Annotated in this window: 48 protein-coding genes (2 of these 48 running past the window's edge); 34 read left to right on the top strand and 14 right to left on the bottom strand. The window is 66.4% G+C overall.

Annotated features, from left to right (window positions below):
- The 12 genes from BMZ97_RS12900 to glp form a co-directional block, all read left to right on the top strand.
- Positions 1 to 84 carry the 3' portion of a biotin/lipoate--protein ligase family protein gene (locus tag BMZ97_RS12900; protein ID WP_092169784.1) on the top strand. It extends 660 nt beyond the left edge of the window, so the window shows 84 of its 744 coding nt (coding positions 661-744); its start codon lies off the left edge, out of view; it ends in the stop codon at positions 82 to 84.
- The gene (locus BMZ97_RS12895; protein WP_092169781.1) at positions 81 to 686 is read left to right on the top strand and encodes a DUF6505 family protein; all 606 of its coding nucleotides are present in this window, start codon (positions 81 to 83) and stop codon (positions 684 to 686) included. Before BMZ97_RS12900 ends, BMZ97_RS12895 begins: the two co-directional genes overlap by 4 nt.
- Positions 683 to 1693: a DUF6352 family protein gene (locus BMZ97_RS12890; protein WP_092169779.1), complete on the top strand. Its 1011-nt coding sequence runs from the start codon at positions 683 to 685 to the stop codon at positions 1691 to 1693. The genes BMZ97_RS12895 and BMZ97_RS12890 overlap by 4 nt, the downstream gene beginning before the upstream one ends.
- A 10-nt stretch (positions 1694 to 1703) precedes the next feature.
- Entirely contained in the window at positions 1704 to 2222 is a 519-nt protein-coding gene (locus tag BMZ97_RS12885; RefSeq protein ID WP_092169776.1) for a DUF3305 domain-containing protein, read from the top strand.
- Positions 2219 to 2953: a DUF3306 domain-containing protein gene (locus BMZ97_RS12880; RefSeq protein ID WP_092169772.1), complete on the top strand. Its 735-nt coding sequence runs from the start codon at positions 2219 to 2221 to the stop codon at positions 2951 to 2953. Before BMZ97_RS12885 ends, BMZ97_RS12880 begins: the two co-directional genes overlap by 4 nt.
- 111 nt (positions 2954 to 3064) lie before the next feature.
- Entirely contained in the window at positions 3065 to 3874 is an 810-nt protein-coding gene (locus BMZ97_RS12875; RefSeq protein WP_092169769.1) for a Cro/CI family transcriptional regulator, read from the top strand.
- Between the two features lie 35 nt (positions 3875 to 3909).
- Complete coding sequence (locus BMZ97_RS12870) at positions 3910 to 4113, top strand: twin-arginine translocation signal domain-containing protein (protein WP_092171354.1); 204 nt, start codon at positions 3910 to 3912, stop codon at positions 4111 to 4113.
- Positions 4114 to 4125: 12 nt separating this feature from the next.
- A complete protein-coding gene (locus tag BMZ97_RS12865; RefSeq protein WP_092169767.1) occupies positions 4126 to 7107 on the top strand; it encodes a formate dehydrogenase subunit alpha in 2982 nt (993 codons plus the stop codon).
- A 14-nt stretch (positions 7108 to 7121) separates the two neighbouring features.
- Complete coding sequence (gene fdh3B / locus BMZ97_RS12860; RefSeq protein WP_092169764.1) at positions 7122 to 7718, top strand: formate dehydrogenase FDH3 subunit beta; 597 nt, start codon at positions 7122 to 7124, stop codon at positions 7716 to 7718.
- Positions 7719 to 8026: 308 nt separating this feature from the next.
- On the top strand, positions 8027 to 9034 hold the full coding sequence (locus BMZ97_RS12855) for a formate dehydrogenase subunit gamma (RefSeq protein WP_092169762.1): 1008 nt from the start codon (positions 8027 to 8029) through the stop codon (positions 9032 to 9034).
- Positions 9035 to 9214: 180 nt separating this feature from the next.
- Positions 9215 to 9775: a molybdopterin-guanine dinucleotide biosynthesis protein B gene (mobB, locus tag BMZ97_RS12850; RefSeq protein ID WP_092169759.1), complete on the top strand. Its 561-nt coding sequence runs from the start codon at positions 9215 to 9217 to the stop codon at positions 9773 to 9775.
- A 7-nt stretch (positions 9776 to 9782) separates the two neighbouring features.
- Positions 9783 to 11036 carry a molybdopterin molybdotransferase MoeA gene (glp, locus tag BMZ97_RS12845; protein WP_092169756.1) on the top strand — a complete coding sequence of 418 codons (1254 nt, stop codon included), beginning with the start codon at positions 9783 to 9785 and terminating at the stop codon, positions 11034 to 11036.
- A 110-nt stretch (positions 11037 to 11146) separates the two neighbouring features.
- Here glp and BMZ97_RS12840 read toward each other — a convergent pair whose 3' ends face one another.
- The 3 genes from BMZ97_RS12840 to BMZ97_RS12830 all read right to left on the bottom strand — a co-directional run bounded on the left by BMZ97_RS12840 (position 11147) and on the right by BMZ97_RS12830 (position 16592).
- A complete protein-coding gene (locus BMZ97_RS12840) occupies positions 11147 to 11920 on the bottom strand; it encodes a TIGR02186 family protein (RefSeq protein WP_092169754.1) in 774 nt (257 codons plus the stop codon).
- Entirely contained in the window at positions 11917 to 12846 is a 930-nt protein-coding gene (locus tag BMZ97_RS12835) for a sulfite exporter TauE/SafE family protein (RefSeq protein ID WP_092169752.1), read from the bottom strand. Before BMZ97_RS12835 ends, BMZ97_RS12840 begins: the two co-directional genes overlap by 4 nt.
- 215 nt (positions 12847 to 13061) lie before the next feature.
- Positions 13062 to 16592, bottom strand: a complete 3531-nt coding sequence (locus BMZ97_RS12830; protein ID WP_092169749.1) for an SEL1-like repeat protein — start codon at positions 16590 to 16592, stop codon at positions 13062 to 13064.
- 362 nt (positions 16593 to 16954) lie between these two features.
- Here BMZ97_RS12830 and BMZ97_RS12825 point away from each other — a divergent pair, with 362 nt between their 5' ends.
- The 4 genes from BMZ97_RS12825 (at position 16955) to BMZ97_RS12810 (ending at position 23058) form a co-directional block, all read left to right on the top strand.
- Positions 16955 to 17416 (top strand): MerR family transcriptional regulator, encoded by a 462-nt coding sequence (locus tag BMZ97_RS12825; RefSeq protein ID WP_092169745.1) that lies wholly within the window; start codon positions 16955 to 16957, stop codon positions 17414 to 17416.
- 312 nt (positions 17417 to 17728) lie between these two features.
- A complete protein-coding gene (locus BMZ97_RS12820; protein WP_092171351.1) occupies positions 17729 to 19525 on the top strand; it encodes an acyl-CoA dehydrogenase C-terminal domain-containing protein in 1797 nt (598 codons plus the stop codon).
- 104 nt (positions 19526 to 19629) lie between these two features.
- Entirely contained in the window at positions 19630 to 20838 is a 1209-nt protein-coding gene (locus BMZ97_RS12815) for an acetyl-CoA C-acetyltransferase (RefSeq protein ID WP_092169743.1), read from the top strand.
- A 21-nt stretch (positions 20839 to 20859) separates the two neighbouring features.
- A complete protein-coding gene (locus BMZ97_RS12810; RefSeq protein WP_092169740.1) occupies positions 20860 to 23058 on the top strand; it encodes an FAD-dependent oxidoreductase in 2199 nt (732 codons plus the stop codon).
- Positions 23059 to 23326: 268 nt separating this feature from the next.
- Here the strand turns inward: BMZ97_RS12810 and BMZ97_RS12805 are convergent, their stop codons facing one another.
- Positions 23327 to 24667, bottom strand: coding sequence for an omega-aminotransferase AptA (locus BMZ97_RS12805; RefSeq protein ID WP_244546386.1), 1341 nt, complete (start codon positions 24665 to 24667; stop codon positions 23327 to 23329).
- 233 nt (positions 24668 to 24900) lie between these two features.
- On the opposite strand from BMZ97_RS12805, the gene BMZ97_RS12800 reads away from it, so the two are divergent.
- The 3 genes from BMZ97_RS12800 (at position 24901) to BMZ97_RS12790 (ending at position 29349) form a co-directional block, all read left to right on the top strand.
- Positions 24901 to 26649 (top strand): tetratricopeptide repeat protein, encoded by a 1749-nt coding sequence (locus BMZ97_RS12800; RefSeq protein ID WP_139221212.1) that lies wholly within the window; start codon positions 24901 to 24903, stop codon positions 26647 to 26649.
- Positions 26650 to 26801: 152 nt separating this feature from the next.
- Entirely contained in the window at positions 26802 to 28259 is a 1458-nt protein-coding gene (locus BMZ97_RS12795; protein ID WP_139221211.1) for an EAL domain-containing protein, read from the top strand.
- Positions 28260 to 28479: 220 nt separating this feature from the next.
- Positions 28480 to 29349, top strand: coding sequence for a TIGR01459 family HAD-type hydrolase (locus tag BMZ97_RS12790; RefSeq protein WP_244546385.1), 870 nt, complete (start codon positions 28480 to 28482; stop codon positions 29347 to 29349).
- 39 nt (positions 29350 to 29388) lie between these two features.
- Here the strand turns inward: BMZ97_RS12790 and BMZ97_RS12785 are convergent, their stop codons facing one another.
- Entirely contained in the window at positions 29389 to 29772 is a 384-nt protein-coding gene (locus tag BMZ97_RS12785) for a response regulator (RefSeq protein WP_092169732.1), read from the bottom strand.
- Positions 29773 to 30057: 285 nt separating this feature from the next.
- On the opposite strand from BMZ97_RS12785, the gene BMZ97_RS12780 reads away from it, so the two are divergent.
- The 9 genes from BMZ97_RS12780 to mutL all read left to right on the top strand — a co-directional run bounded on the left by BMZ97_RS12780 (position 30058) and on the right by mutL (position 42263).
- Complete coding sequence (locus BMZ97_RS12780) at positions 30058 to 30501, top strand: MaoC family dehydratase (protein WP_092169729.1); 444 nt, start codon at positions 30058 to 30060, stop codon at positions 30499 to 30501.
- A gap of 118 nt (positions 30502 to 30619) precedes the next feature.
- Complete coding sequence (locus tag BMZ97_RS12775) at positions 30620 to 31633, top strand: bifunctional riboflavin kinase/FAD synthetase (protein WP_092169727.1); 1014 nt, start codon at positions 30620 to 30622, stop codon at positions 31631 to 31633.
- A gap of 206 nt (positions 31634 to 31839) precedes the next feature.
- Entirely contained in the window at positions 31840 to 34926 is a 3087-nt protein-coding gene (gene ileS / locus BMZ97_RS12770) for an isoleucine--tRNA ligase (RefSeq protein ID WP_092169724.1), read from the top strand.
- Positions 34926 to 35405, top strand: coding sequence for a signal peptidase II (gene lspA / locus BMZ97_RS12765; RefSeq protein ID WP_210188249.1), 480 nt, complete (start codon positions 34926 to 34928; stop codon positions 35403 to 35405). The genes ileS and lspA overlap by 1 nt, the downstream gene beginning before the upstream one ends.
- A gap of 74 nt (positions 35406 to 35479) precedes the next feature.
- On the top strand, positions 35480 to 36145 hold the full coding sequence (locus BMZ97_RS12760; protein ID WP_092169718.1) for a hypothetical protein: 666 nt from the start codon (positions 35480 to 35482) through the stop codon (positions 36143 to 36145).
- 79 nt (positions 36146 to 36224) lie between these two features.
- On the top strand, positions 36225 to 37517 hold the full coding sequence (locus BMZ97_RS12755; RefSeq protein WP_092169716.1) for a M16 family metallopeptidase: 1293 nt from the start codon (positions 36225 to 36227) through the stop codon (positions 37515 to 37517).
- Between the two features lie 56 nt (positions 37518 to 37573).
- The gene (locus tag BMZ97_RS12750; protein ID WP_092169713.1) at positions 37574 to 38869 is read left to right on the top strand and encodes a M16 family metallopeptidase; all 1296 of its coding nucleotides are present in this window, start codon (positions 37574 to 37576) and stop codon (positions 38867 to 38869) included.
- 45 nt (positions 38870 to 38914) lie between these two features.
- Complete coding sequence (locus BMZ97_RS12745) at positions 38915 to 40237, top strand: glucose-6-phosphate isomerase (protein WP_092169711.1); 1323 nt, start codon at positions 38915 to 38917, stop codon at positions 40235 to 40237.
- 211 nt (positions 40238 to 40448) lie between these two features.
- A complete protein-coding gene (mutL, locus tag BMZ97_RS12740; RefSeq protein WP_092169710.1) occupies positions 40449 to 42263 on the top strand; it encodes a DNA mismatch repair endonuclease MutL in 1815 nt (604 codons plus the stop codon).
- A 59-nt stretch (positions 42264 to 42322) separates the two neighbouring features.
- Here the strand turns inward: mutL and BMZ97_RS12735 are convergent, their stop codons facing one another.
- The 3 genes from BMZ97_RS12735 to BMZ97_RS12725 form a co-directional block, all read right to left on the bottom strand.
- On the bottom strand, positions 42323 to 42964 hold the full coding sequence (locus BMZ97_RS12735) for a glutathione S-transferase family protein (RefSeq protein ID WP_092169707.1): 642 nt from the start codon (positions 42962 to 42964) through the stop codon (positions 42323 to 42325).
- 129 nt (positions 42965 to 43093) lie between these two features.
- Complete coding sequence (rsmD, locus tag BMZ97_RS12730; protein ID WP_092169704.1) at positions 43094 to 43654, bottom strand: 16S rRNA (guanine(966)-N(2))-methyltransferase RsmD; 561 nt, start codon at positions 43652 to 43654, stop codon at positions 43094 to 43096.
- 26 nt (positions 43655 to 43680) lie between these two features.
- Positions 43681 to 46026, bottom strand: coding sequence for a pseudouridine synthase (locus BMZ97_RS12725; RefSeq protein WP_175525538.1), 2346 nt, complete (start codon positions 46024 to 46026; stop codon positions 43681 to 43683).
- Positions 46027 to 46238: 212 nt separating this feature from the next.
- Here BMZ97_RS12725 and BMZ97_RS12720 point away from each other — a divergent pair, with 212 nt between their 5' ends.
- Positions 46239 to 46667 carry a nucleoside deaminase gene (locus BMZ97_RS12720; RefSeq protein WP_175525580.1) on the top strand — a complete coding sequence of 143 codons (429 nt, stop codon included), beginning with the start codon at positions 46239 to 46241 and terminating at the stop codon, positions 46665 to 46667.
- 176 nt (positions 46668 to 46843) lie between these two features.
- A complete protein-coding gene (locus BMZ97_RS12715; RefSeq protein ID WP_092169699.1) occupies positions 46844 to 47131 on the top strand; it encodes a hypothetical protein in 288 nt (95 codons plus the stop codon).
- Between the two features lie 150 nt (positions 47132 to 47281).
- On the opposite strand, the gene BMZ97_RS30730 is transcribed toward BMZ97_RS12715, so the two are convergent.
- Positions 47282 to 47596, bottom strand: a complete 315-nt coding sequence (locus tag BMZ97_RS30730; RefSeq protein ID WP_139221210.1) for a hypothetical protein — start codon at positions 47594 to 47596, stop codon at positions 47282 to 47284.
- Between the two features lie 424 nt (positions 47597 to 48020).
- On the opposite strand from BMZ97_RS30730, the gene BMZ97_RS12710 reads away from it, so the two are divergent.
- The 3 genes from BMZ97_RS12710 (at position 48021) to BMZ97_RS12700 (ending at position 52079) form a co-directional block, all read left to right on the top strand.
- Positions 48021 to 50657, top strand: a complete 2637-nt coding sequence (locus BMZ97_RS12710; protein WP_175525537.1) for a methyl-accepting chemotaxis protein — start codon at positions 48021 to 48023, stop codon at positions 50655 to 50657.
- A 65-nt stretch (positions 50658 to 50722) separates the two neighbouring features.
- Positions 50723 to 51052, top strand: a complete 330-nt coding sequence (locus BMZ97_RS12705; protein WP_092169694.1) for a hypothetical protein — start codon at positions 50723 to 50725, stop codon at positions 51050 to 51052.
- 193 nt (positions 51053 to 51245) lie between these two features.
- The gene (locus tag BMZ97_RS12700; protein WP_092169692.1) at positions 51246 to 52079 is read left to right on the top strand and encodes a GNAT family N-acetyltransferase; all 834 of its coding nucleotides are present in this window, start codon (positions 51246 to 51248) and stop codon (positions 52077 to 52079) included.
- Between the two features lie 181 nt (positions 52080 to 52260).
- Here BMZ97_RS12700 and BMZ97_RS12695 read toward each other — a convergent pair whose 3' ends face one another.
- Complete coding sequence (locus BMZ97_RS12695; protein WP_092169689.1) at positions 52261 to 53004, bottom strand: sulfite exporter TauE/SafE family protein; 744 nt, start codon at positions 53002 to 53004, stop codon at positions 52261 to 52263.
- A 107-nt stretch (positions 53005 to 53111) separates the two neighbouring features.
- Between BMZ97_RS12695 and BMZ97_RS12690 the strand changes: the two genes are divergently transcribed.
- Entirely contained in the window at positions 53112 to 53855 is a 744-nt protein-coding gene (locus tag BMZ97_RS12690; protein WP_092169687.1) for an ArsR/SmtB family transcription factor, read from the top strand.
- On the opposite strand, the gene BMZ97_RS12685 is transcribed toward BMZ97_RS12690, so the two are convergent.
- The 4 genes from BMZ97_RS12685 to purD all read right to left on the bottom strand — a co-directional run.
- Entirely contained in the window at positions 53815 to 54699 is an 885-nt protein-coding gene (locus tag BMZ97_RS12685) for a patatin-like phospholipase family protein (protein WP_092169684.1), read from the bottom strand. The two genes, BMZ97_RS12690 and BMZ97_RS12685, sit on opposite strands and share 41 nt — an antisense overlap.
- A 9-nt stretch (positions 54700 to 54708) precedes the next feature.
- Positions 54709 to 55434 carry a haloacid dehalogenase type II gene (locus BMZ97_RS12680; RefSeq protein ID WP_092169682.1) on the bottom strand — a complete coding sequence of 242 codons (726 nt, stop codon included), beginning with the start codon at positions 55432 to 55434 and terminating at the stop codon, positions 54709 to 54711.
- A 203-nt stretch (positions 55435 to 55637) separates the two neighbouring features.
- Positions 55638 to 56552 carry an alpha/beta fold hydrolase gene (locus BMZ97_RS12675; RefSeq protein ID WP_092169679.1) on the bottom strand — a complete coding sequence of 305 codons (915 nt, stop codon included), beginning with the start codon at positions 56550 to 56552 and terminating at the stop codon, positions 55638 to 55640.
- Positions 56553 to 56679: 127 nt separating this feature from the next.
- On the bottom strand, positions 56680 to 56787 hold the 3' portion of the coding sequence (purD, locus tag BMZ97_RS12670) for a phosphoribosylamine--glycine ligase (protein ID WP_092169676.1). It continues 1173 nt past the right edge of the window; 108 of the gene's 1281 nt are visible here — the last part of the coding sequence; its start codon lies beyond the right edge, outside the window; its stop codon occupies positions 56680 to 56682.

Here is a 56787-nt window from a genome sequence, read left to right as displayed (position 1 = left end):
AGCGGCATCGAGCGCCGGAGCCTGGTCGAGGCGCTGGGCCGGGCCGACTGGCTCGACCGCGACAGTGGCGGGCCCAAGCTGTGAGCGCACTCAAACTGCCGCGCGCGATCCGGCTCGACCCATCGGACAGCTTCGTCTTCCGCCGCGCCGCCGAGCCCGGGGAATGGCTGGTGACCGGCTCCTTCCTGTTCGATCCCGCCGGGATCGCGGCGCTCGACGCCAAGGGGCGCACCGCTTTCCGCTCCGGCTTCCTCGGCATTGCGAGCTTCGGCTGGAGTACGCTGGCGGTCGTGAGCGAGGCGACGGAGGAGGAGCGTGAGACCGCGATCGCGCAGCTTGCCGGCCATCTCGTCGCAAAACTCGGCGCCCCCGATCTTGCCACGGCGCGCGCTGCTGCGGCCGAGGAGATCGCCTTTGCCGCCTCGCTCTGCGACCATCCGGCGCAGACGCTGATCGCCTTGCATCGTACGCTGGAGGATGGCGAAATCCGCGAGCGTTTCCGCACGCTGACCCCGCGCGGCGGGCAGGACGGCACGGGTTTGCGCGCCTTCGAGTTCCGGGCCTTCGAATTCATCGAGGTCGAGGGTGAGGACGGGCCGCAGGATGAGGTCGATCTGCTGGCGCTGGGCAAGCAGCCGGTATCGGGCAAGAAGCCGGCCTCAGGAAAGAAGACGGACGCATCATGATGCATTTCTGGGCGACCTCCGGCCATGTCCTGCTGGACCGCGCCGCCAGCGGCGGGCTCGTCGTCACCGATGATTTCCTAAAAGCCTATCTGGCGCGGCCCGAAGTGCTGCCGCCCGAGGACGCCTGCGCGGACGAGCGCGCGCTGCACGCCAAGCTGATGGCGACGCCCCAGGCCGAGGTGGCGGCGGCCGAGATCGCAGCGATCGCAGACGAGGACGCCCGCGAGAATTGGCGCTTCCTGGTCGGCTGGCGCGACCGGTTGCTCGCTGCGCCGACGCTGGAGGCCGCCTATGCGCGGATCATCCGCGAGGGCGTCGCGGGCGTGCCGCCCTTGTTCCTCGACCAGCTCGTCCATGTCATCCTGCGCGGCGCGCTCGATGAGGTCGACGACCCCTATGTCGTGCGCGCCGCCGAGTGCCTGTTCCGGCCGCAGCGCGTCACCCTGCACGAGAACACGATCCTGCTGGCGGATGCCGAGATCATCGAGGGCCATGAGGCCGATCGTCATGCCTCGCCCCTGCTCGCCATGCTGGGCGGCCCTGCCGTGGCCTCGCTCGACATCCTCAAAGCCGCCAATGCCGACCGCTATTGGCAGCGCTCCGACGGCTTCGACATGGTGCTCGATCTTGGCGGTTCGCCATCGGGGCGGGCGGCGCTGGCGGCGGCGCTGCGCCATTGGGTGCGTGCCCTGCACGGCTTCGATGTCGCGATCGAGCCGATCGAGAGCATCAGGGATGCCGATTGGCGCTGGTTCGTCGGGCTCGATGCGCAGGCGACGGCGATCGGCAACGCGCTCTGGCAGGACAAGAGCGTCGGTGAGGAGGAGCTGTCGCGCGTGCTGGCGCTCTACAGGATGACGCTGCCGCCCGATGTGCCGGTGTTGGCGGCGGCGCAGGCAAGGCCCATCTATCTCATCATGGCGATGTCGGCCGACAAGGTGCTGCGCCTGAAGCCGCAAAATCTGGTGACAGGCCTGCCCCTGTCGGCGACCGCGATGACGAATTGAGGATCGCGACATGACACAAGCGCACATCGAGGTCGGGATCGTGGTCGAGCGGCGCGCGATCGATTCGCCCTGGGTCGACCATGCCTGGAGCCCGCTCGCCGTGCTGCCCGAGCCGCCGGCGCTGGCGCCCTGGACCGAGCTTGCCAGCGAGCCTGGCCGGCGCAGCGTCTATCTCGGCCCGGCGACGCTGACGCTGCATTCGGTCGACACCGCGCATTTCCGAGAGAACTTCCAGGCCGGCCGCGCCAAGCTCTGGGTCGCGATCCGGCCGACCGGGATCGAGCCCGAGCTGGACTTCGTCGGCGTCACCGCCGACCCGTTCGAGGGCGAGGTCTATGCCGAGAATGTCGGGGACATCGTCGAGGCCCTGCCGATGCCGGCTCTGATCGCCGAACAGGTGCTCGCCTTCTTCGAGGCGCATCATGTCGAGCGCGAATTCATCAAGCGCAAGCGCAGCGAGCATGATCCGCGCAAGGGTGGCGGACCGCGCCCGGAGCCGGGCATGCGCCGGGGCGAGGGCGAGCGATGAGCCCGCGCGCGGGCGATCTCGACGAGGAAGGCTTCCTGACGCGCTGGTCGCGGCGCAAGCGCGCCGGGGCGGAGCAAGGCGAGGTTCTGACGCCATCGCCTGCGAGCGAAGCGCTGCGGGCGGAGCAAGCCTTGCCGGCAGAGGTTGAGCCGCAGGCCGCCGCCTCCGAGCCCGAAATGGTCGAGCCGCCCTCGCTCGACCTGATCGACAAGGATTTCGACGTCGCCCATTGGCTCAAGCAGAACGTGCCCGAAAGCTGGAAGCTCGCGGCGATGCGGCGGGCCTGGGAGAGCGATCCGACGATCCGCGATTTCGAGAATCCGGCCCGCGACTATGCGCTCGACTGGAACACGCCGGGTGGCGCGCCGGGCTACGGCCCATTGACGGAATCGGACGATGTCGAGGCGATGGTGCGCGGCATCTTCGGCGACGCTCCGGAGCCCAAGCCGGCTCTTTTTGGAGTGGAGGAGGACGCGAGCGACAGCGTGTCGCATAAACTTTCGTCGCATGACGAAAGTCGTAATCACGACGCTGCGTTGCGAAGTGAACTGCCTCCAGCGATCCCGACCGGGCCTGTCAGGGTGAGCGAGGCCGGCGCGAACCCGGCGGAAGAGGCGGAAACAAACCGGATTGCGCCGGATCGGGTCTATGCTGCGGCGCAAAATAGTCTTGAGCCGGAGCCGCGGAACGCGCCCCGTCGCAAGCGCGGTGGCGGAGCCATTCCAATCTAAGTCCAAATTAGAATTCTTGTATTCTAGGGCGATAAGTCTTCATTATCACCAAGCTTAAAAGATTCAGCGGCGGAGTAACGTCGCGTGATGATGAGAGGAACGCCGCAAACGATGCGTGATCCGGCACTCGAGAGAGCGATCGGGGCTGCCGGCGGGGTGCGTGCATTGGCGCGCAGCCTAGGCGTGTCGCAGCCAGCGATCTCAAGCTGGAAACGCGTTCCTGCCGACCGCGTGCTCTCCGTCGAAGCCAATACTGGCGTGCCGCGCTCCGACCTGCGACCCGATCTCTATCCCATCGAGACCGCGCTGCACCAGCCCGCCTCGATGAACGGTGGTTCGTCGCTGGCGATCGATGAGATCGACGAGGCGCGCGCCCAGGAATACCAATTGATCGGAGCTCTGCTCTGGCGGGCGCCGACCGCCGCGACGCTGGCCGTTCTGCAAGGCCTGCGCGGTGATGCCTCGCCGCTCGGCATGGCTCATTTCGCCTTGGCCGAGGCCGCCGCCGAGCTCACGCCGGAAGCGGCGCGCGACGAATTCTTCGAGCTCTTCATCGGCGTCGGCCGTGGTGAGATTCTGCCCTACGCCTCCTATTACCTGACCGGTTTCCTGCATGAGCGCCCGCTGGCGCTGGTGCGCGAGGACATGGGCAAGCTCGGCATCGCCCGGGCCGAGCGCGCCGGCGAGCCGGAAGACCATATCGCCGTCCTGATGGACATCATGGCGAACCTGATCCGCGGCGCCTTTGCGGGCGAGGGCGTCGATGCGGGCGCCTTTTATGCACGCCATATCGAGCCCTGGGGCGAGCGCCTCTTCGCCGATCTGGAGGTCGCGAAGGCTTCGAAATTCTACCGGGCCGTCGGCCGCGTCGGCAGCCTGTTCCTGTCCATCGAGACGGAAGCCGGAAGGCTGCCGTCATGACGTCCGCCAGTCTGCCCGGCGCGGAGGAGACGACGATGTCGCAAAAACTCAAAGAGACCGTGACGCCGGCCTTCGACCGCCGCAGCTTCTTCAAGGCGCTCGGCGCCGGCGCGGCGGTAGCCGCGACGCCCGCCATGGTGACGCCGGCGGCAGCCGTTGATCCGGGCAAGGAAGAGACCAAGGCGCGCTACCAGGAGTCGGAGCACGTCAAGAACTACTATCGCGTCAACCGCTACTGAGGGCGCAACGCCATGCTCATCAAGCGCAAATCGGCCGATGTTCAGCGCGGCAAGCTCCGGGCCGCCATGGCGGGCCTGTCCTCGGGCGTGATGGACCGGCGCACCTTCCTGCGGCGCTCGGGCCTCGTTGCAGGCGGCGTCGCAGCCGCAAGCGCGCTCCAGATCGGCTCCGTCCGCAAGGCGGATGCGGCGGAGGGACTGGGGCCGGCGAGCGGCACCAAGATCGTCAAGAACATCTGCACCCATTGCTCCGTCGGCTGCACCGTCAAGGCCGAAGTCGCCAACGGGGTCTGGGTCGGCCAGGAGCCGGCCTGGGAAAGCCCGATCAACCGGGGCAGCCATTGCGCCAAGGGCGCCTCGGTGCGCGAGCTGACCCATGGCGACCGCCGCATCAAATACCCGATGAAGCTGGTCGACGGGCAGTGGCAGCGCATCAGCTGGGATGTCGCGATCAGCGAGATCGGCGACAAGATGATGCAGATCCGAGCCAAGTCCGGTGCCGATTCCGTCTATCTGCTCGGCTCGGCCAAGTTCTCCAATGAAGGCGCCTATCTGTTGCGGAAGTTCGCCGCCTTCTGGGGCACGAACAATGTCGACCACCAGGCGCGCATCTGCCACTCCACCACGGTCGCAGGTGTCGCGAACACCTGGGGCTATGGCGCGATGACGAACTCCTACAACGACATCCGCAACTCCAAGACGATCATGTTCATGGGCTCGAATGCGGCCGAGGCCCATCCGGTCTCGATGCAGCACATCCTGAGCGGCAAGGAGATCAACCGGGCCAATGTCATCGTCTTCGATCCGCGCCTGACCCGCACGGCGGCCCACGCGACCGACTATATCCGCATCCGCTCCGGCACCGACATTGCTGTGGTCTGGGGCATGATGTGGCACATCTTCAAAAATGGCTGGGAGGACAAGGACTTCCTCGCCGCCCGCGTCTACGGCATGGACGATGTCCGCAAGGAGGTCGAGAAATACGACCCCAAGACCGTCGAGGACATCACCGGCGTTCCCGAGGCACAATTGAAGCGCGCCGCCGAGACCTTCGCCAAGGTCAAGCCGGCGACCTTCATCTGGTGCATGGGCGTGACCCAGCATTCGGTCGGCACGGCGAATGTCCGCGCGATCTGCAACCTCCTGCTCGCCACCGGCAATGTCGGCGGCATAGGCAACGGCGCCAACATCTTCCGCGGCCATTGCAATGTGCAGGGCGCGACCGATTTCGGCCTCGATATCTCGAATCTGCCTTGCTATTACGGGCTGGTCGAAGGCGCCTGGCGCCATTGGGCTCGCGTCTGGGGCGTCGATTACGACTATTTCGTCACGCGCTTCGACGAGGTGCCCGCAAAGGGCGGCCGCCCGGCCCGCACGGCCAAGGCCAATATGGAGACCTCGGGCCACACCTCGACGCGCTGGTTCGACGCCGCCAACATGCCCGCCGAGCAGGTCGACCAGAAGGACAACCTCAAGGCCATGATCGTCATGGGCCATGGCGGCAACACCATCCCGCGCATGCCCGACGCCGTGAAGGGGCTGGAGACGCTCGAATTGCTGGTTGTGGCCGATCCGCACCCGACCAATTTCGTCTCGCTCGGCCAGCGCAAGAACGGCACTTACCTCCTGCCGATCGGTACGCAGTTCGAATGCTCGGGCTCGCGCACCTGCTCCAACCGCTCGGTGCAATGGGGCGAGAAGGTTGTCGATCCGATCTTCGAATCGGCCAATGACTACTGGGTCATCTACAAGCTGGCGCAGAAGCTCGGCTTCGCCGAGCCGATGTTCAAGACCCTCGAGCTGGTGCAGGGCAAATACGGCCTCGAGCCCTCGGCGGAATCGATCCTGCGCGAGATCAACAAGGGCGGCTGGTCGACCGGTTATACCGGGCAGTCGCCCGAGCGCCTCAAGCTGCATATGCAGCACCAGGACAAGTTCGACCTGGTTTCGCTGCGCGGCGCCAAGGGCTCACCTGTCGAGAACGACTTCTACGGCTTGCCCTGGCCGTGCTGGGGCACGCCGGAACTGAAGCATCCCGGCACGCATATCCTCTACAACACAGCGCTCGAGGCCAATAATGGCGGCGGCACCTTCCGGCCGCGCTTCGGCCTGACGCGCGAGCGCACCTTGCCGGATGGCAGCAAGGTCAACGACACGCTGCTGGCCGAGAACGGCTCCTACTCGCTGAATTCGGAGATCAAGGACGGCTATCCCGAATTCACCATGGGCATGCTGAAGAAGCTCGGCTGGGATCAGGATCTGACGCCGGCCGAGATCGCGACCATCACCTGGATCGGCGGCAACGCGATCGACACGGTGAACTGGGCCAACGATCTGTCGGGCGGCATCCAGCGCGTCGCGCTCAGCCATGGCTGCGTGCCCTATGGCAACGGCAAGGCCCGCGCCAATGCCTGGAACCTGCCCGATCCGGTCCCGACCCATCGCGAGCCGATCTACTCGCCGCGCGTCGATCTGGTGGCGAAATGGCCGGCGCGCCCCGACGAGCGGACTTTGCGCATCCCCAACCTCCACACCACCATGCAGAAGGCGGCGGTGGAGCGCGGCGTCGCGAAATCCTTCCCGATCGTCCTGACCTCGGGCCGGCTCGTCGAATATGAGGGCGGCGGCGAGGAGACACGCTCGAACAAATGGTTGGCCGAACTGCAGCAGGACATGTTCGTCGAGATCAACCCGGCGGATGCGACCGAGCGCGGCATCAAGGACGGCGCCTTCGTCTGGGTCTCCGGGCCGGAGAACAACGCCAAGGCCAAGGTCAAGGCGCTGGTGACGGAGCGCGTCGGCAAGGGCGTCGCCTTCATGCCCTTCCATTTCGGCGGCTTCTACCAGGGGGTCGACCAGCGCGGGAACTACCCCAAGGGGCTGGATCCGATCGTGCTCGGTGAGTCCGTCAACACCCTCACGACCTATGGCTACGATCCGGTGACCGCGATGCATGAAGGCAAGGTCACGCTCTGCCAGATCGCCGCAGCGTGAAGAGGAACTGAACCATGGCCCGGATGAAATTCCTCTGCGACGCCGACCGCTGCATCGAATGCAATGCCTGCGTCACCGCCTGCAAAAACGAGAACGAAGTGCCCTGGGGCATCAACCGGCGCCGTGTCGTCACCATCAATGACGGCAAGCCGGGCGAGCGCTCGATCTCGATGGCCTGCATGCATTGTACGGACGCGCCTTGCATGGCGGTCTGTCCGGTCGACTGCTTCTACAACACCGCCGACGGCGTCGTGCTGCACAACAAGGATCTCTGCATCGGCTGCGGCTATTGCTTCTACGCCTGTCCGTTTGGGGCGCCGCAATATCCCAAGGTCGGGAATTTCGGTTCGCGCGGCAAGATGGACAAATGCACCTATTGCTCGGGCGGCCCGGAGGTCGATCTCTCTCCGGCCGAGTTCCAGAAATATGGTTCGAACCGCCTGGCCGAGGGCAAGCTGCCGCTCTGCGCCGAGATGTGTTCGACCAAATCGCTGCTCGCCGGCGACGGCGAGATCATCGCCCAAATCTACAAGGAGCGGGTGCTCAAGCGCGGCTATGGCTCGGGCGCCTGGGGTTGGCAGACCGCCTACAAGGAAACGATCGCCATCTGAGCATGATGCCGAAAAGTGGTCTCCGGTTTTCGGGCGACATCATGCTTGGCGAAGAATGAGCATGATGCCGAAAAGTGGTCTCCGGTTTTCGGGCGACATCATGCTTGGCGAAGAATGAGCATGATGCCGAAAAGTGGCTTCCGGTTTTCGGGCGACATCATGCTTGGCGAGGAATGAGCATGATGCCGAAAAGTGGTCCCATGCTTCGTGAAGAACCAGCTCGGGGGGAGGGGCGCGTCTCGGCCGCAAGGTCGGGCGCGTTCCACCCGAGCAGGATGTCCGGTTCATCTCGCGAGAGGAATTTCGCAATGCGTCTCGGCGCTCACCTTCGTCTCCTGGTCACCGGCCTGCTGCTGACCTTCACTGTCGCGCTGGCGGTTCCGGCTTTCGCGCAGCAGGTCAACCCGACCGCGGACTCGGTCAAGGAACAGCAATTCCTCGACGCGCTGAAGGGCAACCCTTCGGCCGAGCTCACGGGCCGCATCACCATTCCCGACGGCAAGGCGGCGACGCTGGAGCGGCCCGCCGGGCGCGACTGGCGCGCCTTCCATCAGGGCACCATGGTCAAGATCGGCGCCGTCGCGGTGCTCGGCATGCTGCTTGTGCTGGCAGTGTTCTATCTCGTGCGGGGCCGCATCCGGCTCGAGTCCGGCCTGTCGGGGCGCACGCTGACGCGCTTCAACGGCTTCGAGCGTTTCATGCACTGGCTGACGGCCGCATGCTTCATTGTGCTGGCGCTGTCGGGGCTCAACGTCACCTTCGGCAAGCTGCTGCTGCTGCCATTGGTCGGGCCGCAGACCTTCACCAACATCTCGGTCGTGGCGAAATGGGCGCATAACTATCTCGCCTGGCCCTTCATGCTCGGCATCGCACTGATGTTCGTCGTCTGGATCAAGGACAACATCCCCGGCATGGTCGATCTCCGTTGGTTCGCTGCCGGTGGCGGCATCGTCGGCAAGAGCCACCCACCGGCCAAGCGCTTCAATGGCGGCCAGAAGATCGTGTTCTGGATCGTGGTGGTCGGCGGCACGGCGCTCTCGCTCTCCGGCCTCAACCTGCTGTTCCCGTTCTTCTCCGGCGGCGTGCTGACCATGCAGTTCTGGAACGTGGTGCATGGCATCGTCGCCGTGCTGATGGTCGCCGCGATCCTGGCGCATATCTATATCGGCACGATCGGCATGGAGGGCGCCTTCGACGCGATGGGCTCCGGCGAGGTCGATCTCAACTGGGCCAAGGAGCACCATTCGCTTTGGGTCGCCGAGGAGATACGGAAAGGCCATGTCCCGGGCGGCCCGACGCTGCAGCCGGCGGAGTGAGCCGGTTCTCGCCAAGCCTGCTCTCGCCAAGACGGTCCTGGCCAAGCCTGTCCTGGCCAAGCCAGTCACGGCCAAGACGGATTGCTTGACCGCGAGAGGCAATCTGAAAGATGACAGCCGGGCGCTTACGCGCCCGGTTTTTGTTTGGAGACCGGTTTTTGTTTGGAGACATGGCCCTCGATGCGCGTGATCGGTCTGGCGGGATGGAGCGGGGCGGGCAAGACGACGCTGCTGACGCGATTGATCCCGGAACTCGGCCGCCGCGGCGTCGGCGTCTCCACGCTCAAGCACGCCCACCATGCCTTCGATCTCGATACGCCCGGCAAGGATTCCTACGCGCATCGCCAAGCCGGCGCGCGCGAGGTCTTGATCTCCTCGGAGCGACGCTGGGCGCTGATGCGGGAGTTGCGCGGCGAGCCGGAGGCGAAGCTCGGCGAATTGCTCGGGCGGCTGTCGCCGGTCGATCTCGTCATCATCGAGGGCTTCAAGCGCGACCCGCACGCCAAGATCGAGATTTACCGCATGGCCAACGGCAAGCCGCCCTTGCATCCCGACGACCCAAGCATCGTGGCAATCGTGAGCGACAGCGCCTTCCCCGAAGCGGGCCGTCCGGTGGTCGCCCTCGACGACATTGCGGCGGTTGCTGATATCGCATTGGCGGCGGCCGAGCCGCTCGCTGCCGTGCTGGCGCGGCGACACGGGCAAGGGCGACACGGGCAAGGGCGACACGGGGAAGAGTGAGGACGTCATGGCCCAGCTTAGCAAGGACGAGGAAGCCTTCGGCGCGCTGATGAGCGTCGAGCAGGCGGCCGAGCGCGCCGGCTCCCTGGTCGCGCCATTGGCCGGGGCGCAGAATACTGTGCTCGCCGAGGCCGATGGCCGCGTCCTGGCGCAGGATATCGTGGCGGGGCTCGACCTGCCGCCTTTCGCCAATTCGGCGGTCGATGGCTATGCCGTGCGCTTCGCCGATCTGACTCCCGCTGGCGAGAGCCGCCTGCGCCTGTCGGGCCGGGTCGCGGCGGGGGCGGATGCGTCTCGCACTGCGACGGCGGGTGTCGCGGTGCGGGTCTTCACCGGCGCGCCGATGCCCCCGGGCGCCGATACCGTCTTCATGCAGGAGGATGTCGGGCTCGACGACGGCTTCGTCAGGCTGCCGGCCGGGCTGAAGATCGGCGCCAATGCCCGCCCGGCGGGAGAGGATATCGCGCGTGGCGAAACTGCCCTGAAGGCCGGGCAGCGCCTGCGGCCGCAGGACCTCGCGCTCCTGGCAGCGCTCGGGCTGATCGAAGTGAGCGTTCATCGCCGGCCGCGCGTCGCGATCTTCTCGACCGGCGACGAACTGACCGAGCCGGGCGAAGCGCTCGCTCCCGCTGCGATCTACGACGCCAATCGCAGCCTGCTGCGCGCCATGGTCGCACGCGCCGGCGCGGAGGTCGTCGATCTCGGCATCCTGCGCGACGAACCCGTCAGCCTGGCGCGGCGCCTCTCCGAGGCGACGGCGTCCTGCGATCTGATCCTGACCTCGGGGGGCGTCTCGACGGGCGAGGAGGATCATGTCAAGGCGGCGGTCGAGCGCGCCGGCTCGCTGGCGTTCTGGCGTATCGGCATCAAGCCCGGCCGTCCCGTCGCGATGGGGCTCGTCGGGGCCACGCCCTTCATCGGCTTGCCCGGCAATCCGGTCGCGGTCTTCGTTACCTTCGCCTTCGTCGCGCGGCCGCTGCTCGCGCGGCTTGCGGGCGCCCATTATGTCGCGCCGACGCCGCTGCCGGTGCGGCTCGGCTTTCCCTACGCCAAGAAGAAGGGCCGGCGCGAATATGTCCGGGTCTCGCTGACGCCTGCGGCTGACGGCGTCATGGTCGCGCGCAAGCACCCGCAGGACGGGGCCGGCGTCCTGACCTCATTGACCCGGACGGACGGGCTGGTCGAACTTGCCGAGGATCTGACACGGATCGACGAAGGGACGATGGCGCCCTTCTTCGCCTATGGCCTGCTGATCGGCTGAGGGTCAGAGCGTTTTCGAGCGAAGTGGGTACCGGTTCGCGTGAAGAAAACGCGTTAAACCAAAGGCTGCAGCAGTTTCCGATCCGGTTGGATCGGAAACTGCTGCAGGGCTCAATCCTTGCGGAAGACGACGCTGGACAACCAGCCGAAGAACAGCGCAAGCGCGACGGTCGCGAGGCCGTAGAGCAGGGAATGCTCGTAAGCGCCCGAGGCCAGGCGCTGCTCGATGCCGGATTTGACCACCTCGAAATTGGTCGATTGCCGGGCCAGCGGCACACCACCGGCATAGAGCACGATATCGATCTCGTAGGAGCCGGTCGGCGCCGTGGCCGGCACCGGGATCGGCGCGCTGAACAGCGTGTTGGAGAGGAAGGTGACGCCGCGCGCCTCCTGGGAGTAGAGCCCCTTCTCCTCGAGGAGCCGGATCATGCCGTCCTTGAAGCGGGCGGTCGTGCGGCCGAAATCGAGCCCTGGGTCGGGCAGGCGTTGGGCGTTTTCGAGGCCGATCCGTTCGCGCCGCGCGGTTTCCTCGCTCATGATCTCGTTGAGCGGCCGGTTGCTCGCCACCGCCAGGAAGATCGAGTTGTCGGGAAAGCGCCGCTGGGTGCGGTTGATCCAGATCGGCCCGAGCCGCTCCTTTTCACGCACCAGGAGCATGCGCCGCGGACCGCGCACGGTGACGATGATGTCGTAGGGATCGCCGCGCGCGGCGCTGCGCCCGTCGCGCTCGACCAACCCGAAGACCGTGAGCTGGTCGCCGGTGTAGTTGGAGTTGATCTGGATCTGATGGCTCGACATCGCCGCGATCAATGTCTCGGCGCGCGCCGAGGCGGCTGTGAGCACGGCCAGTGTCGCCAGCAGCAGGATTGCAAGCGAGCGTCTCATCGTATGCCCTCCGTCACGATCACGGAGAAGGGCTCGGTCGGCGCGATGAACAATTCGATGGCGAAACGCAGGCCGACGGAGAGGATCAGGAGCGCCAGCAGCAGGCGGAACGATTCGACATTGAGATTGCGCGCCGCCCGCCCGCCGAACTGCGCGCCGATGACACCGCCCAGCAGCAGGAAAACCGCCAGGATCAGGTCGACTGACTGGTTGGTCAGCGCGTGCAGGATGGTGGCGCCGGTCATCGTCACCAGGATCTGGAACAGCGAGGTGCCAACGACGACGGCGGTCGGGATGCGGAAGAAATAGATCAGCGCGGGCACCAGGATGAAGCCGCCGCCGACGCCCAGCACCGCGCCGATGAAGCCGATCACGATCGCCAGCAGAGCGATCGGGATCACGCTGGCATAGAGCTGGGAGCGGTAGAAGCGCATCCGCAACGGCAGGCCCATCCACCAGGGATGGGTCCCCGCCCGCCGCCGCAATCGCGCCGGCCTGCCCGCCCGCACGCGCCACATCGCCCGCAGGGCGTCGTAGAGCATCAGGCCGCCGATGATCGTGAACAGGGTCACATAGGACAGGGTGATGACGAGCTCGAGCTGGCCGAGCCTGCGCATCAGGTTGAAGAACAGCACGCCGAGCACGGTGCCCAATATGCCGCCGGCGACGAGGACACCGCCGAGCTTGAAGTCGAGCGCACGCCTTCGCCAATAGGTCAGGACGCCGGTGGTCGAGGAGCCGGCGACCTGCGCGGCGACGGTCGCGACCGCGACCGCGGGCGGAATGTCGAGGAAGATCAGGAGCGGCGTCAGCAGGAAGCCGCCGCCGACGCCGAACAGGCCGGAGATGAAGCCGACCGCGCCGCTGAGGCCCAGCACCATCAGGATACTGATCGGGAGTTCGGCGATCGGAAGGTAGATCTGCACCCTTGGTCCTCGCGTCCCGGCGCGTTTTTGCTGAAGCCCGGCGCCGGATCGTCCCAGATTGCACCAATCGGGTTAGACAAATCCTTATCGTTGCGAAAAAGGGAGTTTTGTCCCGGCCGGTGACTGGAGGCCTCGCCTTGTCATGGCGCTCCAACGCGTCGAAACCGTGACGTTGAACGCGAAAACAGGCGCTTCGCGCCTGTGATGTCGTCGGTTCAGCCGTGTGCCGGCTTGGCGGGCTTCTTGGTCGCGCTCGGCGCCTCGTCCCAACCCTTGCCGGGTGGGGTCACGTCGTTGGCGGCGGCTTCGAGTGCCTTCGGCTTCCAGCTTTCGGCGGCGGCCTTGGCGGCGGCGAGATCGCTGGGGCTCAGGCGCTGGGAGACCTCGTCGCGCTTGCGGCTGGCGTCCTCATCGCCCTGGGCGGCGGCGATGGAGAACCAGAGATAGGATTGGCCGAGATCGGTCGGCGCACCGAGGCCGCGCCCGAGCAGGATGGCGAGATTGTACTGGCTGTCGCGCACGCCGAGTTCCGCAGCCTTGCGGAACCACTCCGTCGCGGTGGCGTAGTCGGGCTTGCCGGCGGCGCCTTCGGCATGCAGCACGGCGAGGTTGTGCATGGCCTTGGCATTGCCGCGCTCGGCGGCGCGCGTGTACCAGACCCGCGCCAGCGAGGCGTCGCGCGTGGTGCCGATGCCCTTCTCGAACATATTGCCGAGGCGGAACTGGGCCGGGGCAAGCCCGGCCACGGCGGCGCGCTCGAACAGGCGCAGCGCCAGCTTGGGGTCGCGGCCGGGGCCTGGGCCGTCGGCCGCGCGGCTGGCGACCTCATAGACCGCACGTGCATCGCCCGCGAGTGCTGCCTTGCGCAGGCCCACGCTGCCGAGCCCTGTCGGGAGGTCGTCGATGCCCGTGACCGTCAGGACGGCGGTCTGGGCGGGAGGCGCGGAAGCGGTTGCAAGCGGCTCCGCAGCCGGAGCCGTTTCCGGAATGGTAATGGCGGCTTGGGCGGGGCTCATGAAGGAGGGCGCCGCGCTGATCGTCGGAGCAGTAACGGGCGGGAGGGCGGAGGTCTGGTCCTTGGCGGGCGTTGCCGGGACGGGAGCCGGAGCCGTCGGTGCCGCGGGAACGTCGACCGCCTCGGCGCTGACCGGCTTCGCCGTGCCGCCGCCGCCTTGCAGCGCGCCGGTCACGACATGAGCGGTGCCCATGGCGAGTACGATCGCAGCGAGGCCGAGCAGAAGCGGCTTGCGGCGCTTCTCCATGATCTCCTTCAGGCGGCCACCGCCCTTGGTGGGCTCGCTCGTCGCGGCCGGCGCCGTGGTGGCGGCTTCGGTCGCAGCCTTGGCGGAACGCCTTGCCGCGGCGATCAGGCTCTGGCGGACCGATTGGGCGTCCTGCGGTGCGGTGGCGGTGCTGACTCGCGGGCGGCCCGAGCCGGGCTCCAGCGGCAGATCGAGCGAGGCCGCGACCGGCGAGGATGCCTCGGGCTGACCCGCGCGCGGGCGCTCGGCAACGATGCGGTCGCCCTCGGCGATGCTGACGCTTGCGGCCGGCTCCGGCGTGCGGGCGGCGGATTGCGCTTGTTCGGCATGGCGGGGCGGCATCACCGGGCGCGGGGCCGGGCCTTGCCGCTCGGCAGCAAGCTCGGCTTCGATGCTGGCGAGCCGCGAGATCACGGTTTCAAGCGTCTGGTGGACGGCGCCGATCGCGTCCTGCGTCTCGCGCCCGGAGGAGACATGGGTGTCGCGCAGGCCCGAGAGGAGGTTGCTGATCTCGGCGATGCCGCTAGCCGGCCCGCCCTTGGTCCCCATATCGGCCATGGCAGCGCGCGCCGCGCGCTCGGCGGCGGCGGTGGTGTCCTGCCGCAGCGTCTGCAGATGGACGACGAGATCCTGCAATGTCCGCTCGATGCCGGTCTCCGCGGAGCGGGTCGCCGCGGCGGCGTCGAGCCGCTGGGCGAGGCCGGAGATCTGCTGCTCCAGCGCGTCGAAGGCGTCGGTTTCCGCGCCGGGGCGGCCAGCCTCGTCGATCTTCTCGGCGAGGCCGCGCAGCATGTCCTCGATCGGGCGCAGATCGACGCGGGCGACTTGCGGGCCTTTGCCCTCGCTGATCATCTGGGACAGGTTGCTCGCCGCAGCCAGGCTCTCGATGCGCCCAGCCAGGGCCTCGATCTGCCGTGTCACGGCGACCGGGCCTTGCTCGGCCAGGGTCTCGATGCTCTCCTGCAGGGCGTCGATGCGGCTCTCGAGCTGGTCGGGCTGTCGGCCGGCCATGTCCTCCAGCCGGATAACCAGCGCCTCGATGCGATCGGACAGGACGTGCGAGACACCGCGTCCCGAGGCGTCCATTTCGTTGAGCCGCGCCGCGAGCTGCTCTGCCTGGGCGTTGATCACCTCGGGGCGCATCGCCGGCAAGGTCTCGATCTTGTCGGCCAGACTCTCGATCTGCCGCGACAGCGAGGTCAGCTGCGCGGGGTCGGCCTGACGATCATGGGCGCGGTCGGACAGGATGGCGTCGCGCACATCCTCGATCGCCTGTGACAGGCTGCGGATATCGCGCCCGTCCGGCTGCGCTTCGCGCAATTGCGCCAGTTCCGTGGACAGCGACGAGATCTGCCGCGAAAGGCTGTCCATGCGTGGGTCGGCGGCCGGCGCCTGCACTATGTCGCGCAATTCGGCGATATCGCGCAGAACCGGGGCGATGACGCTGCGGTCGCCGCCGCGCGCGGCGAGTGCATCGACCTTGGCGGCGAGATGGGCGATTTCGAGCTCGAAGCGCTGATAGCCTTCGGCCGAACGCTCCTGCGACAGGCGCGAGACGTCCGACTCGATCCGCGCCAGCGGCTTCATGATCGGCTCCAGGCGATCCTGCTTGCCGAGCTTGTCGAGCCGCGCGCCGAGATCGGCCAGCATCGCCTCGATCGGGTTGCCCTGGATCGGGGCTGAAGCAGGGGCTGGATGCTGAGCCGGCGTGGCCCGCATGCGCTGAGGCGCCACCTCCGCTTCCGGCGATGCGGGCACGATCCGGTTGCTCAGCTCGCGCAGATCCTGGCGCAGCGCCGCGATCCGGTTTTCCGGAACCGAGCGGCGCGCCGGCTGGGCTTGCCCATCGACATCGAGGGCGCGCTGGCGGGTGCGAATGTCGTTCACGGCCTCGGCCAGGCCGTCGCGGCTGAAGGCAAGGCGCGGGGCAGGCATTGGCGTGGGCTGGGCCTGGGCCTGCTGCACTTCGCTAGCCTTGCGCTCCATCTCGACGAGGCGCTCGCCCATGGTCTTGATCGCGTCGGCGATGACGCTGGTCGCGCGCTCCTGGCGCTCGGCGGCAGCGCGTTCGCTGGAGGTGATGCGGCTTTCGGTCTTCTCGATCCAGCGGGTGATCGAGTCGAGCGCACCGGCCGTCTTGGCGCTGGATTCGCGGGTCAGGCGCTCGACGGCGGCTGCCTGATTGATCACGGCGTCGATCTCGCTGCGCGAGAGCTCGCTAGTGCCCTGCTGGGCGGCGCTGGCGGCCGCGTGCGGCGAGGTATCCATCTGCCCCTGGGACAGCTTGGCGAGACGTTCCGAAAGCGCTGCGATGTCGAGTTGCTCGGGGGCGGTCTGCTCGGGCCCCGTCTCGGCGGCCTCTTCGCGAATCTTGTTGTCGAGCCATTCGCCAAGCGTCATGCCGGCGCGGCGGGCTGCGGCTTTCGCTGCGTCGCGGGTGCGCGGGTCAACGCCCTTGACGCTCCAGGGCAAGCTAGTGGCCATGTTGTCGCTCGCCTACGGGGCTCGTCCTCATCGGAAAGGTGCGGGCCCCTGACACCGCTGCTTTCCTTGCGAATGTGGCGATCCGTGAAGATTACGTTGCTGCTGACGGGACGCCGATCCGCAGAGCAGACTTTTGGCGACCGTGGTAAACAGTCAGTTAAGATTGTGGGGTCGGGAGTTAATTTTTTACGAACGGGCGCTGAGTCCGGTTCCGGGCAGGGCGCGTATAACGGTAACTTACCTCACGGAAGCGTCACATTACCTGACGCAAGGGGAAGCAGCCGGCTACGTGATATCGGACGGATGATCGCCACCTGCATGGTCGGCGTTCCCGAGCCCCAACCCGCAAGGAATGCACCCTTATGTCGCGCCCAAGCTTCGCTTTGGCGGCTGCTTCGAATCATGAAGGCCGCTCCCCCAATCCCGCCGCCAGCGAGACCGAATCCGTCGGTGGTTTCACCATCAGCGATCTCGCCCGCGATTTCGATGTGACCTTGCGCACGCTGCGCTTCTACGAGTCGCGCGGCCTGCTCGCCCCGGCCCGCTCCGGCATGACCCGGATCTATTCGAGTCGCGACCGCGCTCGCCTGGCCCTGATCCTGAAGGGCAAGCAGCTCGGTTTCACGCTGGTCGAGATCCGCGCGATGCTCGCCAATGAAGAGAAGAAGGGCGAGACCGCCGAGGGGTCGGCCTCCGTTGGCGGCTTGCAGCTCAGCCATGAGCAGGTCACGGAGCAACTCGAATTGTTGCGCAGCCAGCGCAAGGAGATCGAGGAAGCGATCGCCGAGCTGGAAGCGACGCAGGCTCGCTTCCGCAAGGTCTGAGCACCTTCGATCAGGATACGAGGCGCCTTTGAAGGGCTGCATGCGAGAAGTGGGGGCCGATTTTTCGCAGCAGCCAGCTTTCAGGGAATTCCGTCTCTCCGCAAAAGGCCCCGGGCAACCGCCCGGGGCTTTTTGCTGTCTCGCGGCTGTTGCGCGCCGGGTGGAAGGGTGGTCACGATTGCGCGTGAGGCTATCGCCTCTTTTTCAAACTCGCCTTGCCAAGCTTGCTTAGATAGTTTATATGTGAACTATTCTGATGTGGCCCCCGCGGTGATCTGGTGGGCCGGCGTCGCGACGAGAGGGAGGATGAACATGCCGGTCTACAAGGCACCCGTCGAAGACACGCTTTTCCTGCTGAACGACGTCTTCAATATCGAGCGCTACAACAACCTGCCGGGCTTTGCCGACGCGACGCCCGATGTCGTCGAGGCCGTCCTGGCGGAAGGCGCGAAGGTCTGCGAGGAGATCCTGCAGCCTTTGAACCACTCCGGCGACCAGGAAGGCTGCACGCGCAACGCCGACGGCTCCGTGACGACGCCCAAGGGCTTCAAGGCTGCCTATGAGGCCTATGCCGGGGCCGGCTGGATCGGCCTTGCCATGGATCCCGAATATGGCGGCCAGGGCCTGCCCTATACGCTGGGTGCCGTCATGAATGAGTTCGCCTCCTCGGCGAACATGGCTTTCGCGATGTATCCCGGCCTGACCATGGGCGCGATCGCCGCACTCTACGTCCATGGCTCGGACGAGCAGAAGCGCACCTATCTGCCGAAAATGATCGAGGGCGAGTGGTCGGGCACCATGAACCTGACCGAGCCGCATTGCGGCACCGATCTCGGCCTGATCAAGACCAAGGCCGTGCCCAATGGCGACGGCTCCTATGCCGTCACCGGCACCAAGATCTTCATCTCGGCCGGCGAGCAGGACATCACGCGCAACATCATCCATCTCGTGCTCGCCCGCATCGAGGGCGCCCCGGCCGGCGTGAAAGGTATCTCGCTCTTCGTCGTGCCGCGTAACGCGATCGGCGCGGATGGCTCCGTCGGCAAGAACAACCACGTCTCCTGCGGCTCGATCGAGCACAAGATGGGCATTCACGGCAATTCGACCTGCGTCATGAACTATGACGGGGCGAAGGGCTGGCTCATCGGCGCCGAGAACAAAGGCCTCAACGCCATGTTCGTGATGATGAACGAGGCGCGCCTGGGTGTCGCGATCCAGGGGCTGGCGCAGTCCGAGGTCGCCTATCAGAACGCTGTCGTCTATGCTAAAGACCGCATCCAGGGCCGCGCGCTGACCGGCGCGAAAAGCCCCGACAAGGCGGCTGATCCGATCATCGTGCATCCCGATGTGCGCCGCACCTTGATGTCGATCAAGGCCTTCAACGAGGCGGCCCGCGCTTTCGTGCTCTGGAACGCGATCAAGTCCGATATCTCCCATCGCTCCAGCGACGCCGCCGAGCGCCAGGCGGCCGATGACCAGCTCGGCCTGATGACGCCGGTGCTCAAGGGCGTGCTGACCGATACCGGCTTCGACAATGCGGTGAAGGCGCAGCAGATTTTCGGCGGTCACGGCTACATCGCCGAGACCGGCGTCGAGCAATTCGTCCGCGATGCCCGCATCGCCATGATCTATGAGGGCGCCAATGGCGTGCAGGCGATGGATCTCGTCGGCCGCAAGCTCGGCCGCGATGGCGGCCGAGCCATCATGGCCTTCTTCAACGAGGTCGCCGGCTTCCTGAAGGACAATGCCGAGGATGAAGGGCTGAAGCCTTTGCTCGGGCCGCTCCAGCTCTCGCTCGGCCATCTCCAGCAGGCGACGATGTGGTTCATGAACAACGCGCTCGCCAAGCCCGATAACGCCGGCGCCGGCGCGACCGACTACATGCACCTGCTCGGCCTCGTCTCGCTCGGCTATATGTGGGCCAGGATGGCCAAGGTCGCGCAGGACAAGCTCAAGGCGGGCGCCAATGGCGCGACCGAGCGCATGAACACCAAGCTGGTGACGGCGCGCTTCTTCATGGAACGCAGCCTGCCGGAGACGGCGGCGCATCTGGCCCGGATCACCTCGGGAGCCGACAGCACCATGGCGCTGAGCGCCGAGCAGTTTTGAAGGGGGCAATAGGCAGTCGGCAGTAGGCAGTCGGAACCACTGAAACCCGACTGCCGACTGCCCATTGCCGACTGCCCAAACAACAAGAACCCGGGAGGCCCTTGATGGCTGATGCATTCATCTACGACCACGTCCGCACGCCGCGCGGCAAGGGCAAGGCCGACGGCTCGCTGCACGAGGTCACTGCGATCGAGCTCGGCACGCAGACGCTGCGCGCGATCAAGCAGCGCAATAGCCTCGATACCAAGCTGGTCGAGGACGTCGTTTTCGGCTGCGTCGATCCCGTCGGCGAGGCCGGCGCCGACATCGCTCGCACCATCGCGCTCAAGGCAGGCTACGGCAAGGAAGTGCCGGGCGTGCAGATCAACCGCTTCTGCGCCTCCGGGTTGGACGCGGTGAACCTTGCCGCCGCGCAGGTGATGTCGGGCCAGAAGGAGATGGCGATCGGCGGCGGCGTCGAGAGCATGTCGCGCGTCGGCATGGGCGCCTCGGGCTTCGGCATCGCGGTCGATCCCAGCGTCGCGATCGACACCTATTTCATGCCGCAGGGCGTCTCGGCCGACCTGATCGCGACGAAATACGGCTTCTCGCGCGATGATGTCGATGCCTTTGCGGTGCGCTCGCACAAGCGCGCCGCCGCCGCCTGGGAGGCCGGGCGTTTCAAGAATTCGGTGATCCCGGTCAAGGACGTCAACGGCCTGATCCTGCTCGATCGCGACGAGACCATCCGCCCCAACACCGACATGCAGACGCTGGCTGGCTTGAAAGCCGCCTTCGTCCAGATGGGCGAGATGGGCGGGTTCGATGCGGTCGCCACCGCGGCGCATCCCGATGTCGAATTCATCAACCATGTCCACCATGCCGGCAACTCCTCGGGCATCGTCGACGGCGCGGCGGCTGTGCTGGTCGGCTCGAAGAAGGGCGGCAAGGCGGCGGGTCTGAAGCCCCGCGCCCGCATCAAGGCCTTTGCCACCATCGGCTCCGACCTCGCCTTGATGCTGACCGGCCCGGTCGATGTCACCGAGCTCGTGCTGCGCAAGGCCGGCATGACGACCAAGGACATCGACCTGTTCGAACTGAACGAGGCCTTTTCCTCCGTGGTGCTGCGCTATCAGCAGGCCTTCGACATCGATGACGCCATCCTCAACGTCAATGGCGGTGCGATCGCGATGGGCCACCCGTTAGGGGCAACCGGCGCGATGATCCTCGGCACCGTGCTCGACGAGTTGGAGCGCACCGACAAGAACACCGCGCTGGTGACCTTGTGCGTGGCGGCCGGCATGGGCGTCGCAACCATCATCGAACGCGTCTGATCGGCGAAGGGGAGAGAAACGATGAACCTCACCAATTTCCGCTTCGAAACCGATTCCGACGGCATCGCCACCGCGACCTGGGACATGCCCGGCCGCTCGATGAACGTCATCACGCCCGAATTGATGGGCGAGCTCGACCAGATCATCGACAAGGTCGCAGGCGATGAGGCGATCAGGGGCTGTGTCATCACCTCCGGCAAGGAGAGTTTCTCCGGCGGCGCCGACCTCACCATACTGCAGGGCCTGCGCGATCTCTTCGTCAAGCTGGCGAAGGAGAAGGGCGAGCAGGTCGCGATGCAGAGCTTCTTCGACGAGAGCCGCAAGCTCTCTCTGCTCTACCGCAAGCTCGAGACCTGCGGGAAACCCTTCGCGGCGGCGATCCATGGCATCTGCCTGGGCGGCGCCTTCGAACTGTCTCTCGCCTGCCAGTATCGCGTCGTCTCGGACGATGCCTCGACCCGCGTCGGCCTGCCCGAGATCAAGGTCGGGCTCTTCCCCGGCGCCGGCGGCACGCAACGCGTCTCGCGCCTGATGCAGACCGGGGACGCGCTGCAGATGATGTTCAAGGGCGAGCAGATCAAAGCCTTGCCCGCGCGCAATACCGGCCTCGTCCACGCCGTCGTGCCGCGCGACCAGCTCGTCGCCAACGCCAAGGAGTGGCTCAAGGCCAATCCGCAGGCCAAGGCGCCCTGGGACGATCCGAAATTCAAGCTGCCCTCCAATAAGGTCTATTCGCCGGCCGGCATGCAGATCTGGCCGCCGGCCAATGCGATCTATCGCCGCGAGACCAACGACAATTACCCGGCCGCCCGCGCCATCCTCTCGGCGGTCTATGAGGGGCTGCAGCTCCCGATCGATCTCGCTTTGAAGGTCGAGAGCCGCTATTTCGCGAAAATCCTGCGGACGAAGGAGGCGGCCTCGATGATCCGCTCGCTCTTCGTCTCGATGCAGGAGCTGAACAAGGGAGCGCGCCGCCCCGCCGACGTGCCGCCGAGCAGGCTCAAGAAGGTCGGCGTCGTCGGCGCCGGCTTCATGGGCGCCGGCATCGCCTATGTCACGGCGCAGGCCGGGCTTGAGGTCGTGCTGGTCGACCGCGACCAGGAGGCGGCCGACAAGGGTAAGGCCTATTCGCACAAGCTGGTCTCCGACCAGATCATGAAGGGCCGCGCCAAGACGGCCGACCGCGACGCGCTGCTCGGGCGCATCCACGCCACCGCCGACTATGCCGCGCTGAAGGGCTGCGACCTGGTCGTCGAGGCCGTGTTCGAGGATCCCAAGGTCAAGGCCGAGGTCATCGCCAAGGTCGAGGCCGAGATCGGCCTCAAGGCGATCTTCGGCTCCAATACTTCGACCCTGCCGATCACGGGGCTGGCCGAACATAGCGTGCGGCCGAAGAATTTCATCGGCATCCACTTCTTCTCGCCGGTCGAAAAGATGCTGCTGGTCGAGATCATCATGGCCAAGAAGACCGGCAAGAAGGCGCTCGCCATGGCGCTCGACTTCGTCCGCGCCATCAAGAAGACGCCGATCGTGGTCAACGACACGCGCGGCTTCTACGCCAATCGCTGCGTCGGCAACTACATCCGCGAGGGCCATCTCATGCTGATGGAAGGCGTGCCGCCGGCGATGATCGAGCAGGCGGGCAAGCAGGCCGGCATGCCGGTCGGCCCGCTCTCTTTGAATGACGAGGTCGCGGTCGATCTCGCCTACAAGGTGCTGAAGGCGACCAAGGCGCAGCTTGGCGAGGGCGCGGTCGATCCGGCGCAGGAGAAGCTGCTGACTGAGATGGTCGAGAAGCATGGCCGGCTCGGCCGCAAGAACAAGAAGGGCTTCTACGATTATCCAGAAGCTGGGCCGAAGCGGCTCTGGCCGGGGCTGGCGGATCTGGTTGCGACGCATCTCGACCCGGAGAGCGTCGACATGCAGGAGCTCAAGCACCGCCTCCTGGTGACGCAGGCTCTGGAGGCGGCACGCACCTATGAGGAGGGTGTCGTCACCGATCCGCGTGAGGCCGATGTCGGCTCGATCATCGGCTTCGGCTTCGCGCCCTATTCGGGCGGGACACTGAGCTATATCGACAATATGGGCGCGGCGGCCTTCGTGAAGCTCTGCGAGGCCCTGGCGAAGAAGCATGGCGAGCGCTTCAAGCCGAACAAGCAGATCAAGCGCATGGCGAAGATGGGCGAGAGCTATTACGGCACGGCGAAGAAGGCAGCCTGAGCCTTCTCCCCACCCATGTCGGTTCCGACATGGGCACATGTCCTGGGAAAGTCGGGTGCACCCGGTTTTCGATGGGACGAGGGGGCTCGGCGAAGCCGGGACGGATCAGGGAAGCCTCTCGACAGAAAAAGAAAAGGGTCGCGCGAGCGACCCTTTTCTCATTCACTGCGCCCGACAGCTTCTTCCACCCATGTCGGATGTTTCCGACATGGGCATGAACTTCACCAAGATCGGGCAAGTCCGATCTTGGTGCAGAGAAAGAAAGCGCTCAGGCTGCCACCGCCCGGATCCCCCGGCGCAGCTTGTCGACAAGCTCCCCGACCTGGCTTTCGCTGATGATCAGCGGCGGCGAGAAGGCGATCGTGTCGGCGGCGGTGCGGACCATCAGCCCTTCCTCGCGGAAGAGGCGGTCCATCGCCTCGAAGGCGCGCTTGCCGACGCCGTCGGCTCGCGGCGCGAGATCAATGGCGCCGACCATGCCGACGGTGCGGATGTCGACGACGTTGGGCTCAGACCTAAGGCTCATGATGGCGTCGGCCCAGGCCGGCTCCATCTCGCGGGCGCGCTCGAACAAGCCTTCCTCGCGATAGATGTCGAGCGTCGCGAGGCAGGCGGCGGCCGCCAGCGGATGGCCGGAATAGGTGTAGCCATGGAACAGCTCGATGGCGTTGTCGGGGCCGTTCATGAAGGCATCGTAGATGTGCTTGCGCACGATCACGCCGCCCATCGGCACGGTCCCCGAGGTCACGCCCTTGGCGAAGGTGATCATGTCGGGAATGACGCCGTAACGCTCGGCGGCAAAGGCATAACCGAGGCGGCCGAAGCCGGTGATGACCTCGTCGAAGATCAAGAGGATGCCATGCTTGTCGCAGAGTTCGCGCAAGCGCTTGAGATAGCCTTTCGGAGCCGGCAGCCCGCCGGTCGAACCGGCCATCGGCTCGACGATCACGGCGGCGATGGTCGAGCCGTCATGCAGCGCGACGATGCGATCGAGATCATCGGCGAAATGCGCGCCGTAATCCGGCTCGCCCTTGCTGAAGGCCTGCTTCTCGCGGTCATAGGTATGCGGCAAATGGTCCGTGCCGGCGAGTAGGCTGCCGAAGAATTTGCGGTTGTTGACCATGCCGCCGACCGAAATGCCGCCGAAGCCGACGCCGTGATAGCCGCGCTCGCGGCCGATCAACCGGGTCTTCGAGCCCTTTCCGGTGACGTTCCAATAGGCGAGCGCGATCTTCAGCGCGGTGTCCGCAGCCTCCGAACCGGAGCCGGCGAAGAAGACATGGTCGAGATCACCTGGTGCCAGAGAGGCAATGCGGGCGGCCGCCGCGAAGACCTTGGGGTGGCCGAACTGAAAGGAAGGTGCGTAATCGAGCTCCTCGGCCTGGGCCTGGATAGCCTGGATGATCGGCTTGCGGGCGTGGCCGGCATTGCAGCACCACAGCCCTGCTGTTCCGTCCATCACCGGCTTGCCTTCCGGCGTGTAATAAAACATCCCCTCGGCGCGCGCGATCATGCGCGGATTTTGCTTGAACGAGCGGTTGGCCGTGAACGGCATCCAGAAGGCTTCGAGATTGTTCGGCGTGCCTAGCGGCTGCGTGGCGGATGTCATCAAGGCGTCCTTGTTGGGTTAAGCGTCTCTCAACCTAACAGTACGATCCGGGGTGTAAATCGCCGTCGCATCGGGGCATCCCTGCACGCCACGAGAGTCGACCCGTCATTCTTTGCTGGGTGACGTTACGTCGTGTCTAAGCTAGTCTGAATGAGGGGAGCGACAAACTGGGCCAGACCCCGATGGTCTCAAGCGGTCAAGCCGGCGTCAGGCTGGACGAGCAGAGAGCCGCAGTGATTCGCGCGGGGCTCGATCGCGTCCTGGCTTCGGACCTGTTCCGCGGTGCGCCGCAGCTTTCCGCCTTTCTGGCCTTCATCGTCGATCGCGCGCTCGACGGGCGCAGCGCCGAGTTGAAGGGGTACACCGTGGCGGTGGAGGCCTTCGGCCGCCCGCCCGATTTCGATCCGCAATCGGACCCGATCGTCCGTGTCGAGGCGGGCCGCCTGCGTAAGGCGCTCGGGCAATATTATCTCGGCGAGGGTGCCGACGACCCGGTCCGCATCGCGATCCCGGTCGGTGCCTATGTGCCGGCATTCGAGGTCGATGAGCGTGCCGGGGTCGAAGCCGAGCCCGCGACCGCGACTGCGGGCGACGCCGTGGCGCAGGAGGAGGCGCCACGGCGTCCCGATGCCGCCGTCTCGCGCCGCTGGCTGCTGGGTGCCGGCCTGGCGCTCCTGCTCGGATTGGCGTCGCTGGCCTCTTGGTATCGTATCCGGGACGACGACGCCCCGGTGCCCGGCGCGCGCATCTTGCAGCCAAGCGTTTTGCAGCAGAGCGTTCCGGTCGAGCGGGTGATGAAGCCGACGACGTCCACCGCTGCTGTGCATCTGCCCGTCCTGGCGATCGTGATCGGCGAGTTGCCGCCGGACCCTATGGCGAACGAGATCGCGCGCCGGTTCGTGACGCTTCTGGCCGACGCGATCGCCGGTTTCGACGATCTCGTCACCGTGAAGGCCCCGCTCGACCCGCGTGCGACGACGGTCGATGCCGACTACGTCTTCGAGCTAAGCGCGACGCGTTTCGGCGATGTCACCGAGAGCGCGGCGAGACTGCGCGCGGTCAAGGATGGGCGCATCGTCTGGATCGGCGCCAGCAACAGGAAGTTCCGGTTCAATGCAGAGGATCCCGAATTGCCGGACATCGCCCGGCGCCTGGCGATCCGCCTGGCCGAGCCGTTCGGCATCATCCATGCCGATTTCAGGCAGTCCTCGGTCATATCGCCGGCGATGCGCTGCATCTTTCAGGCGCTCGATTTCCGTCTGACGATGAAGGCCGAGGACCATCTGGCGGCACGCACTTGCCTGGAGGGGGTGCTCGAGAAGGATCCGAACTTCCACGCGGCCTGGTCGCAACTCGCTTTCCTGACCCTGGACGAATACACCGCCGGCCTGAATCTGCAGTCCGGCCCGCCGCTCGACCGGGCGCTGAGCGCGGCGCTGAACGCAGTTCGCCTGGCGCCGTCCAGCGCCCGCGCCCTGCAGGCGATGATGGACGTGCTCTTCGCGCGCGGGCAGCCCGACGAGGCGCTGGCTGCTGGCCGCGAGGCTTTGACGCGCAACCCTTATGATCCCGACATCATGGCTGATCTCGGGGCGCGTTTCATCCAGCTCGACCGCCCGGCCGAAGGCCTGCCCCTGCTGGAACGGGCGGTCTCGCTCAGCAGCGGCCGGCCGCCCTGGTATGATTTCTACGCCTTTCTGGGCGCGCGGCTGACCGGCGCCAACAAGCAAGCCGAAAGCCATGCTGCCCGGCTCCTGGCAAATGAGGGGCCGCTGAGCCTGCTTGGACGCGCGCTGCATTATGCCGGGACCGGCGACCAGGCCGGATTCGCAGCCGCGGTGTCCGGCCTCGCCGAGGCGTCCCCGTTGTTTCGCGTCGATCCGCGCCTCTTCCTCGAGCGCCGGGGTTTCGGCCCTCCGGTTATAGAGCGGATCATGAGCGATCTGGGGCCGACGATCCTGGACCTGATCAAGCGGCCCTGATCTGTCCTCGCCGCGCGATCCACTGTTTTTCCTGCATTTACAGCCGCAACGCCTCGATCAGGCGCTCGCAAGCCGCCCGACCTATGGTTAAGGTTGCGGAACACCCGTGATTCGCCGATTCGTCCCGATCAACCCAACGCGCGAATGCTGCCTTGGCCCCTGCCCGCCTGAACGCATTGCACCCTCTCGCCGCAGCCGTCACAGGCGTTTCGGCCGGCGCGATCACGACCTTGCTGCTGCCGGGCGGATTGGGCGCAGCCGCGGGACTCCTGCTCTGCGGTAGCGGGTTGATCGGCACGGCCCGGCTCTATGAGCGCCGCCTGCTGGCCCAGCGGGAGCAGATCTTCGCCGGCCTCGGCGAGGTCAAGGTCAGGCTCGCGACAAATGCGATCAGGCTGGACAACCTGTCGCAGCGCGTCGAGCAGATGCCGATGCGCGAGGCCGACGCAGCGCCGGCGCGCGCCGCGATCAACGAACTGACGGCCGAGGTCGGCCTGCTCGGCGATCTCATCCATCAGGTCGCGACCACGCTTGCCGATCACGACGCCCAATTGACCGTGGCGCAAGCGCGGCAGGCGCAGCCGCCCGCCAAGCCGGCGCCGGTTCCGGTGATCGATCCGGAGGCCGCGCGCCAGGCGCGGCTCGACGCGATCGCGGCCGAACGCGAGGAGGCCGAGCGCGCCGCCGAACGTCGCGCCGCCGACAAGCGCGCTGCAGTGATCAGCACGGCCTTGTCCGAGGGCAAGGTCGAGGTGCATCTGCAGCCGATCGTGCAATTGCCGCAGCGGCGCACACGCGGCTACGAGGCGCTGGTGCGCCTGCGGGTCGACGAGAACACGCTGCTCCTGCCCGAGGATTTCCTGTCGATTGTCGAGCAGCGCGGCTTCGGCCCGACGCTCGATGCGCTGGTGCTGACGCGCGCTCTGGCGATTGCGCGCCATCTCGGCACGAAGCAGGGCGGGCTCTTCGTCTCCTGCAATTTCAGCGAGGCGACCTGGAGCTCCTCCAAGGCGCTGGCGACGCTGGCGCGGATTCTCGACAAATATCGCGAGCACAATGGCCATCTCGTGGTGGAGATGCCGCAGCGCGTCTTCCGCGCGCTGGACCCGACGAGCCTGGGATTGCTCGGCGCGATGTCGGCCAATGGCGTGCGTTTCGCGCTCGATCAGGTCGCTGATCTGCGGCTCGATCCCATTGCGCTGTTCGATCGCGGCATTCGCTTCGTCAAGGCGCCCGCGACGCTGTTCCAGGCCGAGATGGCCGGTGAGGGGTCGCTCGACATCGCGGCTGGCGATTTGGCGTCGATGATGGCGCGGGCCTCAATCGCGCTGGTCGCGGACGAGATCGCCGACAACCCGACCGTCGCGGACATGATCGAGCTCGGCATCACCTATGCGCAGGGCCTGATCTTCTCGCCGCCACGCCCGGTGAAGCCAGAGGTCTTCGCCGAGCCGGAGGCCGCGCCGCCTGCCACAGCAAGCGAAACCGCACTGCCGCGCCCCACCGCCGAGGTTCTTGGCTATCCGCTGCTGCCCGTGAGCCCGGCGCAGGACGAGGCCAAGCCCGAGCGTCAGTCGTTCCGTTCCGTGCTGCGCCGCGCCAGCGCGTGATCGTCGGCATCGGCCCTGGCCCTGCGAGCCTCGTCGGTGCAAATCTTATTGATGCAAGTCTCATCGATGCATGCATGAGAGCTCGGTGCCGAGAAGCGGTTGTCATTTTCCGGCATCATGCTTTTCCTTCAGGCGGTAGAATCTTTTTCAGGCGATAGAACCTGCCGACGCCATCCGGAGTGACCACGACTTGAGTGACCAAGACTCGACTGACCAAAACTTGCCGCCATCGAAGAGCAAAGCCACCACAGCCCTGACCGGCTTTTCCGAGATCGCCGACCGCTTCGATCTCTGCCTCTGCGATGTCTGGGGCGTGGTCCATAACGGCGTCGTGGCGCATCGCGGCGCCGTCGAGGCGTTGGTCGCTGCCCGGCAGCGCGGGGTGTTTGTCGTCCTTGTCACCAACGCGCCGCGCCCGCGCGCCGAGATCGAGCGCCAGCTCGCCGGGTTCAATGTGCCGAAGGACGCCTGGGACGCGATCGTGACCTCCGGCGATGTCTGCCGCGCCTTGATCCAGGAGCGCGCCGGTGAGCCTGTCTTCATGCTCGGCCCCGACCGCGACCTGCCGCTGGTCGCCGGGCTGGATGCTCCGCGCGTCGGGCCGGCGGAGGCGAATTACGTGCTCTGCACCGGCCTGTTCGATGACGAGACCGAGACGGCCGGTAGCTATGCCGGCATGCTGGCCGACTTCGCCCGGCGCGAACTCACCATGATCTGCGCCAATCCCGATCTGGTGGTCGATCGGGGAGGGCGCATCGTGCCTTGCGCGGGCTCGATCGCGCTCGCCTATGAAGAGGTCGGCGGCAAGGTCATCTATGCCGGCAAACCGCACCAGCCGATCTACGAGATGGCGGTCGCGATCATGGAGCGGGAACGTGGCGCAGCCGTAGAGCGATCGCGCATCTGCGGCATCGGCGACGCGATCCGCACCGACATCGCCGGAGCCAACGGCTTTGGCGCGACGAGCGTCATGGTGCTGGCCGGGATCCATGCGCAGGACCTGCTCGAGGCGTCCTGGGAGCACAGGCATGATTGGTTCGCCGAGCAGAGCCACCGGCCGGACTACGCATTGCCGCATCTGGTGTGGTGAGAGGGCGCCTCTATGCGGCCCTCATCCTGAGGAGCGCGCTCAGGCGGCGCAGACCGATTCGATCTTGGTCTTCAGCGTCTGAGCGTTGAACGGCTTGACGATGTAGTTGTTCACGCCGGCCTTCTTGGCGGCGATGACGTTTTCGGTCTTGGATTCGGCGGTCACGATGATGAATGGCGTCTGCGACAGCGCATCTTCCTCGCGCACGCGGCGCAGCAATTCGAAGCCGGTCATCGGCTCCATGTTCCAGTCCGAGATCACCAGCCCGTATTTCTTGTCGCGCATCTTGGCGATTGCCGCGGAGCCGTCGGACGCGTCATCGACATTCTCGAAGCCGAGCTGCTTCAGGAGATTGCGGATGATTCGGACCATGGTCTGATAATCATCGACCACCAGGATCGGCATGGAGGGGTCGAGAGCCATTATGGTGCTCCAAGCATCAAATTCGCAGGGCGGGGCGATACCCAGGCCGCGTGCCGTGTCTGACGGGCGGCCATGGATCAACTGTCTTAGGCCTGCGGCGTTTCAAAGCGGTTAATCCAATGCCGAAGTGACCTTGCGGCATTTTCCGCTCTGCCGGCCGCAATGGCCGGTGATCACCAAAGTTCAATGGTCGAAACCGGGTGGCTGTGACAGGCTTTCGCAGATGCGAGATAGAGGCCGGGCCGCGCCGAGGTGCTGGTCTGGAGCACCGGGACGACCAGGACGATGACCAGCTCTCTTTATCAGGTCCATGCCTTCGAGGATCTGTCGATCGGGCAGAACGAAAGCCTGATGCGCACCGTGATGGAGCGCGACATCTCGCTTTTCGCCGAACTCTCGGGCGATGCGAACCCGATCCACCTTTGCGACCGCTATGCCGCCAGCACCAAGTTCGGCCAGCGCATCGCCCATGGTATGCTGACCGCGAGCCTCGTCTCGGCGCTGCTCGGCACGCGCCTGCCGGGGCCGGGCGCGGTCTATCTCTCGCAGACGCTGACCTTCCTTGCGCCGGTCAAGATCGGCGATGTCGTCACCGCCCGCGTCGAGGTGGTGGAGCTGGTGGTCGAGCGTAGGCGGGCGCGGCTGTTCTGTGAATGCCTGGTCGACGGCAAGGCCGTGCTGGAAGGCGAGGCCTGGGTCGCGCTGCCGCCTGCGCGGTCGAAGGTCTGAGGCAATTGTGAGATACAAGGCCTGTGTGAGATAAAGGCTCGGCCTTGACGCCCCTGCGGCCTTGAGGCCAAACACTGCTCCGGCCCGGGCTCCTCGGGCGCCCGGACGCTTGCGATCGATGACCTTTCCCGCCGATGCGCCGCCTGCCGACGCGCAGCCTTTCGAAGCGCGGCCTTTCCAAGCGCATGCCGCCTTTGTTCTCGACATCGAGAAACCGGTTCCCGAAGCCTTGCGCGGCGCCGTCCTGGCGCTCGGTAACTTCGATGGGGTCCATCGCGGCCATGTCGAGCTTGCCCGTGTCGCGGTCGCGATGGCAGCCGAGCATGGCGCGAAAGCCGCCGCACTGACCTTCGAGCCGCATCCGCGCAGCGTCTTCCGCCCCGACCAGCCGGTGTTCCGTTTGACGCCGCCAGCGGTGAAGCTGGAGCTGCTTGGCCAGGCCGGCCTGCCATTGACCTTCGTCCTGCCTTTCGACCGCGGCGTTGCGGCGATCAGCGCCGAGGCCTTCGTCGATGACCTGCTGCTCGGCAAGCTGGGAGCGGCCGGGCTCGTCTGCGGCTACGACTTCCATTTCGGCCAGGGCCGCGCCGGCTCGCCAGAAATGCTGCAGGCTCGCGCAGGCGTGCGGGGCGTGCCCGTCGCAGTCGTGCCGCCCTATGCCTGGGCTGGCGAGCCGGTCTCCTCGACATTGATCCGTATCGCGCTCGAGGCCGGCGATGTCGCCCGCGCGGCGGATTTCCTGGGCCGGCCCTGGTTCGTGCGTGGCGTTGTCGCTCATGGCGACAAGCGCGGCCGCGATCTCGGCTACCCGACGGCCAACATGCACCTCGCCCGCGATTGCAAGCTGCGCTACGGCATCTATGCGGTCAGGATGAAGATCGACGACGTCTGGCATGACGGCGTCGCCAGCTTCGGCAGCCGCCCGACCTTCGATGACGGTGCGCCGCGATTGGAGACCTTCGTTTTCGATTTCTCCGGCGACCTTTATGGCAAGCAGGTCGATGTCGCGCTCGTCTCCTGGCTGCGCGGCGAGGCGAAGTTCGACACGCTCGAGGCGCTGATCGTGCAGATGGACGCCGATAGCGTGGGAGCGCGCGACATCTTGGCGAAAACGCCGCCCTTCCTTCCGTAGACCGCGTTTGCTAGAAGCCGCAGATGCTTGCTGATCGCGCCACGTTCATAGACCTCCGGCGAATTACGGGCCCGGCTGCCGCCCTGCGCTGACGCGCGGGCGCTTGCGCAAGCCGGGGTGACCATCGCTTCCCAGTTTCACGATGGACCAGCGCCGCGCCAGCCTCGAATGGCCCGCTTGTCCGCATTGCCCGAGCCGGACCCGAGATGACCGACAAAGCCGCCGACAAGACCGAAGCCGTCGACTATTCCCAGACGCTGTTCCTGCCCCAGACCGAGTTCCCGATGCGCGCGGGGTTGCCGCAGCGCGAGCCGGAACTGCTCGCCCGCTGGGCCAGGATCAACCTCTACAAGAAGCTGCGCGCCACCGCGAAGGGGCGCGACCGCTTCGTGCTGCATGACGGCCCGCCCTACGCCAATGGCAACATCCATATCGGCCATGTGCTCAACAAGGTGCTGAAGGATCTCGTCGCGCGCTCGCAGCAGATGCTCGGCTTCGATTCGAACTATGTGCCGGGCTGGGACTGCCACGGCCTGCCGATCGAATGGAAGATCGAGGAGCAATACCGCGCCAAGGGCCTCAACAAGGACGATGTGCCGGTCGTCGAATTCCGCAAGGAATGCCGCGCCTTCGCCGAGAAATGGGTCGACATCCAGCGCGAGGAGTTCAAGCGGCTCGGCGTCGAGGGCGATTGGGCTGATCCTTATCTCACCATGGCCTATCCCGCCGAGGCGCAGATCGCCCGCGAGATCATGAAGTTCGCCGAGACGGCGCAGCTCTATCGCGGCTCCAAGCCGGTGATGTGGTCCGTGGTCGAGAAGACCGCGCTGGCCGAGGCCGAGGTCGAGTATGAGGAGCATGTCAGCGACACGGTATTCGTGGCGTTTCCGGTGCTGGCTTCGGGATACGTTCTGCCCATCACCTATGACAACACACCTGCGATCACCCCCCCCGAGACTGTCACTCTCGAAGGCGCGTCGTTCGTCATCTGGACGACCACGCCCTGGACGATGCCTGGCAACCGGGCGATCTCATTCCACAACAAGATCGCCTATGGGCTTTACCGCGTCACCGCCGCGCCTGAGCATAACTGGGCCAAGGTCGGCGCGACCTATATCCTCGCCAAGAACCTCGCCGAAAGCGTGTTCAAAGCCGCCAAGGTTGAGGCCTTCGAACTGGTCGCGGACTTGCCGGCCGCCGCATTCGTTGGCCTCACTGCAGCCCATCCCCTCCGCGGTCAGGGCTATGATTTCGATGTGCCGTTGCTCGATGGCGACCATGTCACCGACGATGCCGGCACGGGCTTCGTCCACACTGCGCCCGGCCATGGCCGCGAGGATTTCGACGTCTGGATGGCCAATGGCCGGATGCTGGCCGAGCGCGGAATCGACACGCATATCCCCTACACCGTCGATGCCGATGGCCGCTTCACCAAGGACGCGCCGGGCTTCGAGGGCGCGCAAGTCATCACCGACAAGGGTGAGAAGGGCAACGCCAACGAGGTCGTGATCAAGGCCCTTGCCGCCAGCGGTCATCTCGTCGCGCGTGGCCGGTTGAAGCACCAGTATCCGCATAGCTGGCGCTCGAAGAAGCCAGTGATCTTCCGCAACACGCCGCAATGGTTCATCGCGATGGACAAGCCGATTTCGCCGGCTCCGCAGCAGACCGATGCGGGCGCCGTGGCCGCAAACGAGCCCGCGTCGCTCGATCTCATGGCGTCAGTGGGCGGCAATGCCGACACGCTTCGAAACCGCGCGCTGCGGGCGATCAAGGAGACGCAGTGGGTGCCCGCCGCCGGCGAGAACCGCATCAACGGCATGATCGCCAACCGCCCCGACTGGGTGGTCTCGCGCCAGCGCGCCTGGGGCGTTCCGATCACCGTCTTCGTCGAGAAGGAGACGGGCGCAATCCTGGTCGATGCCAAGGTCAATGCCGCGATTGCGGACGCCTTCGAGCTGGAAGGCGCCGACGCCTGGTTTACCGACCTGGATGGCGCACGCTTCCTGAAGCCCTTCGGCTACGACCCGGCTGCTTACGAGCGCGTTACCGACGTGCTCGACGTCTGGTTCGATTCAGGCTCGACCCACGCCTTCACGCTGGAGAAGCGCCCGGATCTGCGCGCCCGCCGGCGCGGCGATGGCGGCAATGACCGGGTGATGTATCTCGAAGGCTCCGACCAGCATCGCGGCTGGTTCCATTCGAGCCTGCTCGAAAGCTGCGGCACGCGCGGCCGGGCGCCCTTCGACATCGTCCTGACCCACGGCTTCTGTCTCGATGAGAAGGGCGAGAAGATGTCGAAATCGAAGGGCAACGTCACCGCCCCGCAGGACATCATCAAGGATTCCGGCGCCGACATCCTGCGCCTCTGGGTCGCGGCGGCCGATTATTCCGATGATCTGCGCATCGGCAAGGAGATCCTCAAGACCTTCGTCGAGACCTATCGCAAGCTGCGCAACACCACGCGCTGGATGCTCGGGACGCTCGCCCATTTCAGCGAGGATATCCGGGTCAACGAGCCGCAGACCATGCCGGAGCTGGAGCGATTGATGCTGCATCGGCTCGCCGAGCTTGGGCCGCAGGTCGAGGAGGCCTACCGCACCTACGACTACAAGAAGGTGGTGAACCTGCTCTCGCAGTTCATGAACACCGAGCTTTCGGCCTTCTATTTCGACATCCGCAAGGACGCGCTCTATTGCGATCCCTTGTCGAGCCATGTCCGCAAGAGCGCATTGACGGTCGTCGATCATCTCTTCCGTTGCCTGGCCACCTGGCTCGCGCCGATCCTGGTTTTCACCACGGAAGAGGCCTGGCTGGAGCGCTATCCCGAGCAGAAGGCGATGGACGGCTCGGTGCATCTCGAACTCTTCGCGCAAGCCCCCGAAGGCTGGCTCGATCCCGAGCTCGCCGAGCGCTGGAGCAAGATCCGCCGCGTCCGCCGCGTCGTCACCGGCGCGCTGGAGCTGGAGCGGGCGGGCAAGCGCATCGGCTCCTCGCTCGAGGCCGCGCCCAAGGTCTATATCGACGATCCCGATCTCAGAGCCGCGCTCTCAGGCGTCGATCTCGCCGAGATCAGCATCACCTCGGGCATCGCGATCAGCGCAGGCGAGGGGCCGGACGATGCCTTCCGCCTGGCCGATGTGCCGGGCGTCGCGGTCGTCTCCGTGCGGGCGCCGGGCGTCAAATGCGCCCGCTCCTGGAAGTATTTTGATCCCGCGCTGGCCGATCCGGCCTATCCGGAGGTGACGCCGCGCGACGCCAAGGCCTTGCGCGAGCTTGGGCAGCACGCGCGATGATGCCGGCGCGCCGCCTCGGCGTCTTCATCGTCGCTCTGGTCTTCGGGCTTGATCAGGCGCTCAAGCTCTGGCTGCTCTTCGGCATTCGGCTGGCCGAGACCGGTCCCTTCGAGGTCGCGCCCTTCATGGAGATCGTGCTCGCCTGGAATCGCGGCATCTCCTACGGCCTGTTCCAGCAGGATGGCGATCTCGGCCGCTGGCTCCTGGTCGTGATCTCGTTCGTTGCCGCGATCTGGCTCGGGCGCTGGATGTGGCGCGAGACGCGGCGATTGACCGTCGTCAGCCTGGCGCTGATCGTCGGCGGAGCGCTGGGCAATGGCGTCGATCGCGCGGTCTATGGCGCCGTCGTCGACTTCGTTCACCTGCATCACGGCAGCTTCAGCTGGTACATCTTCAATATCGCCGATGCGGCGATCGTTGTCGGCGTGGCCGCTCTGCTATATGAGTCCTTCCGTTCCAGCCCGGATAAGCCGGCATGATGCGCGCTTCGCCATCGTTTTGCCGCGCGCCTGAGGTTGAAGTGGGGATGAAAAAATCCCGAGGGAGGTTTGAGATGGCTCATCGCATCCGCGTGACGCATTGGCTTCTGGCCGGTGGGCTGCTGCTTGCGGCCTCGCCCGCCTTCGCGCAGGAGGGCATGCTCTTCAAGAATCTGATGGAGGGCGTCATCGGCGGCAAGGCCAATAACGACATCGAATACCGGCAGCGGCCGCCGCTCGTGGTGCCTCCCGGTTCGACCCTGCCGCGACCGCAGGAGCCGGCGAACGCGCGCAATGCGGCCTGGCCGAACGATCCCGATATTGCCCGGCGTCGCGCCGAGGATGCGCGCGCGTTGGTGCCCGCGACCGAACGCGAGAAGTACAAGGACAATCAGCGCCCGCTGCTGAGCCAGGAAGAGCTGCAAAAGGGCCGTGTCGCGGGCCGCGACAGCCGGCCGTTCCAGCCGCAGCAGTCGAAGACCTATGAGGAAAACATCGCCCCGATCCGGACAGGCCGCGACATTGCCGCGGGCAAGAACGCCGAGGATCTGGCGAGCCTGACCTATGGCAGCGAGCCGGAGCGGAAATATCTCTACGAGCCGCCGGTCGGCTATCGTCGCCCGGCCGGGACGGCGCCGGTCGGACCTGGCCGGAATGGCCCGCGCGAGGACACGCAAGCCGTGGGGCAGAAAGAATTCGTTCAGGGTACGCCCATGCCGACCCTGCCGGCGCTCAACTGAGACGGGCGTCGCGTCTGGTTCTCTCGGGGATGGCGGCCTATATGGGGTTGATGCTCCGCCGCCAACCCACGGTCCCGCGATGACGATCCATATCCAGCCGACCCGCATGAGCGCGCCTGTCGAGTCGTTTCGGCTCGGCAACGGCCTGGAGGTCGTGGTGGTGCCCGACCATCGCGCTCCGGTCGTCACTCATATGGTCTGGTACCGCAACGGCTCGGCCGATGATCCGGCGGGCAAGTCCGGCATCGCCCATTTCCTCGAACATCTGATGTTCAAGGGCACGGCCCGCTGGCCGGCCGGCGAATTCTCCAAGATCGTCGCCGGCTTCGGCGGGCAGGAGAACGCCTTCACCTCCTACGACTACACCGCCTATTTCCAGCGCGTGCCGAAGCAGCACCTGCGCGCCATGATGGATTACGAGGCCGACCGGATGACCGGGCTCGCCTTCGACGAGAGCGTCGTCGGGCCCGAGCGCGACGTTGTGCTCGAAGAGCGCCGCATGCGCGTCGATTCCGATCCGGCGGCCCAGCTCAGCGAGGAGTTCTCCGCGGCGCTGTTCGTGCATCATCCCTATGGCACGCCGATCATCGGCTGGGAGCACGAGATCGAGGAGCTGAACCGCGACGACGCCTTCGCCTATTACCAGCGCTTCTACACGCCCGAGAACGCGATCCTGGTCGTTGCCGGCGATGTCGAGGCGAAGGAGGTGCGCGAGCTCGCCGAGGCGACCTATGGCCAGATCGCCGCGCGCGGCAAGGCGCCTTCCCGCAAGCGTCCAGCCGAGCCCGATCCGCGTGCGGCGCGGCGCGTCACGCTGAGCGATCCGCGCGTGCACCAACCCTCGCTGCGCCGGGGCTGGCTGACGCCGACCTATCTCAGCGGCGATCGGACCGAGGTCTTCGCACTGGAGCTCGCTGCAGAAATCCTGGGTGGCGGCACGACATCGCGACTTTATCGCAGCCTCTGCGTCGAGCAGGAGCTCGCCGCCGGAGCCAGCGCCTATTTCATGGGCTCGATGGTCGATCGCTCGGCTTTCCAGGTCTCGACCAGCCCGCGCCCGGGCGTGGAGATGGCCGTGCTTGAAGCTGGCCTCGATGCCGCACTCGCGACCTTCCTGGCGGAGGGGCCCAGCGAGGTCGAACTGACGCGCGCCCGCACCCGGCTCGTTGCCGAGACGATCTTTGCCCGTGACAGCCAGTCTTCGCTTGCCCGCATCTTCGGGGCCTCGCTTGCCGTTGGTGAGACCGTCGAGGATGTGTTGACCTGGCCTGAGCGCATCGAGGCGGTGCCGCGCGAGGCGGTCGTCGAGGCAGCGCGTCGTTATCTCCGGCCTGACCGCTCGGTCACTGGCCTTTTGCTGCCGGTCGCCTGACCGTCTGCCCTCCTTTCAACCGGGCGGGGCGTCAGGTCCCGTTTTCAGGAAGCGACATGAACGCGCCCATCCCCGTTGCCCATTCCGCGACCGCTGGCCCCTCCGTCGCCGTCCAGAAGGTGCGCTCCGCCGCCGGTGTCGAGGCCTGGCTGGTCGAGGAGCATAGCCTGCCCCTGATCGCGATCGACTTCGCCTTCGATGGCGGCGCGACGCGCGACCCCGAGAACGGGGCCGGCAGCGCCTATATGATCTCCGGCCTGCTCGACGAAGGTGCCGGCGATCTCGATGCCGAGGCCTTCCAGGGCAAGATGGCCGACCACGCCATCAGCCTCGGCTTCGATGCGCGCCGCGACGATTTCCACGGCCAGCTCCAGACCCTGTCGCGCCATCGCGATACCGCTTTCGAATTGCTGGCGCTGGCGCTCAATGCGCCGCGTTTCGACGTCGACGCGGTCACGCGGGTGAAGTCGCAGATCGTCGCCGGACTGCAGCGCCAGGCGCAGAACCCCGAAACGCTCTGCCGCAACGCGCTTTATGCGGCGGCCTATCCCGGCCACCCCTATGGCCGGCCCGAGAAGGGCGATATCGACAGCGTCTCAAAACTCGAGGCGGCAGGGCTGAAGACGCTCACCCGTGATCTGCTCAGCCGCGGCGGCCTCAAGATCGTCGTGGTCGGTGACATCACCGCCGACGAACTGGCGCAGCGTCTCGACCAGATCTTCGGCGCCTTGCCGGAAGGCAAGCCGCGCGCTCTGCCGGGCGCGCCATTGCCGATCCAGGGGCTGGGCCAGACCCATGTCATCGATCTCGACGTGCCCCAGACCGTGCTGCGCTTCGTCGGGCCGGGATTGATGCGCAACGATCCCGATTTCATCGCGGGCAGCGTGCTGAACCATATCCTCGGCGGCTCGGCCTTCACCTCCCGCCTCTTCCTCGAGGTGCGCGAGAAGCGCGGCCTCGCCTATGGCGTCTCCTCCAGCCTGCTGCCCCTGCGCGAGAGCGCCATGCTGGTCGGCGGCACCGCGACGCGCAACGACCGCGCGGCGGAATCGCTTGCCGTCATCCGCGAGGAGATGGCCAAGCTCGCTAATGAGGGGCCCAGCGAGCATGAGGTCGAGGAGGCCAAGCGCTACATCATCGGCTCCTATCCGCTACGCTTCGACACCTCGCCCAAGATCGCCGCCGAACTGCTCAGCCTCGCCGTCAACGGGTTCGAGCCGGAGTTCCTGAGCGAGCGCAACCGGCTCTTCGCCGAGGTCACGCTCGCCGATATCGGCCGCGTGGCCAAGCGTCTGTTCGGCGATCCGCGCTTGCTGGTGCAGGCCGTCGGCCGGCCGGTCGGCCTCGTCTGAACCCTCTCGTCCTTTCCCTCAGGCACAGCGACGGACCTCATCACCATGCTGCAGCAAAGCTTCGATCTCGCGCTCGAATCCGGTGTCGGCAAGGGCGGCATTCCCGATGCCGCTTTCGAGCAGGCGCTGGCTGATCTTGCTCCCGCGTTAGGGCGGCTGCAGGGCCAGGCGCGGGATCATTCGCTGCCGCTGCTCGGCTTGCCCGCCGACACGGCCGATCTGCCGCCCGTCCATGCTGCGGCCCAGCGCCTCAAGGCAGGCGCGACCGACATTCTCGTGCTCGGTACCGGTGGCTCCAGCCTTGGCGGCCAGACGCTGGCGCAGCTCGCCGATTACGGCATCTCCGGCCTGTCGCGCTTCGCGCCTGAGCCGCGCGTCCACTTCATCGACAATCTCGACCCCGAGACCTATTCGGAGCTGCTCGCCAAGCTGCCGTTCAAGACGACGAAATTCGTCGCCGTCTCGAAATCGGGCGGCACCGGCGAGACCCTGCTGCAGAGCATCACGGTGATCAGCGCCCTGCGCGCCGCAGGTTTCAGCGATGCCGAGATCGGCGAGCGTTTCCAGGGCCTGTCCGAGCCGGCGATCCCCGGCAAGCTGCATCCGCTGCGCGCGCTGCTGGAACCCTTCGGCGTGCCGTTCCTCGAGCACCACACCGGGGTCGGCGGGCGCTATTCGGTGCTGACCAATTGCGGCCTGTTGCCGGCCGCCGCGCTCGGTCTCGACATCGAGGCTCTGCGCGCCGGCGCCGCCAAGGCCGTGGCGCCGGTCCTAGCGGGCAAGAGCGTGCGCGAGACGCCGGCCGCGGTCGGTGCCGCGCTGCATCTCGCCGCGATGCGCTCAGGCAAGAACATCGCCGTTCTGATGCCCTATGCCGACAAATTCGCGCTGCTGACGCGCTGGTGGATGCAGCTCTGGGCCGAGAGCCTGGGCAAGGATGGGCAGGGCACGCAGCCTGTCGGCGCGCTCGGCCCGGTCGATCAGCATTCGCAGCAGCAGCTCTATCTCGCCGGCCCGAAGGACAAGTTCTTCACGGTGCTGACGGTGGGCGCCAAGGGCAAGGGTCCCAGGATCGATGCCGAGCTTGCCGGCAAGATCGGCCAGGACGATTTCGCCGGCAAGACGATCGGCGATCTCGTGGCCGCTCAGGGCGTCGCGATGATCGACACCTTCGCCAAGAACGGCTGCTCGGTGCGTCGCTTCCATGTCGATGAGATCGACGAGACCATCCATGGCGAGGTGCTGATGCACTTCATGCTCGAGACGGTTCTGACCGGCTATGCCATGGGTGTGGATCCGTTCGACCAGCCGGCGGTCGAGGAAGCGAAACTCCTCGCCAAGCGCTATCTTGCCGAAGGGCGCAGCTGAGTCGCCGTTACCTTGTCATTCCGGGGCTTCGCCCTCGGGTCCGACCTTTGGTCGGCCCAAGGATAGAATCGGCGAAGAACCCGGAACCCACGATGAGGTGAACCTGAAAGCGCACGATCGGTTCGCCCGGTCGTGGGTTCCGGGTTCGGCTCTGCGAGCCGCCCCGGAATGACAAAGGGAACGCCAGTTCCGCCGCTGCCCGAGATTCGTCATGACCGTTCGCCGCCTCGATCCCGTTCTCGTCGACCGCATCGCCGCCGGTGAAGTGATCGAGCGGCCGGCGGCTGCCGTGAAGGAGCTGGTCGAGAACGCGATCGACGCCGGCGCACGCGCGATTTCGGTCACGATAGCAGCCGGTGGTCGCGAGTTGATCCGCGTCGTCGATGACGGCTCCGGCATGTCGCCCGAGGATCTGGCGCTGGCGGTCGAGCGCCACGCCACCTCGAAACTGCCCGATGGCGACCTTTTCGCGATCAAGTCGCTGGGTTTTCGCGGCGAGGCCTTGCCCTCGATCGGTTCGGTCGCGCGGCTCTCGATCGCGACCCGCCGGCATGATTCCGCCCATGGCCATGGGCTCGTCGTCGAGGCTGGCGAGAAGGGCGTGGTGCGGCCGGTCGTGGCAGTGGCAGGAACGCGCATCGAGGTCAGCGATCTCTTCGCCTTCACTCCGGCGCGGCTCAAATTCCTGAAGAGCGACCGCGCCGAGGCGCAGGCTGTCTCGGAGATGCTGCGTCGGCTCGCCATCACCCATCCGACGATCCGCTTCGCGCTCGATGGCGATCACGTCACCGGATTCGACTGGCCAGCGGAGGCGCATGGCAGGGATGGCATGCTGCGCCGGCTGGCGCGCGGGCTCGGGCGCGATTTCCCCGAGAACGCGCTGCCGCTCGACGTGGCGCGCGAGGGCTTCCGCGTCACGGGCTTTGCCGGCCTGCCGACCTTCCATCGCGGCACCTCGGCCGGGGTGCATCTGGCGGTGAACGGCCGGCCGGTGCGCGACAAGCTGCTGCTCTCGGCCGTGCGCGGCGCCTATGCCGATGTCGTGCCCTCCGACCGGCATCCGGTGCTGTTTCTCGATGTCGCCTGCGAGCCGCGCCTCGTCGACGTCAATGTCCATCCGGCCAAGAGCGAGGTGCGTTTCCGCGATCCCGCTCTGGTGCGCGGCCTTGTCGTCTCCGGGCTGAAGGCGGCTCTGGCCGAGGCCGGCCATCGCGCCACCACGACCGGTGGGGCGCGGACGCTGGAGGCCTTTCGCGCGGTGTTCGCCGGCAATGGAGCGACTTCCATCCCGCGGCCGCATTTTCCCGAGACGCCGGCCTGGCCCAGGCCCGCCGCCGGCTTCGGCGAGGCGTCCCAGGCGGGCTTCGAGAGCTTCGCTGCGCCCTCTGCCGATGCACGTGCACACGCTGTCGAGCCCGCTCCCGATGCACTCGACCGACCGCTCGGCGCGGCCCGCGCGCAATTGCACGAGACCTATATCGTTGCCCAGACACGCGAGGGCGTCGTCATCGTCGACCAGCATGCCGCCCATGAGAGGCTGGTCTATGAGCGGTTGAAGGCCGAGCGCGCCAAGTCGGGCATCGCCCGGCAGGCGCTGCTGCTGCCGGAGGTCGTCGAACTCGACCCCGTCGATGCCGATCGCCTGAATGCCGCTTCCGACGAACTCGCGACGCTCGGGCTCGGCATCGAGGCGTTCGGGCCCGGTGCGGTGCTGGTTCGTGAGGCACCAAGCCAGCTCGCCGGCGGCAATCTCCAGAAGCTCGTGCGCGATGTCGCCGATGCGCTGGCCGAGCATGGCCAGATCTCCTCGATTCCGGGCTCGCTCGAACGCCGGCTCGACCATGTGCTGGCGACGATGGCCTGCCACAACTCGGTGCGCGCCGGCCGCCGCATGCGCCCCGAGGAGATGGACGCGCTGCTGCGGGAGATGGAAGTCACGCCCAATTCAGGCCAGTGCAACCATGGCCGGCCGACTTATGTCGAGTTGAAGCTCACCGATATCGAGAAGCTGTTCGGGCGGCGGTGAGGGGCAGGTCGCAGTCTCATGAGAACACTACGACGCCTTCTGCGCCGCGTGCCTCGGCCTCATAGCCATGGCTGCGGTATGTGTTCTTGTGCAAGGGCACGCTGAACGGCTGGCCGCTCGATCACGCGGCGTAAATACGCGCCCAAATGCGATCGGCTGGCGGCGGGCCGGGGCATGCCGCGAGACCAGCGCGCAAGGGTGAACACATAGGCGTCAACAGCCGAGTATGTATCTCCCAGGAACCACGGGCCGCCATGACGCGCCAGTTCGTCTTCCAGGCGGTCGAACTGGCTATTCACTCGCTGCTCTGCGGCCTGTTTGATCTCCGCCTGCGCCTCGACGGAGACGGCGACCTTGTTGGGATGCAGGTGGAGCGACAAGTTCGCGTGCAGCGCGGTCGCAAGCCACATAAGCCATTTGTAAAACTGCGACCTGAGCACGCTACCCCGTGCAGGTACAAGCGTTGCTCCTCCCTTCAGCTCAAGTAAGTGAAGGATGATGGCCACACTCTCGTAGAGAACGAGGTCATCGCTCTCCAGCACAGGCACGAGCCCATCTGGGTGCAGGGCGCGATAGGATGGGTTGTTGCTCGGGCCCTTGTGCAAATTGACGAATGAAAGTTCGTATTCCGCGCCGATTTCCTCAAGGACAATATGGGCGGCGAGGCTGATAAAGCCGGGGTAATAGTGAAGTCGCAGCATCCAGACCTCGCAATCCGAAACCGTCTCGGGCTCGCTTTTCCTGAGCGCTGACCTGGAAGAGATCAAGTTGCGTCCACAGGATGAAGCGCTCCAGCTTCTGGTACAAGATCGCCCCTGCGGGCTGATGTCCTATTCCAGCCGCAGCAGGACCACCTGCGTCTCGCCATAGTCACGGCGCTCGACCACGGCGAAGCCTTCCGGCACGGCGATCTCCACGCCCGCGGCCTCTTCCAGCACGATGAGCGCGTCCGGCGTCAGCCAGCCGCCTAGCTGGGCTGAGATGAGCGCCTTTTCGCCCAGGCCCTTGCGATAGGGCGGGTCGCAGAACACCAGCCCGAAGGGCGGCATCGGGCTCGCCGGGCCGAGCTTGGTGGCGTCGCGACGGAAGACGCGGCTATGACCGGCAAGGCCGAGATTCATCTGGTTCTCGCGGATCAAGCCGCGCGCCTCGGTGCCGTCATCGACCAGCAATGCGAACTCCGCTCCGCGCGAGAGCGCCTCGAACGCCATCGCGCCCGTGCCGGCGAAGAGGTCGAGCACGCGCGCACCTTCGACCACGTCGTCATAGGCGTGGGCGAGCACGTTGAAGAGCGATTCCCGCAAACGGTCGGAGGTCGGGCGAATGGTCCCGATCCCTGGTTTGGGGCCGGCGAGCGACCTCCCGCCGAAGCGTCCGCCGACGATCCTCATCGCTTCAGTCCCCAGCCAAATTTGCCTCAGTCACGCTTGCTGCGCCCGGCACCGCCTCCTGGGCGCGGACCTTTGCCGCCGCCACCCGGACGACCGCCGCCGCCGGGTTTGCCGCCGAAGGGGCGACCTCCGGAAGGTTTGCCCCCGAACGACTTGCCGCCGCCGCGTTCGCCGCCTGCGCTACGACCGGCCGGCCGCTCGCTTGAGCGCGCGGCATAGCTCTTGGGCGCGCCGCCCGGCTTGTCACCGAAGCTGCGGCCGCGCGGCCTGTCGTCGCCGCTGCGCTCGCTGAAGCGGCGCGCGGGGCGCTCGCTGCCGTCGCGGGGAGCGCGTTCGGGACGCTCGCTGCGTGGCGCCGCATCCTGGCGTGGCGCCGCATCCTGCCAGGGACGCTCGGAGGCGCGGTCACGGCCGCCGGCCTCCTCGCGCGGGCGGCGAGGTGGACGTTCGCCGCTGCTCGCGCGCTCCTGTGTGCGTGGCGGACGTCCACCGGCCGCGCCGCGCTCGCTGCGTGGCAGGCGGTCGGGCCGGCGCTTGGGATTGACGCCCTCGCGGGCGGGGCGCTCCTCGCGGGCAGGGCGCACCTCACGAGATGGCGCACTGACGCGCTCGACCAGCACGCGGCGGCCATTGGGATCCTCGATTGCCTTGTCGCGGCGGCGAACCACCTCGCCGGTGGCCTCGCGCGTCTGGCGCTCGATTTTGGGATCGGCGCCACGGCGCGGCGGAGCCTTGCGCTCGCGCTGCGGCTCGGCCTCGGCATCGCGCCAGACCGTGCGCTTCCATGGCTTGTCGCTGCGGTCGTCCTTGGAGGGCGTGCGCACGGCGTCGCTCTGCCAACGCTCCCGTTCGGGCTTGCCGTCGCGGTCGCCTGCCTCACGCCGGCGCGGCCGATCGTCGCCGCTGGGCGCGCGGGGAGGGGCCGCCGGCATCTCGTCGCGACGCGGCGCCTCGAGATCGACGCCGGCCCTCGCGATCAGATCCTCGCCGAGCTGGTCCCTGAGCACGCGCGAGCGGATCTCGTCGACCTCGCCCTCGGGCAGGTCGCCGAGCTGGAACGGGCCGAACGAGACCCGGATCAAGCGGTTCACGTCGAGGCCGAGATGCTCGAGCACCGTCTTGACCTCGCGGTTCTTGCCCTCGCGCAGATCGACCACGAGCCAGGTGTTCGAGCCCTGCTGGCGCTCGAAGCGGGCGACGATCGGGCCATAACTCACGCCCTCGATCGTCACGCCATCGCGCAGCGTGTCGAGCCTGTCCTGCGTGATCGAGCCAAAGGCGCGCACGCGGTAGCGCCTGAGCCAGCCCGTCTCCGGCAGCTCCAGCATGCGCGCGAGACCGCCGTCATTGGTCAGCAGCAGCAGGCCTTCGGTGTTGATGTCGAGTCGGCCGATCGAGAGCACGCGCGGAAGCTCTTCCGGCAGCGAGTCGAACACGGTCGGCCGCCCCTCCGGATCATGGTTCGTCGTCACCAGCCCGCGCGGCTTGTGATAGAGCCACATCCGTGTGCGCTCGCGCGCCGGCAAGGGCTCACCATCGACCAGAACGACATCGTTGGGGCCGATATCGAGCGCCGGGCTTTCCAGCACCTTGCCGTTCACGCTGACGCGGCCTTCCACGATCATCGCCTCGCTGTCGCGACGCGAGGCGACGCCGGCCCGCGCCATCACCTTGGCGATGCGCTCGGGCTCCTGCGCGGCAAGCGAAGCGAGAAGCTTGGGCTCGGCAGCCGCGTCTTCGCGGCGAGGTCGTTCGAAGCGCTTTTCACCGCCATCGCGCTGGCCGAAGCTCTTGCTGCCAGCGCTCTTGCCACCAAAGCTCTTGCCACGCGGCGCGGTGCCATCGCGAGGCGGGCGGCTGGAGCTGCGCTCACCCTCGGCTCTGGCGCGGAACGGCCTCTCGCCGCCCTCGCGCGGAGGCCGGCTCGCGCTGCGTTCGCCATCTGGCCTGGCGCGGAAGGGCCGCTCGGCCCCGCTGCTGGCACCGCGGCTCGGACGATCTTCGCTGCTGCGCTCACGATAGGGTGCACGCTCGCCCTCGGGCCTGGCCCGGAACGGACGTTCGCCACCGGCGCGCGGCGGGCGCGGAGCACCATCGCGCTGGCCGGCCGGCTTGTCGAAACGACGCTGGGGGCGTTCGCCACCCTCGGACGCGGCCCGGGCCGGACGCTCGCCACCCTCGGGGCGGCTGCGGAATGGCTTGCGCTCGCCACTTGGCGCACCGGAGCGCGCAGGTCCGCGACCCGCGCCATCGCGTCCGAAACCGCCGCCGCGAGAGCCGCCATCTTTGCCGCCGCCTTGGCCGCCACCGCGGCCGCCGGCGCCGCCGCCCTTGCGCGGGCCACGGCTTTTCTGGTTGTTGTCGTCGCTCATGATCGCTCCGAAGCATGGTCCGCAGAAGTGGAATGCACTTTCGCGAAAGGCCGATGCTCAAATATTTGATGTCGCGCGCGTCCCCGACCGGCACAATCGAGCCGGACGGAACGCTGACTGATAGCCGGCGCTTGTAGCAGAGCGCCTTGCCGCTCGCGAGCGGTAAAGCAGGGTTTTTGATGGTGCGGGCAAAGGCAAATAGCGTGGACGGCATGGCGCTCGCCTTGGCTGAGGCGCGGGCGGCCGCCTCACGCGGCGAGGTTCCGGTCGGAGCGGTGGTCCTGCGCGAGGGCGTCGTGCTGGCGAGCGCGGGAAACCGCACGCTGGAGCTGAAGGACCCGACCGCCCATGCCGAGATGCTGGCGCTGCGCCTGGCTTGCCAGGAAATCGGCAGCGAGAGGCTGATCGGCTGCGATCTTTACGTCACGCTCGAACCCTGCCCGATGTGCGCCGCCGCGATCTCCTTTTCCCGTATCCGCCGGCTCTATTTCGGTGCCGGCGACCCCAAGGGTGGTGCGGTCGAGAACGGGGTCAGGCTCTATGCCAGCCCGACCTGCCACCACGCGCCGGAGGTCTATGGCGGCTTGAGCGAGAGCGAGGCTGCGGGGCTGTTGCGGGAGTTTTTCAGGGAGCGGAGATAGGTCGGCGACCGCCGGCAGGGTCGCCTTGATGCGATCTTTATCTTTCCGCCCTGCAATCGAATGGACCCACGACGCGGGAGCGGGGCAATCTCGGTATTCGGGCCGGCTGGCGTGGAGATTGGAGCGCCATGATGGGAGCGCCATGACGCCTCCTGCCGTTGAGGAGCTCAATTGCGATGATCGCTCGTATCGACCCGATCGCTCGCGGTCTTGTTGGCCGGTTCGTTTTCAAGGTTTCCGTTTCCGCCGTGCTGGCGCTGTTCGGCAAATCGGGATTTTTCTTGGCGTTGTCCGGGTTGCTGGCGCTTTACGGAATGATCACGGCCGTGACAGCCGTGATGCAAGGGCAGCGCTTCACGCTGCATGCGCTCAATCAATGGGATGAGGTGCTCTGGTTGAGCATCGCCGCAATGGGCTGCTCGCTGTTGCAGCAGTCCCCCTTGCTGCAACAGGCGACGCCGTGACACATCCGGCTTTCGATCGTTTCGAATTGTGTTCGGCACGATCGAAACAGACGCCCGCAAGAAGCGGATGCGGGCGGATCTGCTCTATCAACGATGTCTTGTTGGTACTGCTGGGCCGCCCGATTTCGGCGAGACGCGCCTGCTGCGCGTTCAACGAGGCATGTTAAGCCAAGCACGGAAGCCGACGATACCGGCGAGAAGCGCCAGCAGAACAAATGTGTGCAGCAGGTCACGGCGTGCTCCGCCGTCGCGCCGAGGCTGTGGTGCCGTCCGGCGAACGGGTTCGCTGCGGCGCTGCAGCGTTTCATAGGTGACCATCGCGACCTCCTGCGGAAGCCCGGATGATCGATCGTCGATACGTAAGATTGCGATTGGGAAGATCTGGTCAGGCGTAAATGACGCATAAGACGTCGTGAAGCTGATGAGCAGGCCGGGAGGCCGGGTTCCGGCGGCCTTGCGAGGCATCGTTTCAGATGTCGGGAGCGCAACATGTCTCGTTCAGCCGAAGGCTCTGGCCGCGGTTGGGCGGCCAGCTTGGTTGCGCACCATCCAAGGTCGAAAACCGCGTTCGATCAGCGGGATCTGCGACAAGCTCCCTCCAATTCCAGCGATCCTGCAGGGAAACACCGGTTGAACATCCCGGCTGCAAACCGCTGTCGGTCGAAAATTCGCATGATACGCCATGGCGCCGAGTAACCGACGGCATTTGATCTAAATCAAACACCGCTTCAATACGGTAACGGAAGAACCGATCGTTAAGGGATTGAAGTGGGTAGATGGGGGTAGGGCGCCCGCCCCTCAAATAAGAATAACTGTAACGGTAGCTGCGATGCGACTGTCGCTTTTCAAGCCGATCTCGTGGAGTGTTGGTACGAAGATCGCTGTGATCATGGCTTTGCTGATGATTCCCATAGGGCATCTGACTTTGCTGTTCGTCCAGCAGGTCAGGAAGGACATCGCCTTCTCATCGCTCGAGCTGGATGGCGCTGGGGTCCTGAAGGATCTCTGGCTGACCTTGTCGGGCGTGACGCAGCCCGATGCAGGTTCGGTCAGCTGGAACACCGCCTTGGCCGGGGTTGCCGCGGTGGAGGCGGCCTCGGAGCGGTTCAAGGCGCGCGAGACGGTTGCCGAATTCAGGCAGGCGCTGGCGGACCCCAAGGCGCAGCTAAAGGCTTGGGAGGCCGGCCAGGGCGCCATCCAGAAGGTCGCCGACGGCTCCAACCTGACGCTCGATCCCGATGTCGATTCCTATTACGTGATGGATGTCGCGGCTGTGCGGCTGCCGGAGCTGGTGGTTGCCCGGGCGACCTTGACGGCAGCGCTATTGCCCTATCTCGGCAGCGTGGCGGCCAAGCCGACGGCGGCACATCAGGATGCCCTGGTCCAGGCTGCGACGCGCTTCAGTATCGCGCTCGCCGCGGTTCAGTCCTCGGTCAAGTCGAGCATAGACGGCAATGTCGATGGCAGGGTCGGCCGGGCGTTGAAGGCAGCCATAACCGAATTCGACGCGGCGGCCGCGCACGAGACGAAGCTCGTCGACGGCCTGCGCGCGGCTTTGGCCGGCGACCGGCCCAGCCCGCTTCTGAAGCCTGAGGTTGATCAGGCCGCGGCCGCCATGGCCAAGTCTGCTGAGGCTTTGTGGCTTGAAAGCCATGGGGAGCTTACCCGCCTGATCGAAGCCCGCATCGATGGCTTCAAGAGCAAGGCCTTGCGCGACCTGCTGATCGCTGCGGCCGCAGCCATCGCCGCGATGGCGGTGGCCCTGGCTTTCGTCCGCACGATCCGCAATCCGATCGCCGACATCATCGCGGCGCTGCGCCGTTTCCAGCAGAACGACTATGCGGCGCCCGTGCCGCATGTCGGGCTCGCCAACGAGATCGGTGAGATCGCTCGCGCGGTCGATCGCGGCAAGGCGGAAGCCGAGCGCACCGCGCTGACCGTAGCGGCGATGAATCAGTCGCCAAGCATGCTGATGATCACCGATCCCGACGAGAACATCTCCTTTATCAGCGCCTCTTTGACGACACTGCTGAAACGGCTCGAGCCGACCTTCCGCCAAGCCAATCCGGATTTCTCCGTCGAGGCGATGATGGGCCGGCATCTCGACTGCTACCGCGCCAATTCCAACCTGACCCGCACGCTGCTTGTCGACAATGACGAGGTCCGCAAGGTTCGCTACGACATCGCCGGCGAAGTCGTTCTGGTCGACATGGCCTATGTGCACGGAGCCGACGGCGTGAAGATCGGCCACACGCTCATCTGGCGCAACGTCACGGCGGAGCTGCTCGGCGAAGCCGAGGTCGCGGCCGTCGTTACGGCAGCCCAGCAGGGGAATTTTTCGGCAAGGCTGCCGCTCTCGGGCAAGGAAGGCTTCGTGCGCGAGATTGCCATCGGCCTGAACAATGTTTCGGCACTCGTCGAACAGGCGACTGGCGAGTTCGCCGAGGTGATGGATGCCGTCGCGAACGGCGATCTGACACATGCGGTCAAGGGCAGCTACCAGGGCGTACTGGGTTCGTTGAAGGACGGGATCAACGCGACGGTTGATCGCCTGTCCTCGACGGTGCGCACGATCCAGACGACCTCTGCCGATGTCGGCCTGGCGGCGCGCGAGATCACCATGGGCGCCGATGATCTGTCGAAGCGCACGGAAGAGCAGGCCTCGTCGCTGGAGGAGACCGCAGCCACGACCGAGGAGCTCGCAGCCTCGGTGAAGGCCTCGGCCCAGGCCTCCAGGCAGGCCGCCGCGATCGCAACCGAAGCGATGCAGGCGGCGCAGTCGGGCGGCACGATCGCGACTGAGGCGGTTGCTGCAATGGCGCGCATCGAGAGCGCCTCGCAGAAGATCTCCGACATCATCCGGGTGATCGACGACATCGCCTTCCAGACCAATCTGCTGGCGCTGAACGCGGCGGTGGAGGCGGCGCGCGCCGGCGATGCCGGCAAGGGCTTTGCCGTGGTCGCCTCGGAAGTGCGCACGCTGGCGCAGCGCTCGGGCGCCGCCGCCAAGGACATTTCGGGCCTGATCTCCTCGTCCAATGCCGAGGTCGGCGCAGGCGTCACGCTGGTGCGCCAGGCCGGCGACGCCCTGACCCAGATTCTCGCCGCCTCGCAAAAGGTCGCGGCCACCATCGCCGAGATATCGGCGGCCTCGGGCGAGCAGGCCAACGGCATCGACGAGGTGAGCCAGGCCGTTGCTCATCTCGACGAGATGACGCAGGCCAATGCGGCGCTTGCCGAACAGAGCGCGGCCTCGGCCGGTTCGCTCTCGGGCCGCATCGGTGAGCTCAACGACCTCGTCGCCGCCTTCAGGACGGGGCCTGAGGGCGCAGCTGCCTCACCGGCCAGCTACGCCCCGGCGCTGGTCAGGGCGGCCCCGGCCGGTCATGGCTCGGAGCCCGCGCGCCTGCGCAAGCTCGCTGAAGCCGCCTTCGGCCACGCCAAGGCGCGGGCTCCAGAGAGATCCGCTCCGGCGAAGCGCGCCGTCAATGGCCGCGCCAATGACGCCGGGTGGGAAGAGTTCTGAACCTTAAGCAAGCTGGGCGCCCGCCGACTGCGCCCTTTCTCGCTGGACTGAAATATGGGTGCTTCATGGACGACACAGAAAGACTGAATATCTGTCAGCGCGCATTGGGTATGATCCTGATCGAGCACGATAGAGCGCTGGAAAGGTTGCGGCGCGAAACAAATCTCTACGAAAGCGCGCGCTTCAGCCAATCCGCCGACGCGGCGGCGATCGCCACACGAGCGCTTTTTCTAACAAGCGCACTCAGCGCCGAAAATGCGCTTGTGCGTATGCGCACTGCCATGCTGGCCGTAACCACCGCGCAGGCGATCATCAAGGCTGACGAAGTCGAAGCCTGTCTGTTGGACAGCGGTTATCAGTGCGGATCCAGGCCCCCAGCCCGATCGTCGCTCTGAGCTTGATGGCGTGTCATGCGCGTCTCTATGCAGCGCTTAACATGCAACGCTAGAGCCGTTTCCGATCCAACTGGATCGTTCAACCGCTCCTGCTCTTTGTTTTAACGCGTTTTCTTCACGCGAACCGGTGTCCACTTCGCTCGAAAACGCTCTAGAATGGGTTTATGCAGATTCCCCAACCGCGGGCGGCCGCATGAGCGAGCGCCTCATCCGCACGCTCGCATTGGGCCAAGTCGAGCGACTGATAGACTGGGCCGCTGCTGAAGGCTGGAATCCGGGCCTCAACGACGCCGTGGCGTTCCGGGCAGTCGACCCTGATGGGTTCATCGGCGCCTTCGTCGATGGCGAGATGGTCGCCGGCATCGCGGCGGTCGCCTATGGGGCGAGCTACGGCTTCATTGGGCTCTATATCAGCCGCGAGGGCATGCGGGGCCAAGGCCATGGCAAAGCTGTCTGGGATACCGGCATGGCGCGCCTTGCGGGGCGTATCATTGGGCTCGACGGGGTCGACGAGCAGTTCGAGAACTACCGCCGGAAAGGTTTCGTACCGGCTTACCGCACCATCCGTTTCGGTGGCGTCTTTGCCGGCGTGCCGGTGGAACGACGGGAGCTGGGCGTCGTCACTCCTGAGCTCTTGCCTCAAGTCATGGCTTTCGATCGCAGGAGCTTTCCAGAATCACGGGAGGCCTTTCTCGCGCGCTGGCTCGCGACGCCGCATCTTGCTTGCGTCGCGACCTCGCAAGGCGTGGTCACAGGCTATGGCGTGATCCGCAAATGCCGTGTGGGCTGGAAGATCGGCGGGCTGTCGGCGCTGGATGACGCGACCGCCGCCGCGCTCGTTGCGCATCTTGCATCCTCCGTCGAGGGCGAGGTCTTCATCGACGTGCCGGCCGCGCGACAGCAATTCATCGATCTGCTGACGGATGCAGGGCTTCGGCCGGGTTTTGAGACGACGCGCATGTATCGGGGCGAACCGATTCCGCTCGCTTCTGAAGTGTTCGGCGTGACCACGCTGGAGCTTGGCTAGATCGTCCCCGCACGACCTCTCAACGTCATTGCGAGGAGCGTCAGCGACGAAGCAATCCAGCAGGTCTCGCTCGACGGCCCCTGGATTGCTTCGCTGCGCTCGCAATGACGGCTCGGTCTGAATGGAAGCGCCCTGGCCGGCTCCCGAATCAGGGAACTCGGGGAGCTCAGCCGAGCGTCCCTCAGCCGAGCGTTCTGGCGACCAGATAGCAGCCCAGCGCCAGCAACCCTGCGAAGAAGCACATCTTGAAGGTCGAAGCCGAGATCCGCAGCCGGATCGCCGTGCCGACGGCCATCCCGGCCAGCGCAGGCACTAGCGCCAGCAGTGAATGCCAGGCGACGCCCATATTCAATGCGCCGGCGCCGACCAGCCCGAAGGACAAGGCGAGCGTCGAGACGATGAAGGAAATGCCGAGCGCCTGGATCAGCTCGTCCTTGTCGAGGCCGAGCGCTTGCAGATAGGGCACAGCCGGCAGCACGAAGACGCCGGTGGCGGAGGTCGCGACACCGGTCGCGATACCGATGATGGGTCCGAGCCAGCGTTCGGCCTGGGCGGGCACGCGTAGCTTGGCGGCCTTCAGGCCGACCAGCGCATAGAGCACCAGTGCGATGCCGAGCCAGAGCGTGGCCGAGCCGTCCTTCTGCTGCTGGAGAAGCCCGGCACCAGCCCAGGTGCCGATGCAGATGCCCGCCAGCATCGGCCAGAGCCGAAGCAGGATGGCTTTCAGGCCGGGGCCGGTCGCGATCTGCCAGCCATTGGTGATCAGGTTAGGAACCACCAGCAGGGCGGCCGCCTGGGCCGGCGCCATCACCACGCCGAGAATGCCGACCGCGATGGTCGGCAGACCGAGCCCGATGACGCCCTTGACGAAGCCGGCAAGCAGGAAGGTCGCGGCGATGAAGAGGATGAGGTGCAGGTTTTCCATGGCCGGTTTTCTGGCATTGTTGCCGCATCCTGTCGCCGCTCGATACTACGGTTGCGGCCGTAGCATTCCGGCTTGGTCTCGCCCGTGCCGAGGAGCAAGATGCCCGCATGAGCACGCACGGTCCTTATCTCGCCGAGATCGCCCATCTGATGGGAGACCCCGCCCGCGCCAACATGCTGCACGCGCTGATGGATGGGCGGGCGCTGACCGCCAAGGAATTGGCCTATCTAGCCGGCGTTGCGCCGCAGACCGCAAGCGGCCATCTCGCCAAGCTGATGCAGGGCGGCTTGCTCGACGTCGCTGCGCAAGGACGCCATCGCTATTACCGGCTGGCGAGCGCCGAAGTCGCGACCGCGCTGGAGGGGCTGATGGTGCTGGCCGGCACGCAGCCCACCAACCGCCGCTTGCCTTCGCGCATCGGCGAGGAGTTGAGCCGGGCGCGCACCTGCTACGATCATTTCGCCGGCCGGTTGGGCATCGGCATCCATGACGCGCTCGTCGCGGGCGGGCATCTGAATGTCGCCGATGGTGGCTATGGCCTCAGTGTCTCCGGCGAAGCAGTGTTCGCCGCGCTCGGCGTCGACCCCGCGTCGCCGAAGGGGCGCCGCGCTGCCCTGCGCCCCTGCCTCGACTGGAGCGAGCGCAAGCCGCACCTCGCCGGCAGCCTTGCCGCTGCTCTGGCCTGTCGCTGCTTCGAGACGGGCTGGGTGCGCCGCAAGAAGGACAGCCGCGCCGTGGTCCTGACCGAAGAGGGCAGGGCAGCCCTGGGCGCCGCGTTGCCGGGCTTCCGCTGCGACGAACCGGAGGCCGTCAGCCCCGCCGTTCGAGCGCCTGAGACAGCCTTCGCTTGACCTCGTCCTTGACCGGCTCGGAGGCGTCCAGGATCGCCTGCGCCTTGAAGAAGTCGAGCCCGCCGATGCCGTCGACGCCGGCGCGGATCAGGATATCGGGCGGCTGACGCTCGACCATGCGCTGCACGATCGTCCGCGTCAGGATCTGGCTGACCCCGAGCATCGCTTCCAGCGGCTCGGGGATGCGCATCTCGCTGACGGTTGCGGGCGCGCTGGTGTCGACAGCCATGACGATACGGCCCGGTGCCAGCAGGCGGTCATAGGGCAGGGGATTGATCGCGCCGCCGTCGATCAGCACATGGCCGTCGATGACGACCGGCCGGATCAAGCCCGGGATTGCAAGCGAAGCCGCAACCGCCGGCGTCAATGGCCCGTCGCTCAGCAGGACCTCGGCATGGAGGTGGTAGTCGGTGGCGAGCGCCGCGAAGGGGATCTGCAATTGATCGAAGCGGTCGGGCACCGCGTCCGGCCAGAACAGGTCGAGCATGCGCTCGCCATCGATCAGCACAGGGTTGCCGAGACCGCGCATCAAATCGGTGAACTTGCCGATGCGGGCGTCGAGCAGCCTCGCGATCACCCGGGCACGGTCACGGAAGGTCAGCGCGACATGCTCACGCAGCTCCTTGCCCGAGAGGCCTGCCGCATAGGCTGCCCCAACGATCGCGCCCATCGAGCAGCCGGAGATCAGAGTAGGTCTGACACCGAGCTCATCGAGCGCTTCCAGCACGGGGATATGGCTCAAGCCCCGCGCCCCGCCCGCGCCGAGCACCAAGAACAGCTCCGGCTCGAGCTCGGATTCGCCGGAAGGCGCCCGGGACGGCGTGGGTAAGGGATTCCGCGACATGCCGGCGCCTCAGGCGCGTCCCGCCTCGGCCTTCACAGCCGCCGCGAGATCGCCAAGGCTGGTGAAGCGGACATCGTAATGCGGCATCGCGCCCGGGTTCATCGTGGCGCCAAAACCCTCATCGGCATGGCGTCGATAGATCCAGCAGGAGGCGAGGCCGATCGCATTCGCCGGCTTGTGGTCGTGGAACATGCTCTCGGCGGTGTGGAGGATGTCGGCCTTGGCGATGCCGCGATCGGCAAGCGAGGTCAGCATGTAGTCGAAATTGGCAGCGGCTGGCTTGTAGCTGCCGATATCCTCGGCTGTGTAGATCGCATCGAAGGCCACGCCGAGCCTGGCATCGCTGAAGGCGAAGGATTCGTTGTCGACATTGGACAGGATGACGAGCTGATAGTGCTGCTTGAGTTCGCGCAAGGCCTCGACCGTGTCAGGGAAAGCCGGCCAGTCCCGGACCGAACGCCCATAAGCCAGGCACTCTTCCCAGCTCACCGTCACGTTCCACTCTTCCGCCAGGCGCTTGTAGACCACGGCGAGAAGCTCCCGGTAGAGCTTGCCCGGCGTCTGCAATTGCTGGCGCGATTCGTGCCGGGCATGCGCCTCGAGCACGTCATTGCGGCTCAGCGGCCGCGCGACCTTGCTGACGAGCGGCTGCAGTGCTGCGACCATCCCGCTCTCCCAGTCGATCAGCGTGCCGTAGCAATCGAAGGTCAGGGCTTTGAAATCGGTCAGTTTCATCGAGAGCTCCTGATCGGAATGCCGCGGAGGTTAGAGCATCGGCCCGAAAAGTGGGAACCGGTTTTCGGAGCAAGCCGATGCAAGATCACGAGAGCATCGGCCCGAAAAGTGGGAACCGGTTTTCGGGACAAGCCGATGCTGTAGGGCAGCCAACCTGGCCGAGGCTTCCCGATCCGGCGACGCCCAACCATTCCTTGCAAGCGTCAGGCGGCGGGCTTGGACAAAAACGGAAGCAGGGCCGCGAGCGTGGCCGAGGGGTTCTCCTCGGGCAGGAAGTGGCCGCTGTCGACCGCCAGCCCCTCCGTCTGCGGAGCGAAGGTCGTGCGCCAGATCTCGAGTGGGCTTGCCCCCTTGGCCGGGATGCCGGCCTCACCCCAGAGCGCCAGCACGGGGCAGAGGATCTTTTTGCCGGCGGCGAAATCGGCCTGATCCTGAGCGAGATCGGTCGTCGCGCCGGCGCGGTAATCTTCGCAGGCGGCATGGATGCGGGCGGGATCGTTGAAGGATTCGCCATAGGAGGCGAGGGCGAGCCGGTCGAAGAGCTTGAGGTCCTTGGCGCGGGTCCAGCTTGCGATGGTGTGGTCGAGCCAGCCGAGCGGGTCGGCCTTGATCAGGTTCTCCGGAACCGGCTCGGGCTGGGCCAGGAAGGTCCAGTGATAGACCTGCATGGCGCGTGCCGCATTCATGCCCTCCCACATCGAGAGCGTCGGCAGGATGTCGAGCAGGGCCAGGCGCTCGACCCGGCCGGGATGGTCGAGCGCCAGCCTGTATGCGACGCGCGCACCGCGATCATGCCCGACGACGGCGAAGCGGACATGCCCGAGCGCCTGCATTACTGCGACGATGTCCTCGCCCATGCCGCGCTTGCTGTAGGTTTGCTTGCCGCCGTCGCCATGGGGCGCCGCCGACCAGCCATAGCCGCGCAGGTCCGGGCAGATGACGGTATGCGTCTTGGCGAGTTCCGGCGCGAGCTTGTGCCATTCGGCATGAGTCTGCGGAAAGCCGTGGATCAGCACCACGGGCGGCCCCTCGCCGCCGACACGGGCGAAGATGCTGCCGACGGGCCCGTCGATCCAATGCGCCTTGAAGCCGGGAAACAGGGAGTCGAGATTGCTCATGTTTCGATACTCCGATGAGCGGCGCCGGTGTCGCTGCGAGCGCGAGCATGGCTCTTTTTACCAGCTTCGGGAACCGATCATGGCAGCAGCTATCGTGCGCGATCGGACGCTGCGTCGTCTCGCGATCTCAGCCTTCGCGCTCGCGCTTCACCGCCTGCCAGCCGATGTCGCGGCGGCAGAAGCCGCCTGGCCAGTCGATGAGATCGACCGCCGCATAGGCGCGTCCTTGCGCCTC

It is taken from the genome of Allobosea sp. OK403 (genome assembly GCF_900113835.1).
Classification (GTDB): domain Bacteria; phylum Pseudomonadota; class Alphaproteobacteria; order Rhizobiales; family Beijerinckiaceae; genus Allobosea.
The sequence above is the reverse complement of the archived record's forward strand: the minus strand, read 5'-3'. Positions and strand labels throughout refer to the sequence as shown.

What these genes read in the sequence shown, in the direction of transcription:
- BMZ97_RS12755 (WP_092169716.1), top strand. Translation starts at nt 36,225, where the DNA reads ATGACGATCCATATCCAGCCGACCCGCATGAGCGCGCCTGTCGAGTCG.
- BMZ97_RS12775 (WP_092169727.1), top strand. Translation starts at nt 30,620, where the DNA reads ATGACCTTTCCCGCCGATGCGCCGCCTGCCGACGCGCAGCCTTTCGAA.
- BMZ97_RS12680 (WP_092169682.1), bottom strand. Translation starts at nt 55,434, where the DNA reads ATGAAACTGACCGATTTCAAAGCCCTGACCTTCGATTGCTACGGCACG.
- BMZ97_RS12840 (WP_092169754.1), bottom strand. Translation starts at nt 11,920, where the DNA reads ATGAGACGCTCGCTTGCAATCCTGCTGCTGGCGACACTGGCCGTGCTC.
- BMZ97_RS12865 (WP_092169767.1), top strand. Translation starts at nt 4,126, where the DNA reads ATGCTCATCAAGCGCAAATCGGCCGATGTTCAGCGCGGCAAGCTCCGG.
- BMZ97_RS12700 (WP_092169692.1), top strand. Translation starts at nt 51,246, where the DNA reads ATGAGCGAGCGCCTCATCCGCACGCTCGCATTGGGCCAAGTCGAGCGA.
- BMZ97_RS12675 (WP_092169679.1), bottom strand. Translation starts at nt 56,552, where the DNA reads ATGAGCAATCTCGACTCCCTGTTTCCCGGCTTCAAGGCGCATTGGATC.
- BMZ97_RS12830 (WP_092169749.1), bottom strand. Translation starts at nt 16,592, where the DNA reads ATGGCCACTAGCTTGCCCTGGAGCGTCAAGGGCGTTGACCCGCGCACC.
- mutL (WP_092169710.1), top strand. Translation starts at nt 40,449, where the DNA reads ATGACCGTTCGCCGCCTCGATCCCGTTCTCGTCGACCGCATCGCCGCC.
- BMZ97_RS12725 (WP_175525538.1), bottom strand. Translation starts at nt 46,026, where the DNA reads ATGAGCGACGACAACAACCAGAAAAGCCGTGGCCCGCGCAAGGGCGGC.
- BMZ97_RS12880 (WP_092169772.1), top strand. Translation starts at nt 2,219, where the DNA reads ATGAGCCCGCGCGCGGGCGATCTCGACGAGGAAGGCTTCCTGACGCGC.
- BMZ97_RS12780 (WP_092169729.1), top strand. Translation starts at nt 30,058, where the DNA reads ATGACCAGCTCTCTTTATCAGGTCCATGCCTTCGAGGATCTGTCGATC.
- glp (WP_092169756.1), top strand. Translation starts at nt 9,783, where the DNA reads ATGGCCCAGCTTAGCAAGGACGAGGAAGCCTTCGGCGCGCTGATGAGC.
- BMZ97_RS12855 (WP_092169762.1), top strand. Translation starts at nt 8,027, where the DNA reads ATGCGTCTCGGCGCTCACCTTCGTCTCCTGGTCACCGGCCTGCTGCTG.
- BMZ97_RS12810 (WP_092169740.1), top strand. Translation starts at nt 20,860, where the DNA reads ATGAACCTCACCAATTTCCGCTTCGAAACCGATTCCGACGGCATCGCC.
- BMZ97_RS12815 (WP_092169743.1), top strand. Translation starts at nt 19,630, where the DNA reads ATGGCTGATGCATTCATCTACGACCACGTCCGCACGCCGCGCGGCAAG.
- BMZ97_RS12690 (WP_092169687.1), top strand. Translation starts at nt 53,112, where the DNA reads ATGAGCACGCACGGTCCTTATCTCGCCGAGATCGCCCATCTGATGGGA.
- BMZ97_RS12695 (WP_092169689.1), bottom strand. Translation starts at nt 53,004, where the DNA reads ATGGAAAACCTGCACCTCATCCTCTTCATCGCCGCGACCTTCCTGCTT.
- BMZ97_RS12825 (WP_092169745.1), top strand. Translation starts at nt 16,955, where the DNA reads ATGTCGCGCCCAAGCTTCGCTTTGGCGGCTGCTTCGAATCATGAAGGC.
- BMZ97_RS12890 (WP_092169779.1), top strand. Translation starts at nt 683, where the DNA reads ATGATGCATTTCTGGGCGACCTCCGGCCATGTCCTGCTGGACCGCGCC.
- BMZ97_RS12735 (WP_092169707.1), bottom strand. Translation starts at nt 42,964, where the DNA reads ATGCTGCGACTTCACTATTACCCCGGCTTTATCAGCCTCGCCGCCCAT.
- rsmD (WP_092169704.1), bottom strand. Translation starts at nt 43,654, where the DNA reads ATGAGGATCGTCGGCGGACGCTTCGGCGGGAGGTCGCTCGCCGGCCCC.
- fdh3B (WP_092169764.1), top strand. Translation starts at nt 7,122, where the DNA reads ATGGCCCGGATGAAATTCCTCTGCGACGCCGACCGCTGCATCGAATGC.
- BMZ97_RS12745 (WP_092169711.1), top strand. Translation starts at nt 38,915, where the DNA reads ATGCTGCAGCAAAGCTTCGATCTCGCGCTCGAATCCGGTGTCGGCAAG.
- BMZ97_RS12760 (WP_092169718.1), top strand. Translation starts at nt 35,480, where the DNA reads ATGGCTCATCGCATCCGCGTGACGCATTGGCTTCTGGCCGGTGGGCTG.
- BMZ97_RS12720 (WP_175525580.1), top strand. Translation starts at nt 46,239, where the DNA reads ATGGCGCTCGCCTTGGCTGAGGCGCGGGCGGCCGCCTCACGCGGCGAG.
- BMZ97_RS12705 (WP_092169694.1), top strand. Translation starts at nt 50,723, where the DNA reads ATGGACGACACAGAAAGACTGAATATCTGTCAGCGCGCATTGGGTATG.
- lspA (WP_210188249.1), top strand. Translation starts at nt 34,926, where the DNA reads ATGCCGGCGCGCCGCCTCGGCGTCTTCATCGTCGCTCTGGTCTTCGGG.
- ileS (WP_092169724.1), top strand. Translation starts at nt 31,840, where the DNA reads ATGACCGACAAAGCCGCCGACAAGACCGAAGCCGTCGACTATTCCCAG.
- BMZ97_RS12715 (WP_092169699.1), top strand. Translation starts at nt 46,844, where the DNA reads ATGATCGCTCGTATCGACCCGATCGCTCGCGGTCTTGTTGGCCGGTTC.
- mobB (WP_092169759.1), top strand. Translation starts at nt 9,215, where the DNA reads ATGCGCGTGATCGGTCTGGCGGGATGGAGCGGGGCGGGCAAGACGACG.
- BMZ97_RS12710 (WP_175525537.1), top strand. Translation starts at nt 48,021, where the DNA reads ATGGCTTTGCTGATGATTCCCATAGGGCATCTGACTTTGCTGTTCGTC.
- BMZ97_RS12805 (WP_244546386.1), bottom strand. Translation starts at nt 24,667, where the DNA reads ATGACATCCGCCACGCAGCCGCTAGGCACGCCGAACAATCTCGAAGCC.
- BMZ97_RS12785 (WP_092169732.1), bottom strand. Translation starts at nt 29,772, where the DNA reads ATGGCTCTCGACCCCTCCATGCCGATCCTGGTGGTCGATGATTATCAG.
- BMZ97_RS12885 (WP_092169776.1), top strand. Translation starts at nt 1,704, where the DNA reads ATGACACAAGCGCACATCGAGGTCGGGATCGTGGTCGAGCGGCGCGCG.
- BMZ97_RS12750 (WP_092169713.1), top strand. Translation starts at nt 37,574, where the DNA reads ATGAACGCGCCCATCCCCGTTGCCCATTCCGCGACCGCTGGCCCCTCC.
- BMZ97_RS12820 (WP_092171351.1), top strand. Translation starts at nt 17,729, where the DNA reads ATGCCGGTCTACAAGGCACCCGTCGAAGACACGCTTTTCCTGCTGAAC.
- BMZ97_RS12685 (WP_092169684.1), bottom strand. Translation starts at nt 54,699, where the DNA reads ATGTCGCGGAATCCCTTACCCACGCCGTCCCGGGCGCCTTCCGGCGAA.
- BMZ97_RS12875 (WP_092169769.1), top strand. Translation starts at nt 3,065, where the DNA reads ATGCGTGATCCGGCACTCGAGAGAGCGATCGGGGCTGCCGGCGGGGTG.
- BMZ97_RS30730 (WP_139221210.1), bottom strand. Translation starts at nt 47,596, where the DNA reads ATGCCTCGCAAGGCCGCCGGAACCCGGCCTCCCGGCCTGCTCATCAGC.
- BMZ97_RS12870 (WP_092171354.1), top strand. Translation starts at nt 3,910, where the DNA reads ATGTCGCAAAAACTCAAAGAGACCGTGACGCCGGCCTTCGACCGCCGC.